This is a genomic window from Bradyrhizobium sp. Pa8, assembly GCF_052588265.1.
Map to the genome: position 1 here is coordinate 9,390,227 of NZ_CP176767.1, position 57,365 is coordinate 9,447,591.

The 57,365-nt window shown below is 64.2% G+C and carries 49 protein-coding genes (2 of these 49 running past the window's edge); 21 read left to right on the forward strand and 28 right to left on the reverse strand.

Translation table 11 applies throughout. From position 1 onward, the window contains the following. From ACKWRH_RS44560 to ACKWRH_RS44570, 3 genes are all read left to right on the forward strand, one after another. A protein-coding gene (locus tag ACKWRH_RS44560; protein ID WP_445218715.1) for an acetate--CoA ligase family protein crosses the window boundary here: on the forward strand, positions 1-1,824 show its 3' portion. It extends 396 nt beyond the left edge of the window; 1,824 of the gene's 2,220 nt are visible here — the last part of the coding sequence; the start codon falls outside the window, past its left edge; the stop codon is at positions 1,822-1,824. 144 nt (positions 1,825-1,968) lie between these two features. Then, on the forward strand, positions 1,969-2,796 hold the full coding sequence (locus tag ACKWRH_RS44565) for an MlaD family protein (RefSeq protein WP_445218716.1): 828 nt from the start codon (positions 1,969-1,971) through the stop codon (positions 2,794-2,796). Positions 2,797-2,911: 115 nt separating this feature from the next. Continuing rightward, a complete protein-coding gene (locus ACKWRH_RS44570; protein WP_445215716.1) occupies positions 2,912-3,994 on the forward strand; it encodes an ISAs1 family transposase in 1,083 nt (360 codons plus the stop codon). 189 nt (positions 3,995-4,183) lie between these two features. On the opposite strand, the gene ACKWRH_RS44575 is transcribed toward ACKWRH_RS44570, so the two are convergent. The 9 genes from ACKWRH_RS44575 to urtA form a co-directional block, all read right to left on the reverse strand. Continuing rightward, entirely contained in the window at positions 4,184-7,318 is a 3,135-nt protein-coding gene (locus ACKWRH_RS44575) for an autotransporter outer membrane beta-barrel domain-containing protein (protein ID WP_445218717.1), read from the reverse strand. A 187-nt stretch (positions 7,319-7,505) separates the two neighbouring features. After that, on the reverse strand, positions 7,506-8,546 hold the full coding sequence (locus tag ACKWRH_RS44580; protein WP_445218718.1) for an aliphatic amidase: 1,041 nt from the start codon (positions 8,544-8,546) through the stop codon (positions 7,506-7,508). Positions 8,547-8,601: 55 nt separating this feature from the next. Continuing rightward, positions 8,602-8,979 carry an FmdB family zinc ribbon protein gene (locus tag ACKWRH_RS44585; RefSeq protein WP_445218719.1) on the reverse strand — a complete coding sequence of 126 codons (378 nt, stop codon included), beginning with the start codon at positions 8,977-8,979 and terminating at the stop codon, positions 8,602-8,604. A 94-nt stretch (positions 8,980-9,073) separates the two neighbouring features. Next, positions 9,074-10,303 carry a formamidase gene (fmdA, locus tag ACKWRH_RS44590; RefSeq protein WP_445218720.1) on the reverse strand — a complete coding sequence of 410 codons (1,230 nt, stop codon included), beginning with the start codon at positions 10,301-10,303 and terminating at the stop codon, positions 9,074-9,076. A 28-nt stretch (positions 10,304-10,331) separates the two neighbouring features. Further along, on the reverse strand, positions 10,332-11,021 hold the full coding sequence (gene urtE / locus ACKWRH_RS44595) for an urea ABC transporter ATP-binding subunit UrtE (RefSeq protein WP_014491165.1): 690 nt from the start codon (positions 11,019-11,021) through the stop codon (positions 10,332-10,334). A gap of 10 nt (positions 11,022-11,031) precedes the next feature. After that, positions 11,032-11,787, reverse strand: coding sequence for an urea ABC transporter ATP-binding protein UrtD (urtD, locus tag ACKWRH_RS44600; RefSeq protein WP_212487783.1), 756 nt, complete (start codon positions 11,785-11,787; stop codon positions 11,032-11,034). A gap of 64 nt (positions 11,788-11,851) precedes the next feature. Then, on the reverse strand, positions 11,852-12,994 hold the full coding sequence (gene urtC / locus ACKWRH_RS44605; RefSeq protein WP_445218721.1) for an urea ABC transporter permease subunit UrtC: 1,143 nt from the start codon (positions 12,992-12,994) through the stop codon (positions 11,852-11,854). 17 nt (positions 12,995-13,011) lie between these two features. Then, a complete protein-coding gene (gene urtB / locus ACKWRH_RS44610; protein WP_014491162.1) occupies positions 13,012-13,938 on the reverse strand; it encodes an urea ABC transporter permease subunit UrtB in 927 nt (308 codons plus the stop codon). Positions 13,939-14,062: 124 nt separating this feature from the next. Beyond that, positions 14,063-15,322: an urea ABC transporter substrate-binding protein gene (urtA, locus tag ACKWRH_RS44615; RefSeq protein ID WP_445218722.1), complete on the reverse strand. Its 1,260-nt coding sequence runs from the start codon at positions 15,320-15,322 to the stop codon at positions 14,063-14,065. A gap of 170 nt (positions 15,323-15,492) precedes the next feature. Here urtA and ACKWRH_RS44620 point away from each other — a divergent pair, with 170 nt between their 5' ends. Both ACKWRH_RS44620 and ACKWRH_RS44625 read left to right on the forward strand, forming a co-directional pair. Further along, positions 15,493-18,864: a hybrid sensor histidine kinase/response regulator gene (locus ACKWRH_RS44620; protein ID WP_445218723.1), complete on the forward strand. Its 3,372-nt coding sequence runs from the start codon at positions 15,493-15,495 to the stop codon at positions 18,862-18,864. Then, the gene (locus tag ACKWRH_RS44625; RefSeq protein WP_445218724.1) at positions 18,854-19,774 is read left to right on the forward strand and encodes a response regulator; all 921 of its coding nucleotides are present in this window, start codon (positions 18,854-18,856) and stop codon (positions 19,772-19,774) included. The genes ACKWRH_RS44620 and ACKWRH_RS44625 overlap by 11 nt, the downstream gene beginning before the upstream one ends. Positions 19,775-19,999: 225 nt before the next feature. Here ACKWRH_RS44625 and ACKWRH_RS44630 read toward each other — a convergent pair whose 3' ends face one another. Further along, positions 20,000-21,502, reverse strand: a complete 1,503-nt coding sequence (locus tag ACKWRH_RS44630; protein ID WP_445218725.1) for a flavin-containing monooxygenase — start codon at positions 21,500-21,502, stop codon at positions 20,000-20,002. A gap of 125 nt (positions 21,503-21,627) precedes the next feature. Then, on the reverse strand, positions 21,628-22,386 hold the full coding sequence (locus ACKWRH_RS44635) for a S1 family peptidase (protein WP_282522505.1): 759 nt from the start codon (positions 22,384-22,386) through the stop codon (positions 21,628-21,630). Positions 22,387-22,495: 109 nt separating this feature from the next. Here ACKWRH_RS44635 and ACKWRH_RS44640 point away from each other — a divergent pair, with 109 nt between their 5' ends. Next, positions 22,496-23,131, forward strand: a complete 636-nt coding sequence (locus ACKWRH_RS44640; protein WP_445218726.1) for an HAD-IA family hydrolase — start codon at positions 22,496-22,498, stop codon at positions 23,129-23,131. A 253-nt stretch (positions 23,132-23,384) separates the two neighbouring features. Here the strand turns inward: ACKWRH_RS44640 and mtnA are convergent, their stop codons facing one another. The 3 genes from mtnA to ACKWRH_RS44655 all read right to left on the reverse strand — a co-directional run bounded on the left by mtnA (position 23,385) and on the right by ACKWRH_RS44655 (position 25,827). Continuing rightward, on the reverse strand, positions 23,385-24,494 hold the full coding sequence (gene mtnA, locus ACKWRH_RS44645; protein ID WP_445218727.1) for an S-methyl-5-thioribose-1-phosphate isomerase: 1,110 nt from the start codon (positions 24,492-24,494) through the stop codon (positions 23,385-23,387). 18 nt (positions 24,495-24,512) lie between these two features. Continuing rightward, complete coding sequence (locus tag ACKWRH_RS44650; RefSeq protein WP_445218728.1) at positions 24,513-25,388, reverse strand: S-methyl-5'-thioadenosine phosphorylase; 876 nt, start codon at positions 25,386-25,388, stop codon at positions 24,513-24,515. Positions 25,389-25,554: 166 nt separating this feature from the next. Then, positions 25,555-25,827 (reverse strand): phosphopantetheine-binding protein, encoded by a 273-nt coding sequence (locus tag ACKWRH_RS44655; RefSeq protein ID WP_445218729.1) that lies wholly within the window; start codon positions 25,825-25,827, stop codon positions 25,555-25,557. A gap of 357 nt (positions 25,828-26,184) precedes the next feature. Between ACKWRH_RS44655 and ACKWRH_RS44660 the strand changes: the two genes are divergently transcribed. The 7 genes from ACKWRH_RS44660 to ACKWRH_RS44690 all read left to right on the forward strand — a co-directional run bounded on the left by ACKWRH_RS44660 (position 26,185) and on the right by ACKWRH_RS44690 (position 35,800). Then, positions 26,185-27,402: an acyl-CoA dehydrogenase family protein gene (locus ACKWRH_RS44660; RefSeq protein ID WP_445218730.1), complete on the forward strand. Its 1,218-nt coding sequence runs from the start codon at positions 26,185-26,187 to the stop codon at positions 27,400-27,402. A 65-nt stretch (positions 27,403-27,467) separates the two neighbouring features. Continuing rightward, positions 27,468-28,448: an amino acid--[acyl-carrier-protein] ligase gene (locus ACKWRH_RS44665; RefSeq protein ID WP_445218731.1), complete on the forward strand. Its 981-nt coding sequence runs from the start codon at positions 27,468-27,470 to the stop codon at positions 28,446-28,448. Between the two features lie 94 nt (positions 28,449-28,542). After that, positions 28,543-29,418: an acyl-CoA acyltransferase gene (locus ACKWRH_RS44670; RefSeq protein ID WP_212095213.1), complete on the forward strand. Its 876-nt coding sequence runs from the start codon at positions 28,543-28,545 to the stop codon at positions 29,416-29,418. 185 nt (positions 29,419-29,603) lie between these two features. Then, positions 29,604-32,471, forward strand: a complete 2,868-nt coding sequence (locus ACKWRH_RS44675) for a PAS-domain containing protein (RefSeq protein WP_445218732.1) — start codon at positions 29,604-29,606, stop codon at positions 32,469-32,471. A gap of 207 nt (positions 32,472-32,678) precedes the next feature. Next, on the forward strand, positions 32,679-33,653 hold the full coding sequence (locus tag ACKWRH_RS44680) for a tripartite tricarboxylate transporter substrate binding protein (RefSeq protein WP_445218733.1): 975 nt from the start codon (positions 32,679-32,681) through the stop codon (positions 33,651-33,653). Between the two features lie 148 nt (positions 33,654-33,801). Continuing rightward, the gene (locus tag ACKWRH_RS44685; RefSeq protein ID WP_039154928.1) at positions 33,802-34,287 is read left to right on the forward strand and encodes a tripartite tricarboxylate transporter TctB family protein; all 486 of its coding nucleotides are present in this window, start codon (positions 33,802-33,804) and stop codon (positions 34,285-34,287) included. A 4-nt stretch (positions 34,288-34,291) separates the two neighbouring features. After that, positions 34,292-35,800, forward strand: coding sequence for a tripartite tricarboxylate transporter permease (locus tag ACKWRH_RS44690; RefSeq protein WP_445218734.1), 1,509 nt, complete (start codon positions 34,292-34,294; stop codon positions 35,798-35,800). On the opposite strand, the gene ACKWRH_RS44695 is transcribed toward ACKWRH_RS44690, so the two are convergent. Further along, the gene (locus ACKWRH_RS44695; RefSeq protein WP_445218735.1) at positions 35,801-36,265 is read right to left on the reverse strand and encodes a MarR family winged helix-turn-helix transcriptional regulator; all 465 of its coding nucleotides are present in this window, start codon (positions 36,263-36,265) and stop codon (positions 35,801-35,803) included. Between the two features lie 95 nt (positions 36,266-36,360). On the opposite strand from ACKWRH_RS44695, the gene ACKWRH_RS44700 reads away from it, so the two are divergent. Then, positions 36,361-36,729, forward strand: coding sequence for an antibiotic biosynthesis monooxygenase family protein (locus ACKWRH_RS44700; protein WP_445218736.1), 369 nt, complete (start codon positions 36,361-36,363; stop codon positions 36,727-36,729). Positions 36,730-36,888: 159 nt separating this feature from the next. Here the strand turns inward: ACKWRH_RS44700 and ACKWRH_RS44705 are convergent, their stop codons facing one another. Next, positions 36,889-38,583: an EAL domain-containing protein gene (locus tag ACKWRH_RS44705; RefSeq protein ID WP_445218737.1), complete on the reverse strand. Its 1,695-nt coding sequence runs from the start codon at positions 38,581-38,583 to the stop codon at positions 36,889-36,891. A gap of 221 nt (positions 38,584-38,804) precedes the next feature. Here ACKWRH_RS44705 and ACKWRH_RS44710 point away from each other — a divergent pair, with 221 nt between their 5' ends. Beyond that, positions 38,805-39,065: a hypothetical protein gene (locus tag ACKWRH_RS44710; protein WP_441498744.1), complete on the forward strand. Its 261-nt coding sequence runs from the start codon at positions 38,805-38,807 to the stop codon at positions 39,063-39,065. A 6-nt stretch (positions 39,066-39,071) separates the two neighbouring features. Here ACKWRH_RS44710 and ACKWRH_RS44715 read toward each other — a convergent pair whose 3' ends face one another. The 3 genes from ACKWRH_RS44715 to mtgA all read right to left on the reverse strand — a co-directional run bounded on the left by ACKWRH_RS44715 (position 39,072) and on the right by mtgA (position 40,877). Then, positions 39,072-39,707 (reverse strand): hypothetical protein, encoded by a 636-nt coding sequence (locus ACKWRH_RS44715; protein ID WP_445218738.1) that lies wholly within the window; start codon positions 39,705-39,707, stop codon positions 39,072-39,074. A gap of 143 nt (positions 39,708-39,850) precedes the next feature. Then, on the reverse strand, positions 39,851-40,033 hold the full coding sequence (gene rpmF / locus ACKWRH_RS44720) for a 50S ribosomal protein L32 (RefSeq protein WP_007598106.1): 183 nt from the start codon (positions 40,031-40,033) through the stop codon (positions 39,851-39,853). 169 nt (positions 40,034-40,202) lie between these two features. Next, positions 40,203-40,877 (reverse strand): monofunctional biosynthetic peptidoglycan transglycosylase, encoded by a 675-nt coding sequence (mtgA, locus tag ACKWRH_RS44725; RefSeq protein WP_445218739.1) that lies wholly within the window; start codon positions 40,875-40,877, stop codon positions 40,203-40,205. Between the two features lie 161 nt (positions 40,878-41,038). Between mtgA and ACKWRH_RS44730 the strand changes: the two genes are divergently transcribed. Then, complete coding sequence (locus ACKWRH_RS44730) at positions 41,039-41,962, forward strand: polyprenyl synthetase family protein (RefSeq protein WP_445218740.1); 924 nt, start codon at positions 41,039-41,041, stop codon at positions 41,960-41,962. A gap of 214 nt (positions 41,963-42,176) precedes the next feature. After that, the gene (locus ACKWRH_RS44735; RefSeq protein ID WP_445218741.1) at positions 42,177-42,863 is read left to right on the forward strand and encodes a DUF1345 domain-containing protein; all 687 of its coding nucleotides are present in this window, start codon (positions 42,177-42,179) and stop codon (positions 42,861-42,863) included. A gap of 47 nt (positions 42,864-42,910) precedes the next feature. On the opposite strand, the gene ACKWRH_RS44740 is transcribed toward ACKWRH_RS44735, so the two are convergent. Together ACKWRH_RS44740 and ACKWRH_RS44745 are read right to left on the reverse strand one after the other, a co-directional pair. Further along, entirely contained in the window at positions 42,911-44,734 is a 1,824-nt protein-coding gene (locus ACKWRH_RS44740; protein WP_445218742.1) for a caspase family protein, read from the reverse strand. A gap of 172 nt (positions 44,735-44,906) precedes the next feature. Further along, positions 44,907-45,335, reverse strand: coding sequence for a GFA family protein (locus ACKWRH_RS44745; RefSeq protein WP_445218743.1), 429 nt, complete (start codon positions 45,333-45,335; stop codon positions 44,907-44,909). A gap of 94 nt (positions 45,336-45,429) precedes the next feature. Between ACKWRH_RS44745 and ACKWRH_RS44750 the strand changes: the two genes are divergently transcribed. The 3 genes from ACKWRH_RS44750 to ACKWRH_RS44760 all read left to right on the forward strand — a co-directional run bounded on the left by ACKWRH_RS44750 (position 45,430) and on the right by ACKWRH_RS44760 (position 48,475). After that, the gene (locus ACKWRH_RS44750) at positions 45,430-45,804 is read left to right on the forward strand and encodes a nuclear transport factor 2 family protein (protein WP_007598116.1); all 375 of its coding nucleotides are present in this window, start codon (positions 45,430-45,432) and stop codon (positions 45,802-45,804) included. 144 nt (positions 45,805-45,948) lie between these two features. Continuing rightward, positions 45,949-46,818, forward strand: a complete 870-nt coding sequence (gene bla, locus ACKWRH_RS44755) for a class A beta-lactamase (protein ID WP_445218744.1) — start codon at positions 45,949-45,951, stop codon at positions 46,816-46,818. A gap of 46 nt (positions 46,819-46,864) precedes the next feature. Continuing rightward, positions 46,865-48,475, forward strand: coding sequence for a Na+/H+ antiporter (locus ACKWRH_RS44760; RefSeq protein WP_445218745.1), 1,611 nt, complete (start codon positions 46,865-46,867; stop codon positions 48,473-48,475). Between the two features lie 95 nt (positions 48,476-48,570). On the opposite strand, the gene ACKWRH_RS44765 is transcribed toward ACKWRH_RS44760, so the two are convergent. The 7 genes from ACKWRH_RS44765 to ACKWRH_RS44795 all read right to left on the reverse strand — a co-directional run bounded on the left by ACKWRH_RS44765 (position 48,571) and on the right by ACKWRH_RS44795 (position 56,772). Then, on the reverse strand, positions 48,571-49,344 hold the full coding sequence (locus tag ACKWRH_RS44765; RefSeq protein ID WP_445222591.1) for an N-acetylmuramoyl-L-alanine amidase: 774 nt from the start codon (positions 49,342-49,344) through the stop codon (positions 48,571-48,573). Between the two features lie 304 nt (positions 49,345-49,648). Next, positions 49,649-50,080, reverse strand: coding sequence for a hypothetical protein (locus ACKWRH_RS44770; protein WP_445218746.1), 432 nt, complete (start codon positions 50,078-50,080; stop codon positions 49,649-49,651). Between the two features lie 79 nt (positions 50,081-50,159). Continuing rightward, on the reverse strand, positions 50,160-52,850 hold the full coding sequence (locus ACKWRH_RS44775) for an SUMF1/EgtB/PvdO family nonheme iron enzyme (RefSeq protein ID WP_445218747.1): 2,691 nt from the start codon (positions 52,848-52,850) through the stop codon (positions 50,160-50,162). A 77-nt stretch (positions 52,851-52,927) separates the two neighbouring features. Continuing rightward, on the reverse strand, positions 52,928-53,824 hold the full coding sequence (locus tag ACKWRH_RS44780; RefSeq protein ID WP_445218748.1) for a TauD/TfdA dioxygenase family protein: 897 nt from the start codon (positions 53,822-53,824) through the stop codon (positions 52,928-52,930). A gap of 169 nt (positions 53,825-53,993) precedes the next feature. After that, positions 53,994-55,277 (reverse strand): flavodoxin-dependent (E)-4-hydroxy-3-methylbut-2-enyl-diphosphate synthase, encoded by a 1,284-nt coding sequence (gene ispG, locus ACKWRH_RS44785; RefSeq protein WP_014491128.1) that lies wholly within the window; start codon positions 55,275-55,277, stop codon positions 53,994-53,996. Positions 55,278-55,289: 12 nt separating this feature from the next. Further along, complete coding sequence (locus tag ACKWRH_RS44790) at positions 55,290-56,243, reverse strand: DMT family transporter (RefSeq protein WP_028155292.1); 954 nt, start codon at positions 56,241-56,243, stop codon at positions 55,290-55,292. A gap of 34 nt (positions 56,244-56,277) precedes the next feature. Beyond that, a complete protein-coding gene (locus ACKWRH_RS44795; RefSeq protein ID WP_038943833.1) occupies positions 56,278-56,772 on the reverse strand; it encodes a Fur family transcriptional regulator in 495 nt (164 codons plus the stop codon). A 155-nt stretch (positions 56,773-56,927) separates the two neighbouring features. Here ACKWRH_RS44795 and ACKWRH_RS44800 point away from each other — a divergent pair, with 155 nt between their 5' ends. Then, positions 56,928-57,365: the 5' portion of a MarR family winged helix-turn-helix transcriptional regulator gene (locus ACKWRH_RS44800; protein WP_014491125.1), read on the forward strand. Its footprint extends 45 nt past the window's final position; only the first 438 of its 483 coding nucleotides appear in the window; the start codon lies at positions 56,928-56,930; the stop codon falls past the right edge of the window.

Genomic DNA, 57,365 nt, shown 5'->3' on the forward strand with positions numbered 1-57,365 from the left:
GAGAGCCAGAAGCTCGCTGCCGAATTGCAAGCCGCGATACGCGAAACGGGGCTCGCCGTCACCGGCCCGAACTGCCTCGGCAATTTGAGCGCGGGCGAAAAGCTCTTCACCAATATCGACGACCGTGTCGTCACCATGGAACAGGGTGCGGTGGCGATTGCCGGGCAATCCGGCGCCATCGTGATGGCGATCCGGCAGGCGCTGGAGGATCGCGGCGTCGGGGTCGGTTACATGGTGACGACCGGCAACGAGGCCGGGCTCGAGACGCCGGACCTGATGCGCTATTTCGCCGAGGATCCGAGCATCAAGGTCATCGTGGTCTACCTCGAAGGCGTGCGCAACACCAAGGCGTTTCGCGACGCCTGCAAGGCCGCGCGCGCGGCAAGCAAGCCGGTCATCGCACTCAAGCTCGGTTCGTCCGAGGGCGGCCGCGCCGCGGCGATGGCGCATACCGGCGCGCTCGCGGGCTCAATCGAGACCTTCGACGCCATCGCGACCCGTGAAGGAGTCATCCGCGTCGGCGGGCTCGACGAGCTGATCGAGACCACTGAATGCTTCGTTCACGCGGCCGTGCCCAAAGGCGACCGGCTCGCCGCGGTCACGCTATCAGGCGGCAAGCGCGGCATGCTGCTTGACGCCTTCTATGCAGAAGGCCTGAACTTCGCGCCGCTGAGCCCGCACGTCGGGTCCGAACTGGCGGAGATGCTCGGGCCCGGCTCGATCGTCGGCAATCCGCTCGATGCCGGCTTTGCCGCGGTGGTCGATCCCTCCGTCTACATGAAGTCGATCGAGCTGATGATCGACGACCCCGATATCGACATCGTCATCATCGATGCCGAGCTGCCCAAGGCGCCGCACGAACTGCGTGAACGCAATTTGCGCATCGTCGACGAGATGGCGAGCCGGGCGTCGAAGCCGGTGATCTATATCAGCGCGATGTCGATCGGCTTCACCGAATTCACCAAGGGCCTGCGCAAATCGCTACCCCATCTCGCGGTCATGCAGGGCATGGACCGTGCGGTGACCGCGATCAACTCGCTGCTCGCCTATGCGAAGCTGCGCAAGGAAGTGCCCGACATCGTCTCGAGCTCGAAACCTGCCGCCCGCGCCGTGCTGGAGAAGGCGCTGAAATCGGCGAGCGGTGCCGCGCTCGACGAGGTCGCCTCGAAGAAGCTGCTGAAGGCCTATGGCATCCCGGTCTCGAAGGAAGCGATTGCGCAGACGGCGGCGGACGCCGCGAAGATCGCGAAGCAGATCGGTTTCCCGGTCGTGGCAAAAGTCGTCAGCGCCGAGATCCTGCACAAATCCGACATCGGCGGCGTGGTGCTGAACCTCAACAGCGCAGCCGAGGTGAAGAAGGCATTCGCCGACATCACCGCGCGGGTGGCGAAGTTGAAGGGAAAGCCGAAGCTCGACGGCATCCTGATCGCGCAGCAGGTCGAGGCCGATCTCGAGCTCGTGGTCGGCGCCTCGCTCGATGCCGAGATGGGTCCGGTCGTGCTGTTCGGCACCGGAGGCATCGACATCGAGCTGATGAAGGACGTCGCGCTCGCCGGCGCGCCGCTGGACGAGGCCGAGGCCCGGCTCCTGATCGGCCGCACCAAGGCCGGCATCAAGATGCGCGGCTATCGCGGCAAGCCGGCCCTGCACGAGGCCTCCGCGGTGAAAGCGCTGGTCGGCCTGTCCAACCTGATCGCAGATGCTGGCGACCGGATCGCCTCGATCGACGTCAACCCGTTCCTGATCAATACCAAAACGGGCGTCGCCGTCGACGCCCTGATCGTATTGAACAATGCTGCGGCAAAACGCGCGGCAGGGCATTGATGTCGCGTAAGACGGATTGGCGGGTTACGCTTCCGCCTTCGCTCTTCGAGCTACGGCGGACAAGTCGTTAACCCGCCCGCTCTAGTATTGCGGCCGCAGCATCGTCCTTCCAACCATCCCGCTTTGGCCGTAAAATCGCCCTGCATGGCACGCGCGAGCAACCTCGTAATCGGAACGGCGACGCTGGCGGTCATCGCCGTGGCGTTCGGCGGCGTGCTCGGCGTGCAGAAATGGCGCACCGCCCAGAACCGGAGCCAGTTGCGCGTGGTGTTCGAGGGTGGCTCCGCCAGCGGCCTGCGCCGCGGCGGCCCGGTCAATTTCGACGGTGTTCCCGCGGGCCAGATCCTGTCGATCAAGCTGGATAATCCGCGCAAGATCGTGGCGCTGGTGATGCTCGACAACACCGCGCCGATCCGCAAGGACACGGTTGCGGGCATCGAGTTCCAGGGCCTCACCGGCGTTGCCGCGATCTCGTTGATCGGCGGTGCGCCCTCCGCGCCGCCGGTGCCGCTGGATACGGACGGCGTCCCCATGCTGACCGCCGATCTCAGCGACGCCGAATCCATCGTCGACACCCTGCACAGCGTCGATCGCACGATCGTGAGCAACGCCCCTGCGATCAAGGACGGCTTGCGCACGTTCGAGAACTACACCGCCGATCTTAGAAGCAAGGGCGGCGAAATCGACTCCGTCATGGCCAAGGTCGACAGCGCCTTCGCCGGTTTCGACAAGGCGGTCACCAAGATCGAAGGCGTGGTCCCCGGCTTCGCCGACGGCAAGGCCGACGAGCTGTTCGAGAAGATCAGGGGACTGCACGAGCTCGCCGATGCCATGAAGAAGAAGTCGGCTTCTTACGTCGAGGACATCCGCCGCTCGCTGCTCGACGTCAGCGAAGCCGCCAACAAGATGGCTGGCACGCCCTCGCCTGCCGCCGCCCCGCGCCCCCCGCGCAAGCCTTCGCAGAAACGGTGATGCTCTCTTACCCTCCCCCTCCAGGTAGGGGAATCGCATATGGCTGCGGAGGGCTGTTGCCAAGCGGTTGGAACTGGATTCTTTGGGTCTCTCTCGCTTCCCGAGGGAGACCAGAATGCGCCAGCTCAAGCGCCTGCTTCGACCGCTCAAGGATCCTCGCGCCAGCAACGTTCGACACGATCTGGTGGAGATCATCGTCATTGCCCTGGCGGCAACACTGGCCGGCGCCAAGAATTGCACGGAGTTCGAGTTCTTCGGCAAAGGTCGAGAGGAGTTGTTGCGTCAATTCTTGCAGCTCAGATACGGCATTCCCAGCCACGATACGTTCAGTAACGTCTTCCGCGCTCTGGACCCTAAAGGGCTGGAGGCGGTTTTGCGCAAGTTCAGCAAGAGCTTCGGCGTCAAGGGCGTGGTCAGTATCGATGGCAAGGCGTTACGCGGCGCCTTCGCGCGGGGCCGGCAGGCCACGCCGCTGCATATGGTCAATGTCTGGGCGGCAGGCACACGCATGGCGTTGGCTCAGAGGAAGGCTCCCAATCGCAACGAGGTTGCCGGGGTTCTCGAAGTCCTGGCTTTGCTTGATCTGGATGGCGCTCTTGTCACAGCTGACGCCCTGCATTGCCGCCCCGACATTGCCCAGGCCATTCGCGACCGCAACGGGCATTATGTATTGGCGATCAAGAGCAATCGTGGTCGGCTCTTCAAGGCCGCCAAGGCGCTGCTGGACACTGCTCGGAAGCCAGCACGCGCGTCCCAGCCCAAGGCGTCGGCTCACGGCCGCATCGAACGTCGGCAAGCCGTCGTCGCGCCGGCACCGGATTTGGCAAAGCAATACGCCTTCCCCGCGATCGCTGCCGTCGGCCGCATCGACAGTTGGCGCTCCAGCACGGGCAAGACGGCCAAGCACACAGCTCGATACTTTCTGGCCTCACGCCTGCTGCCGGCCAAGAAGCTGCTGGAGGCCGTCCGCGCCCACTGGAGCATCGAGAACAACCTGCACTGGGTCCTTGACGTCCTGTTCGACGAGGATGCCTGCCGCAGCCGCAGGGACCACGCCCCCGAAAATCTTGCCGTCATCCGCAAGCTGGCCATCAATGCCCTGCAAGCCACGCCGGGTCCGGCACGAACGAGCCATAAAATGCTTCAGGCGAGGTGGAACAACGACTTCCTCCTCACTGTCCTTGCTCATATGCGATAGCCCTACCCTGGAGGGGGAGGGTCGGTCGCGCGCAGCGCGAACGGGGTGGGGTGATCTCTCAACTCGGGCAGTGCGAAAAGCGGATAGACTGTCACCCCACCTCGGTTCGCATTGCGCTTTGCTCCATGCGAACCGATCCTCCCCCTCCAGGGGAGGATGGCAGTCTCGCCGTGGCTTGCAGGTCGCGCCCTACCACGCGTAGCGCACGACACCCTTGCCGGCGTAGGAGCGGGTGACGTTCGAGAACTCGCCCTCGAAGGTCGCCGACGCAGACCAGCCATTCATCCAGTTCATCTGCACCGCCGCCGTGGTCAGCGCGGAATCGCGCGCCAGCGCTGCGCCGTTCACGACGAAGGCCGATCCCGGCAGCGTCTGGAACACCGCGCCGACAGTGCGGTCCGGATTGTAATCATGCGCCCAGGCGACGCGGCCGCGCAGGGTCATCAGGCCGCCGGCCGCGGCGAATGATTTGTCTGCGCGCAGGCCGAGCTCGGTGCGGGTGCTGGTCACGTCCTTGGCGGCATAGTTGAGCGCGAAGGTGTTGTTGCCGACCACCGCGAACTCGGAATAGTTCGGAAGGCTGAACAGGGTGGCCTGGGCCGCAGCATAGGGCGTGAGGCCGATCCACTGCGTGGCGTAGCGGTAACCGCCCTCGACACGGCCCGAGAGCGCGTTGGCGTTGAACTGCGCCCGCAGCTGATCGACGCCGGCGGCCGTGACGATGCGGTTGGTCGTGACGTCCTGCCAGCCATAAGCCAGTGCAGCCGTGATATAGGCAGGTCCTGCCGCGTGACGAACGAAGGCGCCGGCCTGGAACAGGTCGGAGCGTCCCCAGCCGAGCCCGTTGACGTTGAAGCCGGTCCCACCGCCGGCAAGCGCAAAACCGGCGATCGTCGACGGCGAGAAGCGATAGTCGAGGCCGACGGCAGTGCCATAGACGCTGCTGGTGGTGTTGTTCGAACCGAGCGCGACATTGCCGTCGGTGGTTTGCGAACCACCATAGCCGGCCGCCCACACATCCCAGCGCTGCTCGAAGGTTGCGGCCGGTGCCTTGCGGTAGATCGAGGCGAAGGCGTCGCGCGCGTTCTTGTCACGCGCGCCCTTGCCGGTCGCGGCATAGGCATTCGCGCCCGGCTCGTCGGCATAGGGCGTCGCACCTGATGTGCCGCTGCGTCCCGAGCCGAAGACATCGGTCAAGAGGCCGAGGAACAGGTTCATCGCATTGAAGGTCGTCTGCTGCGAACCCGTGCCCGATTCGCCGGAGGCCTGGGTGAGGCCGGCCGGCGAGAGGTTCGCCAGCGCCCCCGGAAGGCTGCCGGTGCTGTCGAAATAGCGCGCCAGCGCGTTGGCGACGTTCTGCTGGTTGACGTTGAGGCCGGAGCCGTAATTGAGCGACAGATCCAGGAAGACGTTGTTCGTGTTGTAACTCAGGACGGCCTTCAGATTCGACGAGAGCCCAGCGACGACCGGATTGAAGGCGTCGGGAAGCGTTGCCGCATTCAGGATCGTGTAGTGCTTCGCGATCGAGCCGGTCGGAACGACGACGACGGTGGCGCCGCCAAGCGTCGCTGTGCCGGTTACGACCGTAAAACCATTGCTGGCGCCCGAGACCTGCACCATGTAGCTCGACGCCGATGTGAACGAGAGGTCGCCGGACACGGTGAGCGTTCCGGTCGGATTGCCCGGTGCCAGCGTGCCGCCATTGACGACGGTGTTGCCGACCGTGCCGACGCCGCCGAACGTGCCGCCCGCGGAGACGGAGACAGTGCCGTTGATGGTGCCGGCGAGGAGAAGCGTGCCGCCGAGCACGTTCCAGTCCTGATTGCCCGTGCCGGTGACCGTCCAGGTCGAGCTGTCGACCTTGTTGAAGGTCGAGAAGCCGTCGTACTGAAGGCCAGTGCCGATCAGGTCGAGATTGAACGTATCCTTGCCGGAGCCGCCAAGCTGGAACGTGTCAGTTCCCGATGCAAACACCTGGCCCTTGATGACGCTGCCGGGGCCAAGCGTGAGCGTGTTGGAGCCGCAGCCGCAGAGGTCGATCGCAATGGCACCGGACGCACCGGCATCGATGGTGCCCGAGTTGAAGACGCTGCCTCCACTCACCAGGATGCCTGTGCCGTTGGCGCCGACGGTGATGGTGCCGGTGTTGACGATCTGGTTGGTCGTCGAGAATGCGCTCACGTCGATGCCGACGCCGAACGCGCCGACGGTGATCGTGCCGCTGTTGGTGACGGTGTTGGAGTCACCGAGCACGAAGATGCCCTCGGTAGCATCGGCGCCCGCGATCCGGCCGCTGTTGGTGATCGAGGAGGACGAGCCGCTATAAAGGATACCCACGCCGGTCTGGTCAACATTCACTGTGCCGCTTTGGATGATCGTGGCACGGTCACCCTGCAGCGAAATGCCGGCCGATCCGCTGCCCCCTACCGTGATCGTGCCGCCGTTGGTGATCTTGGAGTCATCGCCCTGCACGGCAATGCCGACGCCGAAATCACCAGCCGTGATCGTGCCAAAATTGCTGGCGGTCTGGAAGTCGCCCTGCATGAAGATGCCGGCGGCGTTCTGCCCGACCGTGATCTTGCCGGTGGCCGTGTTGGTCACCGTGTTGTTGTCGCTGATCGCCATGATGCCGCCGGAGAAGCCGGTGGAATCGCCGACCGTGATCGCGCCGGCATTGGTGACGGTCGCGCCGCCGAACACGAAGATCCCGGACGAACCGTCGACGCCGGTGATCGTGCCCGTCGCGGTGTTGGTGATCGTGTTGTTCTGGGCTGCGAAGATGCCTACGCCCGACGCACCGATCGACAATGCGCCGCTGTTGGTGACGGTGTTGCTGTTGCCGACCGAGATCGCCGCACCGCTGTCGCCCGTCGTGATCGTTCCGGCATTGGTGATGACGTTGTGATCAATGGCCTGGATGCCGAGGCCGTTGTCGAGCACCGTGATGGTGCTGTTGTTGATCACGGTGTTGAAATTTCCAACGGCAATGCCGGTGAGGCCTGAGCCTGCCGACACCGTCCCGTTGTTGGTGACGGTGTTGGAATCGTTGACGCCGATCGAGAGCGCGCCGTTGTCGTTCACGGTCGCGCCGGAGAGCACGTTGACATTGAGGCTGTCGACGCCGGCCCCGGCTTGAAAGCCGTCCGTGTCGGTGCCGCTACAGGTGACGGTTTGGCCGCTCGTGGCCGGATCTGGCGCGCAAGCCGCGTTGGCCGGCGTCGCGCCAAGGCCGAGGCCAACGATGACGAGCGATGCGCCGGCGAGCGACGCAGCGCCGGATCGGCGCGGCCGACCCTGCCGCCTCCATAGTCCCTTGCCCCTCACGCCACGCCCCCATTCCCGGCAGTTCCGTGGGGAACTTAGGCCATGACGAGGCTCCGTAGAACCAAGGCGCCGCCCGAATGCGTCCGTTTGACCCACAACCGAGGCAGAATCCCGCGGTCATGTTGCAACCGCGCCACGGTTTGCAGGTCCAGGTTCTCATTTTGCGCAGAAAGCGCGCCGCAACGGCTCAATAGTTGCTCGGGGCCGACCCATTCGGGATGCCGTCGATCGGACATTCCTCCGTCCCTGGCGTCGAACGGGTCATCGCCTCGACCATGTCCCGCGTCCCTTCCGGATCGGCGATCCAGTTCTTGTAGAAATCATAGGGGCAGGCCGCGACGCCGCGCGGGCTTTCGCCGGAATTGATCATGCCGGTGTAGCCGCGGTGGACCAGCTTGTAGAGATGGTTCTGCGACTGGCCGTTGCGGCGCGCATCGCGGATCAGATGTTTCGACAGCTGGGCATACTGGATGCCGTAGTCCTCCTCGCCGCACTCGCCGAGCGTACGGCCGTCGAAGCCGATGATCGCGGAGTGACCGAAATAGGAATAGACACCGTCGAAGCCGGCGGCGTTGGCGACGGCAACATAGACGTTGTTGGCCCAGGCCATCGCCTTGGAGATCATGACCTGCTGCTCCTTGGCCGGATACATGTAGCCCTGGCAACGCACGATCAGCTCGGCCCCCTTCATGGCGCAGTCGCGCCAGATCTCCGGAAAGTTGCCGTCGTCGCAGATGATCAGGCTGACCTTCATCCCCTTCGGGCCGTCGGAGACATAGGTGCAATTGCCGGGATACCAGCCCTCGATCGGCACCCATGGCATGATCTTGCGGTACTTCTGGACGATCTCACCCTTGTCGTTCATCAGGATCAGGGTGTTGTAGGGCGCCTTGTGCGGATGCTCCTCGTGGCGTTCACCGGTCAGCGAGAACACGCCCCAGACCTTCGCCTTGCGGCAGGCCTCCGCGAAGATCGCGGTCTCTTCACCTGGCACCGCCGAGGCCGTCTCGTACATCTCCTTGGAGTCGTACATGATGCCCTGGGTCGAGTATTCCGGGAAGATCACGAGGTCCATGCCGGGCAGGCCCGCCTTCATGCCCACCAGCATGTCGGCGATCTTGCGGGCATTGTCGAGCACCTCGGCCCTGGTGTGCAGGCGGGGCATCTTGTAGTTCACCACTGCAACACCAACCGTGTCGTTGCTGCTGGAAATGTCGCCGTGAAGCATTTTGAGCGCTCCTGTCGTTTATTTGTTTGAGGTTTCGACCGATCAAGCGGCCGAGTTAGTGGCTGATCATCCAGGGGCGCGCGGTCGGAAAGCCCTTGGCGCCGCTCCTGGTCTTGGTCATGAGTCGCGCTGGCTTCTTTCTGTCCGACGAGCTCTTGTCCTTCACGGTCTTGCCCGACGAACAGCAACCGCAGCCGGGACCGTGCGAGGCCTTGTATTGCGCGAGCGTCTGCGGCGCATGCGAGCTGCGCTCGTTGACGGCGTGCGCCTTGCGCTTGTCCGCCGGCATGCAGAAGAAATTCGGTGCGGTCAGGATCACGCGCGGCGCCATCGTTTCGCAATGCGGGCAGTTTTGCGGATCGTCGCATTCCGCCATCGGGCGCAGGTCCTTGAAGGGTCCGCAATCGTCACAGAGATATTCATAGACCGGCATCGCATCATCCCTACGCTGTTGCCTGTGAGAGAATTCCCGCGGCGGATGCGGGGCGGCAGAGTCGCGCCGTCCCGCATCCCGTCGCGCAGAGAGACTATTTGTCCGGCGAGATCGGCATCTGGATATCGCCGGTGATGTGCTTGATGGGCCCTGCCGCCGACGGCATCACGTCGAAGTCGAAGATCTCGGTCGGCAGCCACAGCGTGGCGCAGGCATTGGGAACGTCGACCACGCCGGAGATGTGACCTTGGCACGGCGCGGTGCCGAGGATCGAATAGGCCTGGGCGCCGGAGTAGCCGAACTTCTTCAGATATTCGATCGCGTTGAGGCAGGCCTGACGATAGGCGATGTGGACGTCGAGATAGTGCTGCTTGCCTTGCTCGTCGACCGAGATGCCCTCGAAGATCAGATAGTCCTTGTAGTTCGGCGTGATCGGCGACGGCTTGAAGATCGGGTTCTTGATGCCGTACTTTGCCATGCCGTCCTTGATCACTTCGACCTTCAGATGCAGCCAGCCGGCCATTTCGATGGCACCGCAGAAGGTGATCTCGCCATCGCCCTGGCTGAAGTGCAGGTCGCCCATCGAGAGACCGGCGCCGGGCACGTAGACCGGGAAGTAGATCTTCGAGCCGCGGGAGAGATCCTTGATGTCGCAATTGCCGCCGTGCTCGCGCGGCGGCACGGTGCGCGCGCCCTCGGCGCCGATCTTGACCTTGACGTCACCCTTGGCGCGGCCGCCATGGGCGGTCGGCGCGAATGGCGGATTGGCGAGGCCGGGCACGCGGGTCGGGTTGGTCGAGATCAGCTCGGCCTCACGCTTGTTCCAGGTTTCCAGCATCTTCGGATCGGGCAGGCAGCCGATCAGGCCGGGATGGATCAGGCCTGCGAAGTTGACGCCGGGCACATGGCGGGACGAGGTGTAAAGACCCTTGATGTCCCAGATCGACTTCTGCGCCAGCGGGAAGTGATCGGTGAGGAAGCCGCCGCCGTTCTGCTTGGAGAAGAAGCCGTTGAAGCCCCACAGGCTCTCTTTCATCGGACCGACGTCGAGCAGATCGACGACGAGGAGATCGCCGGGCTCGGCGCCCTTGACGCCGATCGGGCCGGAGAGGAAGTGCACGATCGAGAGATCGATGTCGCGCACGTCGTCGGCGGAATCGTTGTTCTTGATGAAGCCGCCGGTCCAGTCATAGGTCTCGATGATGAAGTCGTCGCCGGGATTGACCCAGGCCACGATCGGGATGTCGGGGTGCCAGCGGTTGTGCACCATGTCATTATCGTAAGCCGATTTGGTGAGATCGACCTTGATCAGTGTCTCTGGCATCGAGATGCTCCCCTTTTTACACGGTTGGTTAGACGGACAGATATTTCGAGACCTGCGCGGCATCGACGGCGTCGCGCGGATCGTCGCGCACGATCTCGCCGTTCTCGATCACCAGCACGCGGTCGGCGATGTCGAGCGCGAAGCTCAGGACCTGCTCCGACACCACGATCGAGAGCCCCTTTTCGTCGCGGATGCGCTTCAGCGTGCGCGCCATCTCCTTAATGATCGACGGCTGGATGCCTTCGGTCGGTTCGTCCAGCAGCAACACTTTCGGCTTGGTCGCGAGCGCACGCGCAATCGCGAGCTGCTGCTGCTGGCCGCCGGAGAGATTGCCGCCGCGGCGGCCCTTCATTTCCAGCAGCACCGGAAACAATTCGTAGATGTCGGCCGGCACTTCCGATCCGCCGGAGACGACGAGGCCGGTCTCGATGTTCTCCTTCACCGTCATGGTCGAGAAGATCATGCGGCCCTGCGGCACATAGGCGAGCCCCTTGGCGACGCGCTCGTAACTCGGCAGGCCGCCGAGCTCGGCGCCGTCCATGGTCACCGAGCCGCTCTTGGCCGGCAGGATGCCCATCAGCGACTTCATCAGCGTGGTCTTGCCCATGCCGTTGCGGCCCATGATCGCAACGATCTCGTTGGGCGCGACCTTGACGTTGAGCCCGTGCAGCACCTCGCTCTGGCCGTAGGCGACGTGAAGATCGGAAATAGCCAGCATCGTCGCGCTCCTAATGACCGAGGTAAACTTCAACGACCTTGGGATCGTTCTTCACCTTCTCCATCGTGCCCTCCGATAGGATCTGGCCCTGGTGGAGCACGGTGACCTTGTGCGCGATGTCCTCGACGAACTTCATGTCGTGCTCGATCACCAGCACCGAGCGGTTCTTGATGATGCGGTTGAGCAGCTCGGCGGTCTTGGCGCGCTCGGACACGCTCATGCCGGCGACGGGCTCATCCAGCATCAACAAATCCGGGTCCTGGATCAGCAACATGCCGATCTCGAGCCACTGCTTCTGGCCGTGGCTGAGCAGATCGGCATTCACGTTCAGTCGATCCTTCAGGAAGATCATCTCGGCGACCTCATGCACCCGGTCGCGCACGGCGGCGTCGCGGGTGAAGGTCAGTGCACCGAACACCGAGCGGCCGCGCGGATAGGAGATCTCCAGATTCTCGAACACCGTGAGATCGTCGTAGATCGAGGGGTTCTGGAACTTGCGGCCGACGCCGGTCTTGACGATCTCGTTTTCCTTCATCCGCGTCAGCTCCTTGCCACGAAACTGGATCGAGCCGGACGTTGCTTTGGTCTTGCCGCAGATCAGGTCGAGCACGGTGGTCTTGCCGGCGCCGTTGGGACCGATGATGACGCGGATCTCGTTCTCGTCGACGTAGAGGGAGAGATCGTTGACCGCCTTGAACCCGTCGAACGACACGGTCAGTGCCTCGACGGCGAGCAGGAATTCCTTGGGCTGATGACCGACGAGCATGATCTATCTCCTCACTGCCAGCGTGGCATCGGCATCGTGGTGACCTACGAGCATGATGACCTCCTCACTCCGCAGGGGCGCCGTCGGCGACCGAGCTGTCGGTCCACCCTTCAGGTTTCGGTTTGCGCGACGCGATCAGGCGATCGATGCGCGGCTGCACGTAGTCGCCCCAGATCCCGGCGAGACCGTTCGGGAAGGCCAGCACCACGGCGATGAACAATCCGCCGAGGCCAAACAGCCACAATTCGGGAAAGGTTTCCGACAGGCTGGTCTTGGCGAAGTTGACCAGCAGCGTGCCGTAGACCGCGCCGAGGATCGAGAGCCGGCCGCCGACCGCCGTGTAGATGACCATTTCGATCGACGGCACGATGCCGACGAAGGACGGCGACATGAAGCCGACATTGAGCGCGAACATGGCGCCGCCGATCGCGGCGAACACGGCGGCAATGCAGAACGCGAAGATCTTGAAATTCGCGACGCTGTAGCCGGAGAACCGGACCCGGTCCTCCTTCTCGCGCATCGCGACCAGGATGCGCCCGAGCTTGGAGTGCCGGACGAACTGCGCGATGATGATGCAGGCGAACAACAGTCCGACTTCGAAGAAGTACAGCACGATCTTGGCGTGGTCGGGCCGGATGTCCCAGCCCTTCAGCGTCCGCAGGTCGGTCATGCCGTTGATGCCGCCGGTGTAGCCCTGCTGTCCCACGATCAGGATGGTGAGGATGGCCGCGACCGCCTGGGTGATGATGGCGAAGTAGGTGCCGCCGACCCGGCGCTTGAACATCGCGGTGCCGATGATGAGGGCGAAGATGCCAGGCACGAGAATGATGGCGGCGATCGTGAAGGTGAGGCTGCTGAATGGCTTCCAGAACAGCGGCAGCGCGGTGATCTGATTCCAGTCCATGAAATCGGGAATGCCGGGTGTCGACTGGATCTTGGTATTCTCCACGCTCGAGGCCTCGAGCTTGAGGAACATCGCCATGCAGTAGCCGCCGAGCCCGAAGAACACGCCCTGACCGAGGCTGAGAATGCCGCCATAGCCCCAGCAGATCACCAGCCCAAGCGCGACGAAGGCATAGGTCAGGTATTTCGCGACCAGATTCAGCCTGAAGACATCGAGTGTGAGCGGCAGCACCACCACCAGGAAGACCGCGAGCACCAGAATTCCGATGAACTCCGATCGGTTGAAGAAACGATTGTCGGTCATTGCATCAGCCCCAGTTCTCACTTGCGGACCTTGAGGGCGAACAGCCCTTGCGGCCGAAGCATCAGGATTCCGACAACCGCGAGCAGCGTCAGCACTTTCGCCATCGAGCCCGACATGAAGAACTCGAGGGTGGATTGCGTCTGCGAGATCGAGAAGGCCGAGGCGATGGTGCCGATCAAACTGGCGGCGCCGCCGAACACGACCACCAGGAACGTGTCGACGATGTAGAGCTGTCCGGAGGTTGGCCCGGTGGAGCCGATCATCGTAAAGGCGCTGCCGGCGACACCGGCGATGCCGCAACCGAGACCGAAGGTGTAGCGATCGACCTTTTCGGTATTGATGCCCACCGCGCCGGCCATGATGCGATTCTGCACGACGGCGCGGACCTGGCGGCCCCAGCGTGACTTGTACATGACATAGGCGACGCCGATGGTGATCAGCACGGTGAGGCACATCACGAAGACGCCGTTGATCGGCACCTCGATGCTGTCGGTGACGTGCAGCGAGCCGAGCATCCATTGCGGCAGCTCGACGCCGACCTCGCGCGCGCCGAACACGGAACGATAGGCCTGCTGCAGCATCAGGCTGAGGCCCCAGGTCGCAAGCAGCGTATCGAGCGGGCGCTTGTAGAGATGCCGTATCAGCACCCATTCCACCAGCATTCCCAGCGCGCCGGATGCGACGAAGGCCAGGATCATCGCCAGGAAGAAGTAGCCGCTGAACAGGCTCGGCAAATAGGCCTGGAAGAAATTCGACGTCATCCAGGTGACGTAGGCCCCGAGGATCATGAACTCGCCGTGAGCCATGTTGATGACGCCCATCTGGCCGAAGATGATCGCAAGCCCGAGCGCCATCAGGACGTAGACCGAGAACAGGATCAGTCCCGCAAAACCCTGCATGACGAAGATGGAGCCAAGATCACCAAGCGAGTAGTCGCCGAACATCGATGTCCTCCGTCAGGGATAAGGTCCCGCGTCGCAAGCAGGTTCGCGACGCGGGGGTCTTGGGCGTGGATTTGCGGTCCACGCCAGGGAGAGGCTTGGGAGAAAGCGCGGCTGATGCCGCGACTTACTGATAGCCCTTGGGGAACGGATCCGGCTCGACGAGATCGGCGGTCTCGTAGATCAGCTCGAACTGGCCATCGAGCTTGGCGCGTCCCACCCGGGTCTTCGACCAGAGGTGATGGTTTTCGTGGATGCGGACATAGCCTTCCGGCGCCCCCTTGAACTCGACGCCCGGCGAGGCCGCCGCGATCTTGTCGACGTCGAACGAGCCCGCCTTCTCCACCGTCAACTTCCACAGCCACGGGCCGAGATAGGCAGCCTGGGTGACGTCTCCGATCACGGTCTTCTCGCCCCACATCTTCTTGAAGGCCGGCACGAAGGCCTTGTTGTTCGGATTGTCGAGCGACTGGAAGTACTTCATGCAGGCATAGGCGCCCGCGATGTTCTCGCCGCCGATGCCGTCGATTTCGTCTTCGGTCACCGAGATGGTCAGCAGCGCCTGCTTGGAAAGGTCGATGCCGGCGGCCTTGAGCTGCTTGTAGAACGCGACGTTCGAGCCGCCGACGACGTCGGTGAAGATCACGTCGGGCTTGGTCAGCTTGATCTTGTTGATGACCGAGTTGAACTGGGTGTTGCCGAGCGGATAGTACTCCTCGCCGACGACCTTGCCCTTCAGCACGTTCTCGACGTGCTTGCGCGCGATCTTGTTCGAGGTGCGCGGCCAGATGTAGTCGGAGCCGATGAAGAAGAACGACTTGGCGCCCTTTTCCTTGGCGATCCAGTTCAGGCCGGCGAGAATCTGCTGGGTCGCCTCCTGCCCGGTGTAGATCACGTTCTTGGACTGCTCGAGGCCCTCATAGAAGGTCGGGTAATAGAGCATGCCGTTATACTGCTCCATGACCGGCAGCACGGCCTTGCGGGATGCCGAGGTCCAGCAGCCCATGATCGCCGCGACCTTGTCGTTGACGAGCAGCTTCTTGGCCTTCTCGGCAAAGGTCGGCCAGTCGCTGGCGCCGTCTTCCTGGATGAACTTGATCTTGCGCCCGAGCACGCCGCCCATGGCGTTGATCTGCTCGATGGCGAGCTTTTCGGCCTCGATCGAGCCGGTCTCGGAGATGGCCATGGTGCCGGTCGCCGAGTGCAGGATGCCGACCGTCACCTCGGTGTCGGTGACCGCCAGGCCCGTGGTGTTGACCGCCGAGGTCGCCGGAGCCTGCGCAAAGGAGGCCCTCGGCAGCATCGTGATAACAGGTACGGCGGCCATTCCCATCAATAGTTTGCGCCGGAGCGGCGACAACAGGCCCTTGCTTGCTTCGTCTGACATGAGCACCCCACTTTTGTTCGAGGACACGCGATTGGTGCCGTGAGGATGGCTCGAATTTGTGCAGCGCAAGCATACGCAAGATCGCGTATACTGCACCGCAAAATACCGACGTAGGCTTCTGGTACGGAAATTGCGAGAGCTCCGGGTCCGTATCGGAAGTGGGGTAACGAGTGGCAGGGCGGCAGCGAATAGACCGCGTCAGGCGCCAGTACAACCAGTGGGTCGCCAACCAGACGCTGGAAGACTACGCGCTGCGCTTCACCGCCAAGAGCGCACGCCGCTGGTCTGCCGCCCGTGTCGCCAACACGGCACTCGGCGCCATCTCCTTTCTGGCGCTGGAAGCGATCGGCGGCACCATCACGCTGAACTACGGCGTCACTAACGCCAGCGCCGCGATCCTCGTCGTCTCCACCATCATCTTCTTCTGCGGCGTGCCGATTGCCTATTACGCAGCCAAATGCGGCATCGACATTGACCTGCTCACCCGCGGCGCCGGCTTCGGCTATATCGGCTCGACCGTCACCTCGCTGATCTATGCCTCCTTCACCTTCATCTTCTTCGCCATCGAGGCGGTGATCCTGGCAACGGCGCTGGAGATGTGCTTCGGCATTCCGCGCCCGATCGGCTACCTCATCAGCGCGGTGGCGATCATTCCGCTCGTAACCTACGGCATCACGCTGATCAGCCGCTTCCAGCTCTGGACGCAGCCGATCTGGATCATCCTGCACATCCTGCCCTTTGCCGCGATCGCCTGGGCCAACCCTTACTCGTTCACGGAGTGGCGCAAGTTCGCCGGCGAGCATGGTGACGCGAGCGGGCATTTCGATTTGCTGCTGTTCGGTGTCGCATCCTCCGTGGTGTTCTCGCTGGTGGCGCAGATCGGCGAGCAGGTCGACTTCCTCCGGTTTCTACCGCGCGACCGCCGCACGTCGCGAACGTCGTGGTGGATCGCCCTGCTGATCGCGGGCCCGGGCTGGATCATCTTCGGCGCACTGAAATTATTGCTGGGCTCCTTTCTCGCTTTCTTTGCGCTGAGCCACGGCCTCTCGGGCGAGCTGGCGGCCGAGCCCGCTCACATGTATCTCGAAGCGTTTCGCTACGTGCTGTCGCAGCCGGACCTGGCGCTGGCGCTCACCGGCATGTTCGTGATCCTGTCGCAGCTCAAGATCAACGTCACCAATGCCTATGCCGGCTCGATCGCCTGGTCGAACTTCTTCTCGCGTCTGACGCACAGCCACCCCGGCCGGGTCGTCTGGCTGGTGTTCAACGTCATGGTGGCGCTGCTCTTGATGGAGATCGGCGTCTACAAGGCGCTGGAGCAGACGCTGGCGCTCTATTCCAACGTCGCGATCGCCTGGGTCGGCGCGCTCGTCGCCGATCTCGTCGTCAACAAGCCGCTCGGCCTGCGTCCGCCGCAGATGGAGTTCAAGCGCGCCCATCTCTACGACATCAATCCCGTCGGCGTCGGCGCCATGACGATCGCGACCATCGTCTCGATCGCGGCGTTCTACGGCCTGTTCGGCCCGACCTTGAAGGCGCTCGCCGCCTTCGTCGCGCTGACGGCGGCCTTCGTCACCGCGCCTGTCATCGCCTGGCTCACCGACGGAAAATACTACATCGCGCGCAAGCCGAAGAAGAGCTGGGCCAACATCGAGTCGATCCAGTGCTGTATCTGCGAGCACAGTTTCGAGCCGGAGGACATGACGTCCTGCCCCGCTTACGCCGGCCCGATCTGCTCTTTGTGTTGCTCGCTCGATGCGCGCTGCCACGATCTCTGCAAGCCGCATGCACGGGCGCAGGTGCAATTCTCCGAGGCGCTCGGCAGGATCTTGCCGCAGCCGATCTACCGGCGGATCAACTCGCAGTTCGGCCACTATATTGGCGTGTTCGTGGTCTCCGCCGGCCTCGTCGCGCTGGTGCTGGGACTGATCTATCTCCAGACCTCGGCGAGCGTGCCTGGCGAGAATTTGCTCGTCTCGCACGTGCTCTGGAAGGTGTTCTTCTCGCTCAGCATCATCATCGGCGTGGTGGCCTGGCTGTTCGTGCTGGCGCAACAGAGCCGCCGCGCCGCCGAGGCCGAGACGCGGCGGCAGACGACGCTGCTGATCCAGGAGATCGACGCGCACAAGCGCACCGACGCCGAGCTCCAGCGCGCCAAGGAGGTCGCCGAATCCGCCAACCTCGCCAAGAGCCGCTACGTGGTAGGGCTGAGCCACGAGCTGCGCTCGCCGCTGAACGCGATCAGCGGCTATGCCCAGCTCCTGGAGCAGGACGCAACGCTCAGCACCAAGCCGCGCGACCAGGTCCGCGTGGTTCGCCGCAGTGCCGATCACCTCTCCGGCCTGATCGACGGCATTCTGGATATTTCCAAGATCGAGGCGGGGCGGTTGTATCTATCGCGCGACGAGGTGCGGCTGAGCGATTTCCTCGACCAGCTCGTCGGTATGTTCCGTCTCCAGGCGGCCGCCAAGGGCATCGACTTCGTGTTCAGGCGGCCCGCGCATTTGCCGGTCGTGGTCTATGCCGACGAGAAGCGGCTGCGCCAGGTGCTGATCAACCTACTCTCCAACGCGATCAAGTTCACCCAGACCGGCAGCGTACAGTTCGTCGTGCACTATCGCAGCCCCGTTGCCGAGTTCGAGGTGATCGACACCGGCCCCGGCATCCAGGGCGACGACCTCGAACGTATTTTTGCGCCGTTCGAACGCGGCGCGCTCGGCGTCTCGCAGCCGCAGACCGGCACCGGACTGGGCCTGACCATCAGCCGGCTGCTCGCCGGAGTCATGGGCGGCGACATCAAGGTCCTGAGCACGGTTGGCGCCGGAAGTACCTTCAAGGTCAAGATCCTGCTGTCGGAAGTCGCCAATCCGCTGCGCATCGCGCCGGTGGAGGCGCCGGTTTCCGGCTATCGGGGCGCACGCAAGACCATCCTCATCACCGACGACGACCCCGTGCATCGCGACCTCCTGCGCGAGGTGCTGGCGCCGCTCGGCTTCATCCTGCTCAGTGCACCCGATGGGCCAGGATGCCTCGCGCTGGCGCAGCATTGCCGGCCCGACCTGTTCCTGCTCGACATCTCAATGCCTGCCATGGACGGCTGGGCTGTCGCGGAGGCCCTGCGCGCAAGCGGCCATCACCAGGCGCGCATCCTGATGGTGTCGGCGAGCGCGCTGGAGGCTCACGGCACGCCGCTGGCGCAGCCCTTCCACGACGGCTATCTGATGAAGCCGATCGACATCCCGCGGCTGCTGGAGACGATCCGCCAGCTCCTGAAGATCGAATGGCAATACGGCTCGGACCAGATCGCGGTCCCGTTCTGGCGGCCCGAGAGCGGATCAAGGCCACCGGTGCGGCACATCGAGGCGCTGATGGGGCTAGGCCAGATCGGCTACGTCAAGGGCATCCAGTTAAAGCTGGACGAGATCGGCAGCGAGCACCCCGAGCATGCCGACTTCGTCGCGGAAATGCGGTCGCTGGTCGACCGCTTCGATCTCGATCGGTACATGGCCACATTGAAGACGTTGCACGCGCATGAGCATTGAGTCGAGGAAGCGCGATGTCGCGCTCGTTGTCGATGACTCCCCGGAGACGCTGCGGCTGCTCACCGACGCGCTCGACGGCGCCGGGATGACGGTGATGGTGGCGCTCGACGGCGCGGCCGCGATGCGCATCGTCGACCAGATCACCCCCGACATCGTGTTGCTGGACGCCGTGATGCCCGGCATGGACGGATTCGAGACCTGCCGCCGGCTCAAGCGCGATGCGGGCGTAGCCAACGTACCCGTGATCTTCATGACGGGCCTTGCGGAGACCGAGCACATCGTGCGCGGGCTGGAGGCCGGCGGCGTCGACTACGTGACGAAGCCGATTGTGATCGAGGAGATGCTGGCGCGCATCCGTGTCCATCTCGGCAATGCCCGCCTGACCCAGAGCGCGCGCGCCGCGCTCGACGTCTCCGGCCGCTTCCTGTTCGCGGTCAACCGCCAGGGCCACGTGCTCTGGGCCACCCCGCAGGCGCAAAAACTGCTGGCCGACCATCATGGCGCGCAGGCCGACGACTTCGTCCTGCCGCCATCACTCCTGCAATGGCTGGAGCAGGCGAAGGACAAGGGCAGCTCGAAGTCGCAGGCGGCTCCCCTGCCCGACAATCCGCAACTGCGGCTCTACTACATGGGCGAAACCGCGCCGAACGAGTTCCTGCTGCGGCTGTCCAAGGAGTCCGGCACTGCGCCGCCGGCCGAATTCACCAGCGAGCTCGGCCTCACCACCCGCGAGGGCGAAGTGCTGGCCTGGCTCAGCAAGGGCAAGACCAACCGCGACATCGCGCAGATCCTGGGCTTGAGCCCGCGCACCGTCGACAAGCACCTGGAGCAGATCTACGCCAAGCTCGGCGTGGAGAACCGGACCGCGGCGGCGGCGGTTGCAACGAATGCGACAAGAAGGAATTCGTAGTCGCGGCGTGAATGAGTTGGGACCCCACTAACCCAGCAAACAGTGTCGTCCCGGGGCGCGCAGCGAACCCGGGACCCATAACCACAGGAAGATATTTGGCGAAGACCAGGAGTTACCTGTCCGCCCTACGACCACTCCCTGTGGTTATGGGTCCCGGGCTCGCTTCGCGCCCCGGGACGACAGTGGAGTGTGTCGCGATCGTGAGCGCCTCTTACACGAACTCCCTCATCCGTAAACAAACGCCCCGTCGTCCAGATCCGTCTTCGGGATCTCATCCTTCTCGATCCAGTAATCCTGGCTGTGCTGCCATTCCGGCTTGTCGCCGCGCTTGGGGAGCAGGTCCATGTTGCGCATGATGTAGCCGGGATTGAAGTTTTCCGGATCGATCCAGGGCAGGATCGGCATGTTGTGGTCCTCAGGCCGTAGCCTGACCTCGACTTTCTTCGTGCCCTTGGCCTTCATGTGGCCGAGCAGCCGGCAGACGAAATCGGCGACGAGGTCGACGCGCAGCGTCCAGCTCGCGCGGAAATAGCCGAACACCCAGACCATGTTCGGCACGCCCGTGAACATCATGCCGCGATAGGTCACGGTGTCGCCGAAGGCGAGCGGCTTGCCGTCGATCTCGAAGGCGATATCACCGAGCGCCGCGAGGTTGAAGCCGGTTGCGGTGACGACGATATCGGCCTCGAGCAGCTTGCCGGACTTGAGCTGGATGCCGTTCTCGACGAAACATTCGATCTCGTCGGTGACGACGGACGCCTTGCCGCTGGCGATGCCCTTGAACAGATCGGCATCGGGCACAAAGGCGATACGCTGCCGCCACGGCCGGTACGTTGGCGTGAAGTGCGTCTCGACGTCGTAGTCCGGCCCCAGAACCGCGCGGATCTGGTCGATCAGATCCTTCTTCACCTGCTCCGGCTTGGCAATGCAGAGCTTCGTGAAAGCATCCTGCTCGAACAATATTTTGCGGCGGACGATCTCGTGGATCCATTCCTCGTCCACCTGAAGCCGGCGCAGCTCCTCGGCGATCTCGATGGCGTTGCGGCCGAGACGGAAATAGGTCGGCGAGCGCTGCAGCATCGTGACATGCGCGCAGGCGTCGGCGATGTTCGGCACCAGCGTCGCCGCGGTCGCGCCCGAGCCGATCACGACGACCTTCTTGTTCGCGAGGTCGATATCGTCGGGCCAGCTCTGCGGATGGACGATGCGGCCCTTGAAGCGGTCCATGCCCTTCCATTCCGGCGTGTAGCCTTCGGAATGGCGGTAGTAGCCCTGGCACATCCAGAGGAAGTTGGCGGTGAAGGTCTTCGCCTCGCCGGTGTCCGTCGTCGTCGCCTCGATGGTCCAGAGATTTTGCTCGCTCGACCAGCTCGCGGAATTGATCTGGTGCTTGTAGCGGATATGCCGGGCGATATCGTTGTCTTCGATCACCTCGTTCATGTAGACGAGGATTTCCTCGGCGGTTGCGATCGGCGGTCCGACCCAGGGCTTGAAGCTGTAGCCGAAGGTGTGGAGATCGCTGTCCGAGCGAATGCCGGGATAGCGATGCGTGCTCCACGTGCCGCCGAACGTCGCCTGCGTTTCCAGGATGACGTAGCTCGTGCCGGGAAGCTGCTTTTCGATGTGATAGGCGCTGCCGATGCCGGAGATGCCGGCACCGACGATCAGCACGTCGAAATGTTCAGAGGCCTGCTTGGTTGTGGTGTGACTGCGGACAGCGACATTCATTGTTGCTTCTATGCCTTGCTTGTTTTTGTGGCCGCCCTTGACCGGACGGCGCGTTTCCTCCGCGACGGGCATGGTCGCCCATCGCGCTTCCACTGCAAAATGACATAGATCAACTCGCGGTCAAACTATAACGCCGCACCCCAGCTCCGCGCGGTCTGCAAAATCCAGTCGCGATAGAGCGTGAGCGGCGTGACGCCGGTCAATCCGCCGCAGCCGGCGGCGCCGTTCGGCCCCGTGGACCAGCTGATGACGCCGACGAGCACCGGACCGTTCGGCTTGTCCTCGAATACCGGACCGCCGGAATCGCCGGTGCAGGCGCCAATTCCGTCGCGAACACCGTTGGTTACGGGATCGACCAGCCGGATCTGGAACGTGCCGGGCTGGCCCGTGGCCACGAGCCCGGCAACGCGCGTCGCGCCGCCGCTCTTGCCGTCGCCACGCACGGTGACGCCGATACCAGCGATGACGAAGCGGCTGCCAACCTGGATTGGAATGGTCGGCGCACCGACCGACACCGTCGATTTTCCCTTGAGTGGAATTTCCAGTTGCAGCAATGCCACGTCCGCGGTGGCGCGGTGCGCCTGCATCGCCTGCATGTTGAAGTTGGGATGGATCGCGACGGTGCGGACGTTCAGCAGTTGCGGCGTACCGTCAGCGCCGCGATCGACGATCTTGTAGTCCGCGCCGGGCTGCACACAGTGGGCAACCGTCAACACGACCTTCGGGGCGATCAGGCTGCCGGTGCAGAAATTTCCACGCGAGCCGACGATGGTGACGACCGCGCGCGCGACGCCATCGGCCTGCGGCGTGCCGCCGCCGACGATGGCGTGTGCGGGCGTGGCGAGCAGCAGCGCGGCTGCGATGAGGGTTGCAAGCTTCTTCATGGGAACACGCTTTGACGTCAGCATCGGTGACGGCGGGGATTGCTTCGGACTGGCCCTTGCCGATAGCGCATGCTAGCGCTCTTGGGAAGGAATTGACGAGGGCGGGATCTTGACGATCGAGGCTGTGATCTTTGATTTTGGCGGCGTGCTGACGAGCTCGCCATTCGAGGCCTTCGCGCGCTACGAGACCGAGCGCGGCCTGCCCGTCGACATCATCCGGCGCACCAACGCCGCCAACCATCTGGAAAACGCCTGGGCCAAGTTCGAGCGGGCCGAGGTCGATATCGACACCTTCGACAAGCTTTTCGCCGAGGAATCGCGCGCGCTCGGCGCGGAGGTGCGCGGCCGCGACGTGCTGCCGCTGCTCCAGGGCGATCTGCGTCCCGAGATGGTCGAAGCCTTGAAGCGCATCAAGGCGCGATTCAAGACCGGCTGCATCACCAACAATCTGCCCGCCAACGCGATTGGCAGCATGACCGGTCGCTCACTCTACATCGCCGAGGTGATGGTTCTGTTCGACCACGTCATCGAATCCGCCAAGATCGGCTTGCGCAAGCCCGACCCGCGCATCTACAGGATGATGGTCGAGACGCTGAAGGTCGACCCGAAGAAGTGCGTCTATCTCGACGATCTCGGCGTCAATCTAAAACCCGCGCGCGAGATGGGCATGACCACGATCAAGGTGACCAGCGGGGCGCAGGCGATCGCGGAGCTTGAGACGGCGACGGGGCTGAAGTTGGGCTAGCTACCTGCCAATCACTCATCCTGAGGAGCGCGCACTTGCGCGCGTCTCGAAGGATGCAGGCCGGTCTGCGCCCCTCGCCCTTCGAGACGCCGCTTCGCGGCTCCTCACGGTGAGGGAGAGAGATAGGCGCAAGCCGCTTCAACAAATTCGTCATTGCGAGCGGAGCGAAGCAATCCAGACTGTCTCCGCGGAAAGACTCTGGATTGCTTCGCTGCGCTCGCAATGACGGCGTGGAAAAATCTCGCCTGGAGAACTATTCCGCTGCCGCGGCGACCCGCTCCGGAAACGCTGCCGCGAGCGAGGCACGATCCGGCTTCAGCACGCCGCGCTCGGTGATGAGGCCGGTGACGAGACGTGCCGGCGTCACGTCGAACGCGTAATTCGCGACCGGCGAGCCCTCCGGCACGATGCGCACCGTCTCCAGCCGGCCGTCCGCAGTGCGGCCGGTCATGTCGGTCACCTCCGTGCCGCTGCGCTGTTCGATCGGAATGTCGCGGATGCCGTCATCAACGGCGAAATCGATCGTCGGCGACGGCAGCGCGACATAGAACGGCACGCCGTTGTCGTGCGCGGCGAGCGCCTTCAAATATGTGCCGATCTTGTTGCAGACATCGCCATTGGCGGCGACGCGATCGGTGCCGACGATGGCGAGGTCGACCATGCCGTGCTGCATCAGGTGTCCGCCGGTGTTGTCGGGGATGACCGTGTGCGGCACGCCGTGATGGCCGAGCTCCCAGGCGGTGAGCGAGGCGCCCTGGTTGCGCGGACGGGTCTCGTCGACCCAGACATGGACCTTGATGCCACGCTCATGCGCCAGATAGATCGGCGCCGTTGCAGTGCCCCAATCGACGGTGGCGAGCCAGCCGGCATTGCAATGGGTCAGCACATTGACCGTCTCGCCCGGCTTCTTCTTTGCGACGATCGCCTCGATCAGCTTCAGGCCGTTGCCGGCGATGCCGCGGTTGATCTCGACGTCCTGCTCGACGATCTCGTCGGCGCGCGCGTAGGCCGCCTCCGCCCGTTCAACCGGATCGACGGGCGCGAGCGCCGTGCGCATCTCGTCGAGCGCCCATTTCAGATTGATCGCGGTCGGCCGCGCCACGACCAGCATGTCATAGGCGCGCTTGAGACCGGCGTCGGATGAGTCCTCGCGCATGGCGAGCGCCATCCCGTAGGCCGCGGTCGCGCCGATCAGCGGCGCGCCGCGCACCAGCATGTCGCGAATGGCGACCGCAGCGTCTTCGCATAAAGTCAGCTTCGCGATGACGAACTCATGCGGCAGGCGGCGCTGGTCGATCGCACCGACCGACCAGCCATCGCGCTCGCGCCAGATGCTGCGAAAATGCTTGCCGTCAACCTTCATGGCATTCTGCCTTTCGTATCACGTCCGCAGGATGCGCCCGGCCACCGCATCGAGCTTCTTCAAGAGCTCGGGATCGCGCGCCTCGGGCGCCGTGATCAGCGCGGTGTCGAGCGCGCGGTCCGAACCGATCGGGCACGGCTCGTGCTCACGCGGAAAATCCCTCGCGAGACGTGCCACCAGCGCCTTCGCCTTGTCGGCGTTCGACGTCAGCACGCGGATGATGTCCTGGACGGTGACGGCATCGTGATCGGGATGCCAGCAGTCGAAATCCGTCACCATCGCGACCGTGGCGTAGCAGATCTCGGCCTCGCGCGCGAGCTTCGCCTCGGGCATGTTGGTCATGCCGATCACGGAATAGCCCGATGTCTTGTAGGTCATGCTTTCCGCGTAGGTCGAGAATTGCGGCCCCTCCATGCAGACATAGGTGCCGCCGCGCGCAAACGCGATGCCCTCGGCTTCAGCTGCCGCCGCAAGATGGATGCGCAGCCGCGGCGAGACCGGGTGCGCCATCGACACATGCGCGACGCAGCCCCTGCCGAAAAACGAGCTCTCGCGCTTGTGGGTCCGATCGACGAACTGGTCGACGAGAACGAAGGTGCCGGGTGGCAGCTCCTCCTTGAAGGAACCGCAGGCCGACAGCGAGATCAGGTCGGTGACGCCGGCCCGCTTCAGAACGTCGATATTGGCGCGATAGTTGATGTCGGAGGGCGACAGCCGGTGACCCTTGTCGTGCCGCGGCAGGAACACGATCGGAAGGCCGGCGATGGAGCCGCGCCGCAGGGGGGCCGACGGCTCGCCCCAGGGGCTCTTGATCACCTCTTCGTGCGCGCCCTCGAGTCCCGGCAGATCATAGATGCCGGAGCCGCCGATGATGCCCAATACCGCCTGCGTCATGCCTGCTCCACCCGTTCGCCATGTGCGACATGGTTAAGCTATGCCAGTTTTACGGCGGTTTTGGAACGGGGGCGGTGGGGCGATGCCGGTGCTGTGAGGAGCGGAAAAGCCCGCTTCACACGAGTTGTCGTCCCGGCGAACGCCGGAGACGGAGCGGCGTTCTTGATCAGGCCGCCGTCGCCAGCTGCAGCTGGGCCGCGACCATCCGCTCCAGCGTCTCGACCGACTGGAAATTCTCCGGCGTGATCTCGGACTGCGGGATGGTGAAGTCGAACTCGGCTTCGACGCCGAGCATCAGATTGACCATGTCCATCGAGGTCAGGCCCGCATCGACGAGCTTCGCCTGTGGCGTGATGTCCGCGGCGAGCGAGTTCTGCTCGAGGATGCCCTTCACCAGCTTGATGATGCGATCACGCAATTCGGTATCGAAGGCCTGCATCGGCAAATTCCCATCTGTCTATTCAACGGTCGGACCGGTTGCCGGCTACGATGGGCGCGACGGGCCGATCCCACAATGGGCGCCACCATTACTTCGCCTTTCTTAGTAAACGATGACTCAGATTGTCTGGAATTCCGGGTTCTTCCAGATCCCTAACGCGGTCGCGGAAATTCCGGCGATGCAAACAACCCGAACTTAACTGTTCGTTCGGAATTGGGCTTTGTTTACCCTCTATTTCATCGACGAATTTGAATTAAATCCGTAGCCTCGTCTCACAAGCAAAGAGTCGGAGGATCGCTTGCACGGCATCGCGAATGATGCCGGCGATCCTGAACGGCAAACCGGAGGCGGACGAGTATGAACGTGCGTGAAGCAGTCCTCACTGTCGACGAAACGCAAACGAGCTTTCTCGAACACGGCCCCTCCCTCATCGAACGCGCTACCCGGACAGCCGCTGCGGCGGCGGCCGACGCGGACGGCGTCGATCACGACGCCCGCTTCCCCCACAAGGCTTTCGAGGTCGCGCGTGAGCAGAAACTGCTCGGCGTCATGATCCCGGTCGAGTTCGGCGGCTTCGGTGCCTCGATCTACGACGTCACCGACATCTGCTACACGCTCGGACGTTCCTGCGCCTCGACCGCGATGATCTATGCGATGCACACGACCAAGGTCGCCTGTGTCATCAGGCACGGCCATGGCATCCCCTGGATGGAAACGATGATGCGCCGGGTCGCCCGCGACCAATGGCTGCTCGCCTCCTCCACTACCGAAGGCCAGAACGGCGGCAACATTCGCGCCAGCGCCGCGGCAGTCGACCACGCCGGCGACGCAGTCTCGCTGGTGCGCGACGCCACCGTGATCTCCTACGGTGCGGAGGCCGACGGCCTCGTCACCATCGCCCGCCGCGCCACCGAGGCCGCCGCCTCCGACCAGGTTCTGCTGGCGCTCGCCAAGGACGATTATTCGCTGAAGCAGACGCAGGGCTGGGAGACGCTCGGCATGCGCGGCACCTGCTCGACCGGCTTCGAGCTGAAGGTCGATTGCCCGGCCGACCGCGTCTTCCCGGAATCCTATGACAAGATCCATGCCCAGACCATGACGCCGTTCGCGCATCTGTGCTGGTCCTCGGCCTGGGCCGGCATCGCGGCTGCGGCCGTGACCCGTGCGCAGGCTTTCGTTCGCAAGGCGGCCCGCACCTCGGGCGGCCAGATGCCGCCGGCCGCGGCGCATTTCACCGCGGCGAAGATGTCGCTGGCCAAGCTGCGCGCGCTGATCGCAGCCAATGTCGACACCTTTGCCCGCGCCGAGCATGACGAGCGCGCACTGAGCTCGCTCGATTTCCAGTCCTCGATCACGCTGTTGAAGGTGCAGGCCTCCGAGCTCGCGGTCGAGACCGTGATGCATGCGATGCGCACCGCAGGCCTTTCCGGCTACCGCAACGATGGCGAGTTCACCATGGGCCGACACCTGCGCGACGTGCTGTCCTCGCCGATCATGATCAACAACGACCGCATTCTCGCCAACGCCGCCACTTCGACGCTGATGAGCGGCACTCCGGCAAGCCTTCGAGACTAGAAAGCCTTCGCGACTGACGTGCCTTTCGGCCAAAAAGAACAATTTCAGATAGCAGGAAGTCGAACATGAACATTGCTGTTCTCCCCAGCTCGCCCGAGACCGCGCCGCAAATCGCAGATCCGCTCGATCATCTCGCCGAAAAGCTGTTCCACCCCATGGGCTCGGACGGCGTTTACGCCCGCACCGCGCTCTATGAGGGCGTCGTCGAGCGTCTCGCCGCGCTGATCACGAGCCATCGCGAGACCGGCACCGAGGTCATGCGCTTTCCGCCGGTGATGAGCCGGGCCCAGCTCGAAAAATCCGGCTATCTCAAGAGCTTTCCGAACCTGCTCGGCTGCGTCTGCGGCCTGCACGGTACCGAACGCGAGATCAACGCAGCGGTGAGCCGCTTCGATGCCGGCGGCGACTGGACTTCATCGCTCTCGCCGGCCGACCTCGTGCTGTCGCCCGCCGCCTGCTACCCGGTCTATCCGATCGCGGCGAGCCGCGGAGCTTTGCCGAAGGGTGGCCTGCGCTTCGACGTCGCCGCCGACTGCTTCCGCCGCGAGCCGTCGAAACATCTCGACCGGCTGCAATCGTTCCGGATGCGCGAATATGTCTGCGTCGGCAGCCCCGACGACGTCGCGGATTTCCGCGAGCGCTGGATGGTGCGCGCGCAGGCGATCGCCCGCGACCTCGGCCTGACCTTCCGCGTCGACTATGCCAGCGACCCTTTCTTCGGCCGCGTCGGCCAGATCAAGGCGGTGAGCCAGAAGCAGCAGCAGCTCAAGTTCGAGCTCCTGATCCCGCTTCGCTCGGAGGATCAGCCGACCGCCTGCATGAGCTTCAACTATCACCGCGAACATTTCGGCACGACCTGGGGCATCCAGGACGCCAATGGCGAACCGGCGCATACCGGCTGCGTTGCCTTCGGCATGGACCGCCTGGCCGTCGCCATGTTCCACACCCACGGCACCGATCTCGCCGCCTGGCCCGCCAAGGTGCGGGAGATCATGGGCATGCAGCCGTTAGCCACGGCCGATGCCCATGGTGAAGGCTGGCGCTAGAGCATGATCCGGAAAAGTGCGGGCGGTTTTCCGAAAAGATCATGCTGAAACGATAGAGCGAACGAGGCCTCCCATTTCCACGGGTAAAACGAGCGTGATCCACACCAAGGTCCGATGCCGCGAGATCACCGAGGCCGACGTCGATGCGGTCGCGGACCTGCTGACGCGCGGCTTCGTCGGCCGCTCGCGCAACTACTGGATCCAGGGCCTGCGCCGGCAGGCCTTCCGGCCCGTGCCGGAGGGCTATCCGCGCTTCGGCTACATGCTCGACAATGACGGCGCGCCCGTCGGCGTGCTGCTGCTGATCTACACGGCGCGAAAGCACGGCGAAGAGACCGCCATCCAGTGCAATTTGTCGAGCTGGTATGTCGATCCGGCCTACCGCAACTACGCCCCGCTGCTGACCAAGATCGCGCAGCGGCACAAGGATGTCACTTATCTCAACATCAGCCCGGCGCCGTGGACCTGGCCGATCATCGAGACGCAGGGCTTTCGTGCCTATTGCCACGGCATCTTCTTCTCCGTGCCCGCACTCGCGCGCCCTCCGCGCTGGAGCAAGATCGAGGTCATCTCGCAGCACGCCAAGACGATCGAAGGGCTGACCGACGACGAGACGCAGCTCCTCACGCGGCATGCCCGCTACAATTGCCTCAGCCTCGTCTGCCGCACGCCGAAGGGAACGTTCCCCTTCATCCTGCAGCCGGTGCGCATCCGCCGCGGCTTCATCGCGCCGCCCGCGATGAAGCTGATCTATTGCCGCAGCGCCGCCGAATACGCCGCCTGCGCAGGCCGCATCGGCCGGCTGCTGCTGCGGCTCGGCAAGATCTCGGTGGCGATCGATTCCAATGGCCCGATTCCCGGCCTCGCCGGCATCTACACCGAGCGGCGCGGCCGTAAGTATTTCAAGGGTCCGCACCGACCGCAGCTTGGCGACCTCACGGACACGGAACTCGTGCTGTACGGGCCGTAGGGGACGCTCGGTCAACTCAGGCTTGCGAGCGCTTCCGCATTCGCGTGCCGGCACACACGTCTCTCCATCCCCGGTCACCCTCCGTAAACTACGGCGCTTAAGGGAATTTTCCCGCCTCTTCGTTACCCTCCGCGGTTGAATTACGTTGCGTTAGGTCTATTGCCCACCGAGACCCTGTCGATCCCATGACGTCGCCCCGCGACAACGAACTTGGTGCACGCCGCGAACAGGGCCCGCAGGCCCTGGTCTCGCTGAGCCAGCTCGCGCTCGATCACATGGAGCAGGGTGTCTGCGTCTACGATGCCGACAACCGGATCGTGCTGGTCAACCAGCGCTATCTGTCGCAGTTCGACATGTCGGCCGACATCGTGCATGTCGGCACGAGCTACCGCGAGGTGCTCGCGCACAGCGCGGCGCGCGGCAACTTTCCGGAACACGAGCTCGACGCGCTGTATACGAATCGGATCGCGCAGATCGCAGGCGGGAAGCCGTTCCGCACGGAGCAGCAACTGGCGAGCGGACTCGTCATGGCGCTCGAGCTGAAGCCGCTTCCCGGCGGCGGCTGGATGACGATCTGCGATGACGTCAGCCGCCTCGCCCGACTCGAGGCGGAATTGCGCGTGCAGACGGAGCGCAGCCAGCACGCGCTCGCCAACATGTCGCACGGCCTCATCATGTACGATGCCGAGAGCCGTGTCGTCGTCTGCAACGAGCGGTTCCTGAACCTCTACAATCTCGATTCCGACATCGTGAAGCCGGGCGTCTCGCATTGCTCAGTGATCGAACACTGGATGTCGCGCGGCAACTTGCCGGGCATGTCGGCCGACGAGTTCCACGACACCAGGCTGGAGGATGTGCGCAGCAGAAAGGCGAAGACCCTGCTGGTGATGCGCTATGACGGCCGGATGGTGCAGGCGGTCTCCCGCTTCCTGCCCGACGGCGGCTGGGTGACGGTGCATGAGGACGTCACCGAGCGGCTGCAGTACGAAGAGACGCTGCGGCAACAGAACTTCATCCTCGATGCGGCGCTGGAGAACATGGCGCACGGGCTTGCCTTCTACGACAGCGACATGCGCCTGCGCGTCTGCAACACCACTTACCGCAAGATCTACCGGCTGTCGCCGGAGGAAACCAGGCCTGGCACGCATCTCGGCGAGCTGATCGAGCGGTCGATGCTGAACGGGGCGTTCGCTTCCGAATACAGTCCGCAACAGCTGCTGGAATCCGCCAGCGCGAGGATCGCGAACCACGATTCTTCGCCGATGCGCCGGCGCATGTCGAACGACACCGTGATCTCGGTGCGCTACTGCGCTCTGCCCGAGGGCGGCTTCGTCGCCACCTATGAGGACATCACCGATCGCGAGCGCGCGATCGAAGAGCTGAGCGAGCAGTACCGCCGCTTCGACGCGGCGCTGAACAACATGAGCCAGGGCCTGTGCATGCTCGATTCGAGCCTGCGCGTGATCGTATGCAATCGCCGCTACATCGAGATGTATGGGCTGTCGCCCGAGATCGTGAAGCCCGGCGTCTCGATGCGCGAGATCATGCAGCATAGCTGCGATCTCGGCATCCATCCGAACACGACCGCCGCGAAGATCTATGCCGACTATGTCGAGAGGCTGCGCGAGGGCGAACACACGCTGCACCGCCACCTGAACGACGGCCGCATCATCAAGCTCAATCACAAGCGAATGGAGCACGGCGGCTGGGTCGTCACCTATGAGGACGTCACCGAGCGCCACAAGGCCCAGGCCCGCGTGGCGCACATGGCGCAGCACGATTCACTGACCGACCTGCCCAACCGCACGCTGTTCCGCGAGAAAATGGGCGAGGGACTGAACCAGGTCGCGATCGCCGGCGGTGCGATGGCCGTGCTGTGCTTCGACCTCGATAATTTCAAGACGGTCAACGACCGCCTTGGCCACGCCGCCGGCGATCGGCTTCTGCGTTGGGTCGCGGCACGGCTGAAGGAGAATGTCGGCGAGCATGACACCGTCGCCCGTCTCGGCGGCGACGAGTTCGCCGTTCTCCAGCGCGGACCGCAGCCGCAATCGGCGGAACGGCTCGCCCGTCGCCTGGTCGAGATCATCGGCCACCCGCCGCCGCTGGAAAGCCAGTCGATCCATGTCGGCGTTTCCGTCGGCATCGCGATCGCGCCCGATCACGGGCTCGATGCCGACGAGCTGATGAAATGCGCCGACCTCGCGCTGTACCAGGCCAAGGCCAGGGGGCGCGGCGCCTACCAGCTGTTCGAGCCCGAGATGGAGGAAGAGGCGCGCAGCCGGCACGCGCTGGAGCACGATCTGCGTAGCGCGCTTGAAGCAGGCGAATTTCACCTCGTGTTCCAGCCGCAGGTGCGGCTCGACACCACCGAGCTCACCGGCTTCGAGGCGCTGCTGCGCTGGAAACATCCCTCGCGCGGCTTCGTCTCCCCCGCCGAATTCATTCCGCTCGCGGAGGAGAACGGGCTGATCGTCCCAATCGGCGAATGGGTGCTGCGCACGGCCTGCGCGACCGCGGCGTCCTGGCCCGATGTCACTGTCGCGGTCAATTTGTCGCCGGTGCAGTTCCGCTCGCGCGGACTGGTGGCGATGGTCACGAGCGCGCTTGCGGAAGCCGGCCTGCCGCCGCAGCGGCTCGAGCTCGAGGTCACCGAGACGGCGCTGCTCGACGACAGCGAGGCGACGATCGAGATCCTGCACCAGCTCCGCGCGCTTGGCGTGCGCGTCAGCCTCGACGATTTCGGCGTCGGCTATTCCTCGCTGAGCTATTTGCGCAAGTTTCCGTTCGACCGCATCAAGATCGACCGTTCCTTCGTCGGCACGCTCGGCGAAAGCCCGGAGAGCGTCGCCATCGTCCGCACCATCGCCAGCCTCGGCTCCGTGCTCGGCGTCGAGACCACGGCGGAAGGTGTCGAGACCATCGAGCAGCTCGACTTCGTCCGCGAATGCGGCTGCACCGCAGTCCAGGGTTATTATTTCGGCAGGCCGTGCCCGGCAGCCGAGGTCGGACGCACCATCGAGACGCTGAACGCGGTCCGCCGCGTGGCGTAAGGGTTCCGGTCAGAACCAAATTCCGCCTCTCGGCACACGTCCAAACGACCAATTGTCGCACGTGCTTTTTTTCCGGCGGGATCGCCGTCTCGTCCCCTGCGGGCAGTCCGTGCAATACGCTTTTCTTCTCCCATGATTTCAGGGACAATCCTGTCATAACAACGAGAAACGGCGGTCCAACGAGGCCACCGTGAGGGAGGAGTTTGGATGTCGCGATACGGGCTGAAGACGATCGCCTTTGCCGCCATGCATGTTGTGGGCGCGCTGCTCGCGACCGCCGCCAGTGCACAGGACTATCCCGTCAAACCCATCACGTTGATCGTGCCCTGGCCGGCCGGCGGATCAACCGACATCTCCATGCGCGCGATCGCCGACAGCGCCTCGAAAGTGCTGGGGCAGCCGATCGTGATCGACAACAAGGCCGGCGGCGGCGGCACGGTGGGACCCGCGACCATGGCGGCGGCCGCGAAGCCGGACGGCTACACCATCTCACAGCTCCCCATTACCGTTTTCCGCCTGCCCCTGATGCAGGAAGTGTCATGGGATCCGTCAAAGGACTTTTCCTACATCATTCATCTCACCGGCTATACGTTCGGCGTGACCACCAGCGCGGAGTCGCCGTTCAAGTCCTGGAAGGACGTGGTCGACTTCGCCAAGGCCAATCCGGGCAAAGTGACCTACGCGACGCCGGGCACCGGCACCTCGCTGCATATCGGCATGGAGCAGATCGCGGCGATGTCCGGCATCAAGCTCACGCAGGTGCCGTTCAAGGGCGGCGCCGAGACCAACGCCGCCGTGCTCGGCCAACACACCATGCTGCAGGCCGACTCCACCGGCTGGCGGCCGCTGGTCGACGCCGGCAAGTTGCGATTGCTGATGGTGTGGACCGGCGCACGGTCGCCCAACTATCCTGACGTGCCGACGCTGAAGGAGCTCGGCTATCCCATGGTCTATGATTCCCCGTTCGGCATCGCCGGGCCGAAGGGCATGGATCCCAAGATCGTCGCCAAGCTGCACGATGCCTTCAAGAAGGCGGTCGAGGACCCCGCGGTAATCGCGACGCTGGCCAAATACGACATGGTGCCGAATTACAAGAACACCGAGGACTACAAGAAATTCGTCATCGAGGTCACGGATTCCGAGCGCAAGGTGATCGACACGCTCGGACTTGCGAAGAAGTAGCGTTCTGCTGCCACATATGCTGGCGTCATCCTGAGGCGCGAGCCGCCCTTGCGGCTCGCCTCGAAGGGTGGATCGGGGCACCGCCGCCCTTCGAGGGCCGCTGAAGAAGCGGCCACCTCAGGGTGACGGTGATCGAGAGGTGTTTCACATGAACGACCAAACCAACGTCAAACTCCGCCTCGACAACTCCGAACTGTGGGGCGGGTTGATCGGGCTCGCGCTCGGCGGCTTCGTGATCTGGTCGGGGCTGAAGCTGAAGCTCGGCACCATCAACGATCCCGGCTCCGGCTACGTGCTGTTCTACACGGGCATCCTGATGTGCGTGTTTGCAACAAGCATCATCATCTCGGCGATCACCGAGGGCGGGCCGACGCTGGCCTCGCGCTGGGAGCACGTGCGCTGGAGCAAGCCGCTGCTCGTCATCGCTTGCCTCACTGCGTTCTCCTTCGCCCTGGAACCGCTGGGATTCCTGCTGTCGTCGATCCCGTTGCTGCTGCTGTTGTTGCGGCTGATCGATCCCGTGCGCTGGACGCTGGCGATCCCGATCGCCGTGCTGGTGCCATCAGGCATGTGGTGGGTGCTCAAGCGGCTGCTTCTGATCCAGCTGCCCTCGGGCCTGTTCGGGATCGGCTGAGGCCATGGATACGCTTGCCAATGTCGCGCATGGGTTCGGCGTCGCGCTGACCGGGATCAACCTGCTTTATTGTTTCATCGGCGTCTTCATCGGCACGCTGGTTGGCGTGCTGCCCGGCATCGGGCCGATCTCGGCGATGTCGTTGCTGCTGCCCGTGACGCTGTCGGGCACGCCGGAATCCGGCATCATCATGATGGCCGGCATCTACTACGGCTCGATGTATGGCGGCTCGACCACTTCGATCCTGGTCAATATCCCTGGCGAAGCCGCCTCCGTCGTCACCTGCATCGACGGCCACCAGATGGCGAAGCAGGGTCGCGCGGGCCCCGCGCTCGGCATCTCCGCGTTCGGCTCCTTCATCGCCGGCACGTTTGCGCTGGTCGCACTGATGCTGGTCGCGCCGCGACTTGCCGGCATCGCGATCGCGTTCGGCCCGGCCGAGTATTTCAGTCTGATGGTGCTCGGCCTCGTGGTGCTCACCTTCCTGACCCAGGGCTCGATGCCGAAGGCGCTTTTGATGGCGTGCATTGGCGTCGTGCTCGGGCTGATCGGGCTCGACAGCATCACGGCGCAGCCGCGGCTGACATTCGGCCGCATGGAACTCATCGACGGTATCGGTCTCGTGCCCGTCGTGATGGGCCTGTTCGGCGTCGCCGAGGTACTGCTCAACACCGAGCAGGCGATCAAGCGCGACATCATCAACGCCAAGATCACGCAGCTGTTGCCGAACAAGGCCGATTGGCAGGCGAGCGCCGGCCCGGTGGCGCGCGGCACGCTGCTCGGCTTTTTACTCGGAATCCTGCCAGGCGGCGGCGCGGTGGTGGCCTCGTTTGCGTCCTACGCGCTGGAGAAGCGGTTATCGAAATCACCAGAGCGTTTTGGCCATGGCGCGATCGAGGGTGTCGCCGGCCCCGAATCCGCCAACAACGCGGCGGCCGGCGGCGCCTTTATTCCGCTGATGACCCTGGGCATCCCGCCGAACGTGGTGATGGCGCTGCTGTTAGGGGCCTTCGTCATCCACGGCCTCCAGCCGGGGCCGCTGCTGATCACGCAAAACCCCGGCCTGTTCTGGGGCATCGTCGCCAGCATGTATATCGGCAACGTCATGCTGCTGATCCTGAACCTGCCGATGATCGGCATGTGGGTGCAGCTCTTGAAGCTGCCCTACAACATCCTGTTCCCCCTGATCATCCTGTTCACGATTCTCGGCGTCTACTGTTCGAGCAACAACGAGTTCGACGTCTATGTGATGATCGCGTTCGGCATCATCGGCTATTTCATGCGCAAGCTCGGCTACGAACCGGCGCCGCTGGTGCTGGCGTTCGTGCTCGGGCCGATGCTGGAAAACAATCTGCGAAAATCGCTGATCCTGTCGCAGGGCGATCTCTGGACCTTCGTGCAGCGGCCGATCTCGGCGACGTGCCTTGCGCTGGCGATGGTGCTGCTGATCGCGCCCCTGCTGCCCGCACTACGCAAGAAGCGCGAGCTGGTGGCGCTGGACGAGGGGGCGTGATCAATCGTCGCCGGCTCCTTCGAGTCGATCACGCAGGGCGCCAATGACTCGGTGGGCGATCTCGATCTCCTTCACTGCCAAGCCATCGGACAGGCCGTTGACCCACGGGACCTGCAGGCGGCCGGCGGCATCGTAGATCTGCCTGCCCTTGTCGGTGAGCACCACGAGCTGCGCCCGGCGATGATGCGGGTTGACCTCGAACACAACGAGACCATCACGCGCGAGGTCGTTGACGATGCGCTGCACGTTCTGGCGATTGGCGCCGAGATTGCGGGCGAGCCAGGCGACGGGCTCCGGGCGCTCGGCGTCGGCGATCGCCCCCAGGATCTGCCAGCGCGCACTGGTGAGGCCGAGCGACGTCACCAGCCGGTCGCCCGCAGTCAGAAGAAGGCTGTTGGCACGGAACAGGTCGAGGATGAGGCCGGTCAGGGCTTCGCCCGCCGGGTTCCGTTTGGTCTTGTTCATTTGGCACTATTGCTCCATATTGACATCATGATGTCAATAATCTATATCCGAGGCTCGAATTGACATTATGATACCAAATTGACCGGAGCAATGTCATGCCCCTCATGCGTCCCCTCGATCCTGCCTTCCCGATCGACCGTCAGATCGCGCTCGAAACCGGCCCCGTGGTGCTCGTCAACGTGTTCACGCTCGACGCCGAGGATGAGCAGAGCTTCCTCAAGACGTGGCAGGACGACGCCGCCTTCATGAAGCGCCAGCCCGGTTTCATCTCCACCCAGCTTCACCGCGCCGTCGGTGACAGCCCGACCTATCTGAATTACGCGGTGTGGGAATCCAACGTGCATTTCCGCGCCGCTTTCACCCACCCCGAATTCCGCGCGAAAATTGCGGTCTACCCCGCATCCGCGGTCGCGAGCCCGCACCTGTTCCAGAAGGTCGCGGTGCCCGGTATTTGCGTCGCGTAGCGCCACATCGTCATTGCGAGCGCAGCGAAGCAATCCAGACTGCCGCGGCGGAAAGATTCTGGATTGCTTCGCTGCGCTCGCAATGACGGAGGAGAGAGCTGAGCGCATAGCCGGAATCGTAACGTGGCAAAGGGCGCCTCTGCGCTACCCTACGATGTCTCAGCTTGCAGCAGGCAACGCGCTGTCCGGCGGCGTGCCCCATGGGCGGTCGGCTGAGGCGAGCCCGATCAGGCGGCCCTGGATGTAGTCGCAGCCCCAGTCGCGCAGCATGGCGGCAGCCTCTTCGTCCTGCACCCACTCGGCAACCGTCTTGATGTCGAGGCGGCGGGCGAGGTCGATCAGGGTCTGCACGAAGGCGCGGTCGTCGGCGGAACGGGTGATGTTCTGCACGAAGGCGCCGTCGATCTTGACGATGTCGACGCCGAGCTTGCGCAGGTTTCGGAACGAGGTGTAGCCGGCGCCGAAATCGTCGATGGCGATGCGGCTGCCGAAATTCTTCAGCCGCGTGACGAAGCCGCGGACGTCATCGATGTCCTGGATCGCGACCGTCTCGGTGATCTCGACGATCAAACGCTCGGCGACGCCGGGGTGAGCCAGCATCAGCGACTCAATTCCAGCCCACCAGTCCGGATCCATCGTCGTATCAGGCGAGATGTTGAGGCTGAGGCAGATGTCAGGCGCGGCCGCGAGCTCGGCGACCACGAGCTCGAGCACGCGGTGATCGACCAGGCGGATCAGGCCGAGCCGTTCGGCAACCGGCACGATGTCGGGTGCCAGCAGCACCTGGCCGTCGCCCTGGTCCATCCGCACCAGGCATTCGTGGAACGCGCGCTCGTGCGAGACCGCCGAGACCACCGGCTCATAGGCGAGCTTGATGCGGCGCTCATTCAGCGCGGTGACGATCTCGTCGGTGACACGGATGTTGACGCGGCGCTGTGCGTCGCGCGCGGCATCCGGGCGCCACGCCGCGAACGAACCGACGCGGCGTTGTTTTGCCGCGTCCAGCGTCTCATGGGCGCGATTGACGGCCTCGTCGGTGTTGCGGGCATAGCGCGGCACGCTGACCGCGCCGATCGACGCCGTGACCGAGACCGGACCGGATTTGGTCGGCACAACCTCGTCGCGGATGCCGGCAAGGAAGCGCTCGGCGGCGACGTTCATGTCATCGACGGTGCAGTTCTTCAGGATCAGGCCGAACTTGTTGCCGGAGAAACGGCCGAGCACGTCGCCGCCGCGCAGGCGCGCGCGGATGCGCTTGGCCACGTCGAGGATCACGGCGTCCGCGACATCGAAGCCGAAAGCGTCGTTGACGCGGGCGAGATGATCGATGCCTACCAGCATGAAGGCTGCGGTCGAGCGGAAGCGGGTCGTCTCCTCGATCGCCTCGGCCAGCGCCGCGATCAGGTGGGAACGATTGAGCTCTCCGGTCAGGGGATCGAGCCGAGCCAGCTTGGTCAGTTCCTCGTCGCGGGCGTGGCGCTCATTGTTGATGCGGATGGAGCCGATCGCGCGCACCGGGCGGCCATCGGGGCCGGCGAACCAGCGGCCGGTCTCCTCGATCCAGACCACGGGATCGGCGGCGCTCATGCGCACGCCGTATTCGACCCGGTAGGGCGTGCCGTCGGCGCCATGCACCGGCGAGGTCTGCGCCAGCGCGGCGGTCCGCAGTGTCTGCGCGGGCTCGATCAGCTTGGCGAATTCGGCGCCAGTCGCGAGCCGCTCGGGCGGGATGCCGGGAAAGACGCTGGTGACCTGCTCACCCCACACGATGGAATCGCTGGCGATGTCCCAGGCGAAAACGGCCTGACCAAGGGCGGCCAGGATGTCGGAGGCTTGCGGCAATGCAGGGGTCAAAGTCGCCTCGTTTCGGCACAGCAGGGAGTCCTGAGTCGGCACAGAATACGGCCAGATTCGACTCCGACTCTAGGCAAAGTTCATAAACAATTTGGAAACCATGTTTCGCAGGCCCGCGGAACCAAACCGGCCCGGCCGGCATAGGCCTTGCGAGTACATGACACGCACCGGCGCCAGCGTCTCGAAACGCGACAGGCCTCGCCGGATCAACGGTGATTGCGATGTTAAGTACTGATCGATCGGACTGCACGGACAACGGCACGGGCACGGCCCTGGTGCCGCTGCTGCCGACGTTGCAGTGGGTCCACAAGGCGCCGCTGCCCCGTCCCGATCCGAGCTTCGTCACCCAACTCATCGCCAATGCCGAGCACCTGCCCCAGGCCAGCCGGCTCCGCCGCGCCTCTTCCGAAGATGCGCAGATGGCCTATGGCGACAAGCGCCCGCTCGGAAGCGTCACCGCGCGCACGCGGCAGGTGGCTTGAAGCAGATCAGCGCGGCGCGTCGGGAGACGACGGCGTGCCGTTGCCCGGTTGCAAATCCGGCGAGGGAATTTCCGGCGAGGGCGGGTTCACCGGCTTCGGCGCGGGGTGATCCTTCAGCACGGATTCGGCGACCGACTGCGCCGAAGGCGCGGGTGGCACCGCCGGCGCAGGCACCGGCTCGAACTTGGGTTCGGGCGCCGCGTCGTCCGTTGCCGCTTCGGCCTGGCGCTTGGCCTTGCGCGGCGCCGGCACTGTCGTCTCCGCGACATAGGTGACGCGGCGGCGCGTGCGCTGGGCGATACCGCCGAGGAAATCGGCCATCGCGAGCAGCACCAGCAGGAAGTAGGTGGAGTTGCCGAATTTGGGCCACATCACGAATTCGGCCGCGGCAGCACCGAACACGATCAGCGACAGCAGATGATCCATCAGGAATTTCGAGCCGGGCCGCGCGCCTTTGACGACCTCTAACAGCAGCAACACGATACCGAGCGCGAGCATCACGTCGGCAAGCGTGACCGGCCAGGTCTCGCCCGTGATCATCGGCACCTTGAACAGCACGTCCGTGAAGGACACGCTCGGCATCAGGAAGGCGATGATGTTGTAGACCGCGAGTGGAATCAGGAGCAGCGGGAAACCGACCATCGGCGAAATGCCTTCTCGATCAAGATATCCGGACAGGACAATGCGGCCGCGAAGCATTAGCTCCGCCGCCGTCATTGTCATATCTCATTGGGTGGCCGAAATCAGGCAGGCGAAATGATCCTGCCCGGAGAAAGGTCCCTAATTCAGGACTCTTTCTTCTTCAGGACCTGACGGCCCTTGTACATGCCTGTCTTGAGGTCGAGATGGTGCGGACGACGGAGCTCGCCGGAGTCCTTGTCTTCCACATAGGTCGGCTTCTTGATGGCGTCTGCCGAGCGGCGCATGCCACGACGCGACGGCGAGGTTTTTCTTCTCGGAACGGCCATTTCAATATCCTCTAGGGATTGGTGTTGTCAGGGCATCGTCCGCGAGGGGACGGCTCAGCACCCGCAAACCGAGGCGAGCTGAATGCCGATCAAGGCCGGGCTTATAGAGGAAGGCTGGCCGTAAATCTAGGCTTTTGGACCGGAAAATACGTCCGAAAAGGGCCCAGAATCAGCGATTTTCCCGCCAGCAGGTCGAAAGCGAGCTCGCCTGCGCCCTCGCCACATAGGTCCCCGCCAGCCGCCGGACGCCAGGCCCGGGGGTCCGGGCGCTCCGTTTGACCGGATTGGGCAGGATCGAGGCCAGAAGTGCCGCCTCCCGGGGCGAGAGGTTGGCCGCCGATTTGCCGAAGGCATAGGCGCTGGCCGCCTCGACCCCAAACTGGCCCTGCGGGCCGAGCTCGGCGATGTTGAGGTAAATCTCGAGGATTCGCGCCTTGGGCAGGACGAGATCGATCCACAGCGCCAGCGGGAATTCCAGCGCCTTGCGGACGAAATCCCGCCCCTGCCAGAGGAACAGGTTCTTTGCCACCTGCTGGGTGATGGTGGAGGCGCCCCGGAAGGGCGTACCGTCCTCCTTCGCATCGTCGATCGCCTCGCGCAGCGCGCCCCAGTCGATGCCGTGATGCTTGCAGAAATGGGCGTCCTCGGCCGCCACCACCGATCGCAGCAGTGAGGGCGACATCGCGGCCAGATCAATCCACTCCCGATGCATCGGCGCGCCCCGGAGCGACCGCCAGGCCATCAGCGTCGAAACGGGATGGCCGGTGCGGTAGAACGGCGCGATCACGTAGGGCGCGAGAGCCACGACCACGAGCGCTACCAGCAGGATCTTGACGATGCGCAAATCGACCTTTCCGGCGCAAAATGAAACGCGGCCACGGATCCCGCCATTAAGTCTGTGATAATTCGGGCCTTTTCCAGCACTTTTTAGGCCTTCCAAACGATTGACTGGGGCGGGCGCATAAAGGATTGTCCCGCCGAATTTTAGTTCTGGAGCCCTTCTTGATGACCGGCACGTCCCCGTCCGATTTCGCCAAACGCCTGGACAAGACCGCTGATGACACCGAAGCCCTGCTTGGACGCCTGCTGGCGGATGACATCCTGCACGATGAGATCGCCCGTCCCAAGCGACTGATGGACGCAATGCGCTATTCGAGCCTCAACGGCGGCAAGCGTCTGCGGCCGTTCCTGGTGGTCGAGAGCGCGGCCGTATTCGGCGTGCCCCGCGAGGCCGCCCTGCTCGCCGGCGCCGCGCTCGAATGCATCCACTGCTATTCGCTGATCCATGACGACCTGCCGGCGATGGACAATTCGGACCTGCGCCGCGGCCGTCCCACCCTGCACAAGAAGACCGATGACGCGACCGCGATCCTCGCCGGCGACGGCCTATTGACGCTCGCCTTCGACATCGTCACCCGCGACGAGATCCACCGCGACGCCCAAGTGCGCCTCCTGCTGACGCGCGCGCTGGCGCGCTGCGCCGGCATCGGCGGCATGGTCGGCGGCCAGATTCTCGACCTCGCCGGCGAAGGCCGTTTTGGCGGCAACGAGCCGATCGATGTCGCCCGCATTCAGCAGATGAAGACCGGTGCGCTGCTGCGCTACGGCTGCATCGCGGGCGCGATCCTCGGCCAAGCCTCGCAGAAGGAATACCAGGCGCTCGACGATTACGGCCGCGCGCTCGGGGAAGCCTTCCAGATCGCCGACGATCTGCTGGACGTCGAAGGCGATGCGGCTGCGCTCGGCAAGCCGGCTGGCGCCGACGCCGCGCTCGGCAAGACCACCTTCGTCACCCAGCTCGGCATCGAAGGCGCCAAGCAGCGCGTGCGCGACCTGCTCGCGCGGGCCGACGGCGCCGTGTCGATCTTCGGCGACCGCGCCGCCGTTCTGCAGGCCGCCGCGCGCTTCGTCGCCGAGCGGAAGAACTGATGTAGCGCACGATCTTCACCTCGCCCCGCTTGCGGGGAGAGGTCGATATTCAGGCGCAGCTTGAATATCGGGTGAGAGGAAGCCTCCGCGAATCCAGCTCTCACCGTCCTTGCGGAGGTGCCCCCTCACCCCAACCCTCTCGCCGCAAGCGGGGCGCGGGAACAGGCCGCCGCTGCGGCGACAGCGAGAGTTGAGCGAGAGGGCTGGCGCCATCATGGCCACCGACAAAGACGATCCCGTCCTCGTCCGCTTCCGCAAGATGTCGCGGCCGATGCGGCTGATCTATGCGCGGCCGCGCACCTTTATCGCGCTCGCTGCCGGCATCCTGGTCTGCTTGCTGCTGCCGGGATCGCACCGGCTGGTGACGCGGCTGCTGTTCGGCTGGGATGCGTTGATCGCGGTTTATCTCGTGCTGGTCTACGCGATGATGCTGTGTAACGACCAGCAGCACATCCGCCGTAGTGCCGCAATGCAGGACGACGGCCGCTTCGTGATCCTGCTGGTGACGGCGATCGGCGCCTTCGCCAGCATCGCAGCGATCGTGTCGGAGCTCGGCACGCCGCATCGCGGGGCGTGGGAGTTGACCATCGCGATCGCCACCATCGCGCTGTCATGGGCCGCCGTGCACACGACCTTCGCGCTGCATTACGCCCATGATTACTACCGGCACCCGCCGGGCGGATTGCAGTTTCCGAGCGGCGACAAGGAAGATCACGCCGATTATTGGGACTTCGTCTATTTCTCGTTCGTGATCGGCATGACCGCGCAGGTCTCCGACGTCGGCATCACCGACAAGACCATCCGCCGCACGGCGACCGCGCATGGCATCGTGTCGTTCATCTACAATACGGCTTTGCTGGCGCTGACGGTGAACATCGCGGCAAGCGCGATCTCGAACTGAAATGTCGTCCCTGCGTTCGCAGGGGCGACAGGTGGACACGTCCGGACCTAATAACAAACCTCGGCATTGGCGTCGTTGCCGGGGCCGCCACCGCCACGATATTCGAGATGGCAGCCACGGCTGACCGGACGACAACCGGTGCTGTTGCAGAAGAGCTGTCCGCCGCCCGAAGCGCGGCCGGCGCCGGCGGCCGCAGCGATGCCTGCGGCAGCACCATAACCACCCGCAGCTCCACCACCCGCACCGCCGGCCTGACGGCGCTGCCGTGCGGGACGCTCATCGCCGTCGTCGCGCTTGGCGGTTGCGGGCTTGGCCGTCGCGGGCTTGGCGACGCGCTGCTTCTCGCACTCGTTGTCGCCGTTGATCGCATAGCCCTCACGGCAAACGATCTTCGTGCACTTGTCGCCGTCGGCCTTGAAGCCGTGCTCGCAGACCAGCGGGCAGACGCGTGACTGTTTGGCCTTGACGGTATCGAGCGCATCGGTGCTCGCCACTTTCACGTCGAGCTTGGTGCCGGCATAGCGGTTGAACTGTGACAGCGACCGCTGCGAGGTCGTATTCCAGTTGCCGTCGGCCTGCCCGGAGAAGCAGCCGACGCGGCCGAGCTCGGTCTGCACCGAGCGGCTGAGATCAGCCGGCGTGGTCGTCGGCGTCAGCGACGCGACGCTGCTGCCGGCGGGGCTCGCCGTGCTGGCCGGAGCCGCACTCGGCGCCACGGCGGCGAGGTTGACGCGCTGCTGCTCGGCCGCAGCCGCCTGCTGCTGCACCTGCTCCTTGGCCTTCTGCGCGGCGAACTGCGCCTGCTCGGCGGCTTTCGCATCAGCCGCAGCCTTGGCCTGCGCATCCTTCTGTGCGCCGAGGGCGGCAAGACGATCGCGTTCGGCCTCGGCCTGCTTCGCCTTCTCGGTGGCCGCCGCATGGGCCTGCTCGGCACCGATCTTTTCGACCTGAAGCTTGGCGAGATTCGCATAGAAGCCGTCAGGATGCTGGGCCAGGAATGCTTCCCAGGCCGGCTTGTTGCCAACCTGGAGGGCGAGCTCGTAGTCGCGGCGGATATCGGCCTGCGGGTTCGGCACGGGCGCCACCGCCGCCGCCGTCACCTTGACCGGCACCAGCGGCACGTCCTCGCCGCCGAGCGAGCCGTACACGAACGGCTCCTGCTTGTTGCCGGTCGACTTGAGCACGTCGTCACGCACGAAGCCGAAGGCCCGACGGACGTCGAGGCCCGGCGTCGTCAGATGCTTCGACAGTGCCATAGTAAAGGGGCTGTTGGCGCCGTCGCCGTCCTGCGCCGTGAAGCCGGCCTTGGCCGAATAGGCGATCAGCGTGTTGGGGCTGTTCGGCTCGACCTGGGCCAGGCCGCGGCCGATGCCGCGCGAGACAACCGTGCGCTTCATGGTCTTGCCGAACGGATTATCGCGGCAGGCGTCGAGGATCACCAGGCGAAGCTGCTTGGCGGGCTCGACCGCAACCAGGACGCGGTCGAGCGACAGCCCCTGGTCGTAGACATCGGTGTCGCGTTCGAGCTTGGCGTCAACAGGGATCAGATAGTTCGAGCCTTCGACCTCGATGCCGTGGCCGGCATAGTAGACCACGGCGATGTCGGCATCGCGCGTCGCATCGGCAAAATCGCGCAGCACGCGCCGCGTCTCCAACGCGGACAGATCATGCCGGGACTCCACAACGTCGAAGCCGGCGTCCTTCAGCGTCTTCGCCATCACTGCACCGTCATTGACGGGGTTCGCGAGCGACGGCGCGTGCTGATACGACGAGTTGGCAAGGACCAGCGCCACGCGCTTTCCGGCGAGAGCGGGCGCAGCGCCGAACAAGAGAGCCAGAAAAAGCGGACAAAGTCCGAGCAGGCTACGCATGACAGAACTTCCAGAGATCGGGAGCAATTCGGTCGCCCTTTGGGGATTGCCTGAGCAGAATCCGCCATCGCACGTGTGATGGAGATCACGAAGACGATGCCTGCAAACTGCCAAGGAACTCTTTAGTCTCGCCAGAGCGATTGCGGTTCGCTGGCGCAGGCCAAGTATGCGCTCAGCCATCGGCGATGTGGCCGCGGTACTGCGGCAGCTCGTCCGTGATCTCATGCCACGGCGCCTTGGAGCCGACGAAAATATGGGCAGTCGGCCGGATCGAGGGGGCGTCGACCAGGGTCCCCATGGCGACATGGACCCATTTTCCTTCGCGAACCCGGGAATAAAGCAGCGAGCCGCAGCGGGCGCAGTGGGCGTCGTGGGTAGTGTCGTCGCCGAAGATGATGCGCTGGTCCCCGCCCTGCACGATACGCAGCCTGGTCTGCTCGACGCCGGCGAACGGCTTGAAGGCGGAGCCGGTGGTGCGGCGGCAGTTCGAACAGTGGCAGTTCAGCGCGTAAGAGAACGCGTCCGCGACCTCGTAGCGCACGGCACGGCAATAGCATTCGCCGGTGAGGATACGAGCGTTCGAATTTTCTGATCCGGTCATTCCAGCGTCCTCGCGCAATTGGCGCAGACACCCATAGCGCATTTTGATGTGTACGACTAAGTTCGCCCCAAGCCATCATTCAAAGGAACGCCCCATGAGCCAGAACCGTTCGAGCGTCGAAGCCGTCGTGCAATCCTATTTCGACGGACTTTACGAGGGCGATGCCGAAAAACTCGGCGCCATCTTCCATCCCTCGGCCGATTTGCGCTGGGTCGAGAAGGGCGAGCTTCAGGTGTTGACCGTCCCCGACTGGCTCGACCGCGTCCGCAAGCGCCCCTCCGGCAAGGCCGAAGGCAAGCCGCGTGAGGATTTCATCGTCACCATCGACCGCTCGGATGACAAGACCGCCTTCATCAAGGTCAGGTGCCAGCTGCCGCCGCGCTTTTTCACGGATTATCTGGTGGCGATGAAGCTCGCCGACGGCTGGCAGATCGTGTCGAAGTCGTACCGGTATGACCTGAGGGAGTAGGGCAGCCTCGCACTGCCCGAAATCCGGCACACTCGCCCCGCATTCTCCGTCATTGCGAGCGCAGCGAAGCAATCCAGTCTGTCTCCGCGGAAAGATTCTGGATTGCTTCGCTGCGCTCGCAATGACGATGTCTGAAAGTCCCCTATGCCTCTCGACCGCCGTACCCTGCTCGCCTCACTGTGCTGGATGGCCGCCTCTCCCGCGCTCGCCGCAGACGCGCCGCCGGAGCTCGAATCCTACGAGCGCGAGACCGGCGGGCGGATCGGGGTCTATGCCGAGAACCTCGCGACAGGCGCGAAGCTCATATGGCGCGCCGACGAGCGCTTCGTCATGTGCTCGACATTCAAGGCTTCGCTCGCGGCCTGCGTGCTGGCGCGGGCCGATCGCGGCGAGGAGCAGCTTGCGGCCACGATCCCCTACGGCAACGCCGACCTGCTCGACTACGCACCCGTCGCCAAACAAAATCTCGCCGCCGGCGCGATGTCGGTCACCGACATGTGCAAGGCGATCGTCGAGCTCAGCGACAACACCTGCGCCAACCTGCTCTTGGCGCGGATCGGCGGCCCCGCCGCGCTCACGGCCTTCTGGCGATCGCTCGGCGACACCACCTCGCGGCTCGACCACAACGAGCCCGAGCTCAACCGCTCACCGCCCGGCGATCCCCGGGACACCACGACGCCGGCGGCGATGGCCGGCAATCTGAAGCGGCTGGTGGTGGGCGAAGCACTGTCGCCGGCCTCGCGGACCCAGATCACGGAATGGATGGTGGGCTGCAAGACCGGCGCCAACCGGCTGCGCGGCGGCCTGCCGGCAGGCTGGAAGATCGGCGACAAGACCGGCAACAACGGCAAGGATGCGTCGGGCGATATCGCGGTCGTCTGGCCCAAGCTCGACAGCAAGCCCGATGCGCCGATCCTGATCGCGGGCTATACCCAGGGCGGCACGCCCAACGCCGCGCAGATCGAAGCCGTGTTCGCGCGCGTCGGACGCATGGTGGCCGAACGGCTGGCGTGAGCCGCGACGCATTGACCTTTTGGCCGCTTCCGGGCCAAGACAGGCCATGATCGCAGCGAAATTTCAGACCTTTCTCATCCTGCTCACGGTGCTGGCCGGCACCGCGCTGGTCGCCCGCCGCTTCAACATCGCGCCCGCCATTCTCCTGATGCTCTCCGGCGTCGGCCTCGCCTTCGTGCCGGGCATGCCGCCGGTGGAACTGCCGCCGGAACTGGTGCTGCTGATGGTGCTGCCGCCACTGATCTACTCGGCGAGCGTCGCGATGAGCTGGCGCGAGTTCAGGAACAATCTGCGGCCGATCGTGCTGCTGGCGGTCGGCGCGGTGATCTTCACCGCGGCGCTGGTGGCTGCGGCCACGCATTATGTGATCGGGCTGCCCTGGACCATCGGCTTCCTGCTGGGGGCCATCGTCGCGCCGCCCGACGTGGTGGCGCCGCTCGCGATCGCGCGCCGGCTGAACATGCCGCGCCGGATCCTGGTCATCCTGGAAGGCGAAGGGCTCGCCAATGACGCGACCGCGCTGATCCTCTATCGTTTCGCGCTTGCGGCCATCATGGTCGGCCATTTCTCGCTGCCGCTGGCGGCCGGCGAGTTTCTCCTCATCGTCGCCAGCGAGATCGCCTTCGGGATCGGCATTGGCTGGCTCTCCCTGCGCTTCCGCAAATGGTCCAGGGATCCGCAGGTCGAGCTGACACTGTCGCTGCTCACGCCCTACGTGTCCTACTGGCTGCCCGAGCATGTCGGCGGCTCCGGCGTGATCGCGACCGTCGCCTGCGGTCTCTATGTGAGCTGGAACGGCCCGCTCCTGATCTCAGCGTCGACGCGCCTGCAAGGCATCTTCTTCTGGGACCTCATCATCTACATGATCGAGGGCCTGCTGTTCCTGCTGACCGGCTTCCAGATGCGCGCGCTCTACGAGAAGTCGAAGGCGTTTCCACTCGACGATATCATGATCGCGACCGCCGTGGTTTTGACGGTCATCGTCATCGCACGCTTCGCCTGGCTCTATCCCGCGATCTATCTGCCGCGGATATTAAGCAAGAGCCTGCGCAAGCGTGATCCGTCGCCCCCCTGGCAATGGGCGTTCACGCTCGCCTTCACCGGCGTGCGCGGCGCGGTGTCGCTGGCGGCCGCGCTGGCGCTGCCGTTCACGTTGCCGGGCGGCGAGGCCTTCCCGTATCGCGACCTGATCCTGTTCGTCGCCTTCGGGGTCATCTTCGTCACGCTGATCGGCGTCGGCCTGACGCTTCCGCCGGTGGTGCGCTGGCTCGGCATCGCCGAGGCCGGCCGCAACGAGCATGTCGCCGAGCACGAGGCCGAGATCGCGGCACGCCGCCAGGCCCTCGAGGCGGCGCTGAAGTCGCTCGACGCAATGACCGAAGAAAAGGATGTATCGGACGAGGTCATGCGGCTCCTGCGCGCGCGCCACGAGATTCGTGTCAACCAGCTTCCGGATTCACTCGACCCCAACCATCACGACGTCTCCGCCGCCGGCACCGCCCTGACCCGCGACCTGATCGTCGCCGAGCGAAAGTTCATCCACGACCTCCTGCGCGACGGCCAGATCACCGACGAGACGCGGCGCCGGATCGAACGCGACCTGGACCTGGAAGAGGCAAGCCTGGCGAACAGGGAGTATCGGGGGGTGCCGTTGTAGCTTTTTCGTCACTGCGAGCGAAGCGAAGCAATCCAGCCGCTGCCGTGGAAAGACTCCGGATTGCTTCGCTTCGCTCGCAATGACGGCAGCGCCAACTATCGCCGCTCGCAAAACTCTTCCACCGCCGCCGCAACGGCGCCCGCAATCATCTCCTGCCGCTCCGACGAATTCATCTCCATCTCCTCGTCGCGGTTGATGATCGAGCCGGCTTCGAGCAGCACTGCCGCGCTTCTGGTTCGCGACAGCACGACGAGCCCGTCATAGCGGTAGACGCCGACATCCTTGTCGAGCAGCTGGCGCCGGTAGCGGCCCATCACCGGCAGGGTGTATTGGCTGGCATAGTGCAGGCCCTGCTCCTTCAACTGTCTGCCGATCATCCGGGCCAGCTTCAGGCTGGTGGTGAAGTGCGGATTGCGCTCGGACACGAACAGCGAGTGACCCGAGAAGCGGTCGCTGAAATAGCTCTTTGCGCCGTCGAATTCCCAGGTCTCGAGCAGCTTGTCCGGCACCGAGTCGTGATGGATCGACAGCACGAGATCGGCCCGGCCGTCATTCGCGGCGCTGACGCGCTTGAACAGGCTCGGCCGCGCCTTGCCGTCCGTGACGAGCAGCCGGGTTGCGGTAAAGCCTTCGGATTTGAGTTTTGCCGTGACCAGGCTTGCGAGCCGGAAGTTGAAGCCGAACTCCGGATCATTGCGCGCGCTCAACGCGCCGTAGGAGTCCGGGGTGTGCCCGACGTCCACGACGATCCGGAATTTCGGCATCTCACATTTGGCTGGTGCGGGCGCAGGCTTAGGTCTGGCTTTCGCAAGCTTCCGGGCCGGTGCAGCACGGCCCGCGTCGATCGACGGAAGCAACAGCGCGACCATCGACACGAGGAGAATTGCGACGATGCCCCGCCCCAACGACAAATCCTACTCCGCTGCTGCGATCAGATCGGGCAACTCGGACATAGCGTCCGCCGGGCCCGAGCTGGACTCGGTCAGGAACTTGTTGTCCTCCGCGCGGAGCATCGCGGATCCTCCCGATTTGTCTTTCGGGAAGATTGGCGCGGACGCGGGAAGACGTCAACGCAAGAACGGCTTCGTGAAGTGGGTTGGCGCAGCGTAATCGCTGCCTTTATCGCAGGCCGAGGGGGGCAGATCTTAGGGCTCCTATCCGCCCCCGTCGCAGTTATCTGACGGTGACGGCGACTGTGTATACCTTGCCATTATCCGGGTCGGTGGGGTCCGCCGTCACGCGCCGATACGTGAAGGAGTCTTCACCGACGTACCCCTTCTTGGATTGGTACACCACGCTGGTCAGCCGCACGGTCTTGGCTTCTCCGCTTCTCAACTTACGTTGCCCGGAGCTCGCTCTCGTCGTCACGGAGCCGTTTTTCGGCGGAGACACGACCTCAATGCTGACGGGCCATACCTTGCCACTGGCATCGACGCGCCAGTGTCCTCCGCATTTGCAGATTTCCTTTGCCTCGCCCGATTTCACGACGAGCGACGTGTTCCCCCCGCCCGCATGAGCGCCACAGAGGATTCCGAAGAACAGGACGAGCGCCGCAGTGATTTTGATCAAAAGGCCCGTCGGTAGGCGTACCGGGTAGATTGTCATGTCATATGTCTCCAAAAAAAATCGTAGAATTATCGTCTGCGGTCGTTCCGGCTGGCGAGGCCGATGCATTCGGACCTGGCTATCTCAATGTCCTCGCGACTCGAAATCCAACGTTGCTCACGCGTCCTTCGGACTGCACGCCATACCGGCTCCCCGCTTCGACTGCATCCGCCTTGCTGACCCAGGAGCCTCCCCTGAGGACACGCTGCTCGCATCGGCCCTTCAGCCAAGGACTCCCGTCCACAGGCGCGCCCTCATAAGTGTCGTTGACGCAATCCTCGACCCATTCCCAGATATTGCCGTGCACCTGATAGAGGCCCCAGGGATTCGGCTGGAAGGAATCGACAGGAGCCGTCTTTTGCCCGGAGGCACCCTTTGCATTCTTGTCCTGTCTGGCCCTGTCATCATAGTTGGCCTGGCCCCGAGACACGGAGACTCCCCACCAGAACGATGACGTCGTTCCCGCGCGCGTCACATATTCCCGCTCGGCTTCGCTCAGGAGGCGGTACGTCTTACCGGTGCGGGCCGACAACCAGGCTGCATAGCTCTTGGCATCCGACCAGGAAATGTTGATCGCCGGTCGTCTCCCGCGGCCCCAACCGTTGTCCCAGGGCTTGTATCCGTTGCATCCGCCATCGGCGACGCAGGCGTCCCATTCCTCGAACGTGACAGCGTAACGTCCAACTGCGAATGAACGGGCGAACGTCACCTTGTGGCGGGACGATTCAGTGGCGCGCTTCGATACACTCTCCGACGCTCCCATCATGAAAGCGCCCGGCGCGACCACGACCATCTCCGGACACTTCTCACATTCCTTGAAGCTGGCTTTCTGCTTCAGGGCAGCCTCTTCCGACGAGGACAACACCTTGATGCCGAGCGCAATCGATCCTTCGCGCTGCGGGGTCACGTCTACGGCCGCGAGCGTGGCATTGGTGGAAGCCAACTTCGTCCCTTGTAGTGTCTTGAGCCGCTCGCGAACCTCCGCCGACCGCAAGCTTTCGGGAAATTTGCTCAGAAATTCTTCGAACATGGCCGGCGACCGGCCGTCCTTTATCGCGTTCCAGACGAGCTCATCGGTTGCGGGCGGGGGCGGAGGAGGTGCCGCTGCCGCCGCGCGCTCCTTCTTCAGCTCGTCACGACGCGACAGTGCGGCGGCGACGTGCGAACTGTTCGAATATTTAACGGAATACTCCTCGAAGATCGCCGGGTCGTGCGACTCCTTGATCGCGTTCCAGACGATCTCATCTGCAGGCGGAGGTGGCGGCGCCTGAGCAGCAGCGATCTCCTTCCTCAGGTCATCCCCGCGCTGTCGTGCAGCCGCGATGTGCGGGCTCGCCGCATATTTACTCACGAACTCATCGAAGATCGCGGGATCGCGCGATCCCTTGATCGCGGCCCAGACGATGTCCTCGGCGGCGGGAGGTGGCGGAGCTTGCGTGGCGGCAATCTGCTTTTTCAGCTCATCCCTGCGCGCCTGGGCGTCCGCCAGATGCGGGCTTGCCGGAAATTTGCTGGCGAAATCCTCGAAGATTGCCGGATACGTCGAGCCTTTGATGGCATCCCAGACGACCTCATCGGCGGTTGGAGGCGGTGGAACGCGGGCGGCAGCGGCGGCGATCTGCTTATGCAGCTCGTCGGCGCGCGATTGCGCCTCGGCTCGATGCTTGCTGGCTGGAAACTTGCTGAGGAAATCATCGAAGATCGCGGGATAGTTCGAATCCCTGATCGCCGTCCAGACGATTTCGTCGGCGGTCGGCGGCGGGGGTATGCGCGCGGCAGCCGCAGCTTGCGCCTGCTTGAGCTCATCACGCCGTGATTCGGCCGCCTTCAGATGTGGCGTCGTCGGGAACTTCGCGATGAACTCCTCGAACACGGCCGGATAGGTCGAATCCTTCACGGCGTTCCAGACGATGTCATCCGTCGTTGGCGGTGGCGGCAGTTTCGGTGCATCGACGATCGAGATGACAGAGCCGCCCAATGATCCATAGACGAACGGCTCCTGGTGACGATTGGTGACCTTCAGCACTTCGTCGCGAACTCGGCCGAATGCAATCCTCAAGTCCAAGCCGGGAGCGGCGATGTTGTGCAGCAGCGCGGCCGTGAAAGGACTGTTTTTGGCATCGCCGTCCAGCGCAACCGATCCGGCCTTGGCCGCGAAGGCAATCAGCGTATCGGATATCGCGGGCTCGACCTTGGCCAACCCGCGACCGATCGATCGGGACGCTATGGTTCGCTTCATGGTCTTCAAGAACGGGTTGTCCCGGCACGCATCCAGGATGACGAGGCGAAGCCGCCTGGTGGGCTCGATCGATTTCAGAATGCGATCGAGGGAAATAGCCTCATCCTCGATGTCGAAATCACGGGACAACTTCGCGTCGACGGGGATGACGTAGTTTGCACCATCGACCTCGATGCCATGGCCGGCGAAATAGACGACGGCCACGTCGGCATCGCTTGCCATCTCGGCGAAATCGCTGATCGCGCGCCGCATGTCTGAGATCCCAAGATCACGGCGGGCATCGACCGCGGAAAATCCTGCAGATCTGAACAGGGAGGCAATCTCGGTGGCGTCATTCCGGGGATTCGGAAGGCTCGGGACATTCCGGTACGACGAATTACCAATCACCAGAGCGACGCGCTTCTCGGCCAGCGCCTGACCCGCGAACCCGTAAAAAACGAGCGCAAGAATGGTAGCCGCCACCCAGCGCATAATTCCCCCCAAATCGCCCTTTGCGAGTATATCGCTGGTTGTAGCCCCTGCAAGCAGCACCGCGAGCCCACATCATTCGACGGGGGCAATACCAAGTCCGTGATTCAGGTCACTGAGCGATTGGCGACGGTGCCGACTTAAATCGGCCTTTCCCCTTTCACCGTCACGCGCGTCCCCGAGCGCGTATGCGGCCAGTAGTCCCACATCGCGCGGTGCTGGGTGCAGCGGTTGTCCCAGAACGCGATGGCGTTCTCGGTCCAGCGGAAGCGGCATTGAAACAGCGGGTTCTCGGCGTGCTGGTAGAGATAGGCGAGCATCGCATCGCTCTCGTCGCGCGGGATGCCGTTGATGTGACGGGTGAAGCCGCGGTTGACGTAGAGCGCCTTCCTGCCAGTCACCGGATGCGTGCGCACCACCGGATGCTCGGCGCTCGGATAGGACGGACGATCGGCGACGCCGTAATTGGCGTAGAGCCCGCGATAGATCGGCTCGCCGTCATGCAGCGCGGTCAGACCGTCGAGATAGGCCTTCATCCGATCCGACAGCGCCTCATAGGCCGCGTACATGTTGGCGAACAGCGTGTCGCCGCCGCGCGGCGGGCACTGCTTGATGTAGAGGATCGAACCCATCGGCGGCTCGAGATCGCAGGACACGTCCGAATGCCAGCCCTCGCCGTTGGCGCGCGGCGAGTTCTTGTCGGCGTAGATCTTCATCAGCGCCGGATCTTCGTCCTCGTGCGGCGCGGCGGGATGGAAATGCAACTCGCCGAACTTGCGGCCGAAAGCGAGATGCTGTTTTGGCGTGATGTCTTGATCGCGGAAGAAGATGACGAGGTTTTCGGCAAGCGCGCGGTGGATCTCGTCCATCTGCCGGTTGGAGCGGGCATCGCCATCGACGAGGCTACCGATATCGACGCCGGATATTTCCGCGCCGATGATGGGGGTGAGCTTTTCGACCGCGATGGTCTCGTAAGCCGCGCCGTCTTCGGCCGTATGGCGGTAGCGCGGACCTTGCTTGCCGGATAGCGAGCTCATGGGTGTTGCTCCCAATCATTGTTGATTGGGGACATCGTAGCCCGGGCGGAGCGAAGCGCAATCCGGGAACGGTCGTTCCGCGGTGGGCAGCGCCCCGGATTTCACGGTCGCGCAAAAAATAAGGCGGGTCGCGCTAACCCGCCTTACAATTTCAATGTTGAGTGGGCGCTTACTCCGCCGCGGTCACCGGGACCTTGGCGCCCTGGCCGTAGCGCTGCTCGATGTAGTCGATCACCAGCGCCTTGAAGTCGGCGGAGATCGTGGGCCCACGCAGCGTGCGGAACTTCTTGCCGTCGACGAAGACAGGCGCGGCCGGCGCTTCGCCGGTGCCGGGCAGCGAGATGCCGATATTGGCGTGCTTGGATTCGCCAGGGCCGTTGACGATGCAGCCCATCACCGCGACGTTGAGCTCTTCGACGCCGGGATATTTCGTCTTCCAGCTCGGCATCTCGTCGCGGATGAAGTCCTGGATCGAGCGCGCCAGCTCCTGGAACGTGGTCGAGGTGGTGCGGCCGCAGCCGGGGCATGCCGCGACCAGCGGCACGAAGGTGCGGAAGCCCATGGTCTGCAGCAGCTCCTGGCCGACCTGCACCTCACGGGTGCGGTCGCCGCCGGGCTCGGGCGTCAGCGAGATGCGGATGGTGTCGCCGATACCCTGCTGCAGAAGGATGCCGAGCGCGGCCGAGGACGCGACGATGCCCTTCGAGCCCATGCCGGCTTCGGTGAGGCCGAGATGGATCGCGTAATCGGAACGGCTGGCGAGATCCTGATAGACCGCGATCAGATCCTGCACCGCCGAGACCTTTGCGGACAGGATGATGCGATCCTTGGGCATGCCGAGCTCTTCGGCGCGCGCGGCCGAGAGCAGCGCAGACTGCACCATGGCCTCACGCGTCACCGCGCGCACGTCGCGCGGATTGGCGGACGCGGCGTTCTCGTCCATCAGCTTGGTCAGCAGCTCCTGGTCGAGCGAGCCCCAATTGGCGCCGATGCGGACCGGCTTGCCGTTCTTGTTCGCGATCTCGATGATGTCGGCGAACTGGGTGTCGCGCTTGTCCTTGAAGCCGACATTGCCGGGATTGATGCGATATTTGGCGAGCGCCTCGGCGCAGGCCGGATAGGCCGCGAGCAGCTTGTGGCCGATATAGTGGAAGTCGCCGATCAAGGGCGTGGTGATGCCGCGCTTGGCGAGGCCGTCGCGGATGTGCGGAACGGCGGCCGCGGCCTCCTCGCGGTCCACGGTGATGCGGACCATTTCGGAGCCGGCGCGCGCGAGCGCTGCGACCTGGGCGATGGTGCCGTCGATGTCAGCGGTGTCGGTGTTGGTCATCGACTGCACGACGATCGGCGCACCGCCGCCAACGGCGACGTCGCCGACCTTGACCTGGGTGGTCCGGTGCCGGGGCGCCGGGCCCGCGATGTCGGAATCGATGGGATTTTCGAGCTTGTTCATGGGGTCCAAATATCAGGTTTTGGTGACGTTGAGCAATGCATCGCGCGGCGCCGCAGCCGTTGAGCTGGGACGGTTAACCAGAAAAAGCCCAGCAATTACAAGGATCGCAGCGGCCCCGAATGTCAGGCTCAAGGTGTCGTGCATGATGAAATAGCTACCCACCACGCCAAACAAAGGGGTGATGAAGGTAAAAGCCGACAATTTGCTGGCCGAATAGGTCTTCACCAGCGCGAACCAAAGCGTGAACGTGGTTCCGACCACCCAGATCGCCTGGAAGGCCATCAGGCCGAGCGACAGCGGCGACGGGGTCTGGGTGATGGTTTCCCCAAACAGCCAGGCGGCGGTGCCCAGGATCGGGATCGAGGTCGCGACCTGATAGCCGAGTGCCTTTTCCGGCGCCGCGAAGCGCAGCCGGGTGCCCTTGGCGACCAGCGTGGTCGCCGCCCAAAGCCCTGCGCCGGCCACGATCAGGAGATCGCCGAGCAGGATGTGCGAATCCACATTGGGCTGCGGAACGCCGATCGCGAGCGCAACTCCGGCAAAGCTCACGGCCAGCCCCAGCCATTGGGTGCCGCCGAGCCGCTCGCCGAGCACCTGGTAGGACCCAAGCGCGACGAAGAACGGCGCCGTGTAGAGGAACACCACCGCGCGCGAGGCCGAGGTCAGGCGCAGGCCCTGGAAAATCAGTACGAACTCGACGCCGAACATCAGCCCGGCGATCAGGCCGGCCTTCCACGTGCCGTCGCGCTCGAAGAATTTGACGCCGCGCAAGCTGCCGACGATGAACAGCACGGGCAACGCACCCATCGAGCGGATCATCGCCTGGAGCATCGGCGGCACCTCCGGCAGCACCAGCTTCACTGCGATCTGATTGAAGCCCCAGGTCAGGCACAGCATGAGCATCAGGGCGATGGCGCCGGCACTGAGGGGGCGACCGGCGGACGGTATGGCTTGTGGTGAGGACATTTCTTCCCGAATACCGGCTTGCGCCGTTGTTGCTTTATGCAGCTTTCTGACAATGGGCGCAGACGCCCGTGATCTCCACCACGGACAGTTTTGGTGCGAAGCCTGAGCTTCGCGCGGCGGCATTGAGGTCCTTGGCGAAGGACGCCGACGGGATCTCGCCGACCAGGCCGCAGCGCTCGCAGATCAGGAACGCCACCGCCGAGGTCGCATCATGGTCATGGGCGGCGCAGGCGAGATAAGCGTTGCGGCTTTCGATGCGGTGCACGAGGCCATTGGCCATCAAAAAATCGAGCGCACGGTAGACCGTGATCGGTGCCGGCCGCGGCATCGATTTGGCCAGCTCGTCGATGATCTCATAGGCGCCGAGCGGCCGGTGGCTGGAGAGCAGCGCCCCCAGCACCTGGCGGCGGATCGGCGTGAATTTCTGCGCGCGAGCCTCGCAAACCGTCTCGGCGTGCGCCAGCGCGTCCGCGGTGCAGCGGCCGTGATCGTGGTCAGGCGTCGGAAATGCCGGCTTTGCAAGGGTCATGTGGCCCGCCTTCTAGCATTTCGGCCGCGGAACCCAAAGCGCGACCGGGAATGCGCCTGTCAGCCATGCTCTTGCCGCGGAACAGCGTCCCGTTAATCCGCCACGAAATAATCATAAGCTTGCTTATTATAGTCAAGCTCATTGGAGATAGCGTTATGACCCGCGGGTCCGTCGACCAGAACTTCCTGTTCACGCTCGGTGAACTCTACCGCCTCTTGCGGGTCTATGCCGACAAGGAGGCATCGCGCTTCGGCATCACCCGCGCCCAATGGGCGGTGCTGGCCAAGGTCGAGCGCAGCGAGGGCATGAAGCAGTCGGAACTCGCCGAGTTGCTGGAGATGCAGCCGATCACGCTGACGCGCCTGATCGACAAGCTCTGCGACAGCGACTGGATCGAGCGCCGCAGCGACGCCTCGGACCGCCGCGTCAAGCGCCTCTATCTCAAGAAGGCCGGCCGTGCGCTGCTCGGCAAGATGAGCGGCCTGAAATCGGAACTCACGGCGAACGCACTCGACGGCATCAGCCCGGCGGACGCCCACCGTCTCCTCACCCAACTCGAATCCATCAAAGAAAACGTGCGTAACGCGATCCAG

Bases quoted from the DNA above. Each gene is read 5' to 3' on its own strand.
- ACKWRH_RS44570 (WP_445215716.1), top strand. From the start codon at position 2,912: ATGCGCCAGCTCAAGCGCCTGCTTCGACCGCTCAAGGATCCTCGCGCC.
- ACKWRH_RS44715 (WP_445218738.1), bottom strand. From the start codon at position 39,707: ATGGTCGGTTTCCCGCTGCTCCTGATTCCACTCGCGGTCTACAACATC.
- ACKWRH_RS44700 (WP_445218736.1), top strand. From the start codon at position 36,361: ATGCCCCTCATGCGTCCCCTCGATCCTGCCTTCCCGATCGACCGTCAG.
- ACKWRH_RS44630 (WP_445218725.1), bottom strand. From the start codon at position 21,502: ATGAATGTCGCTGTCCGCAGTCACACCACAACCAAGCAGGCCTCTGAA.
- fmdA (WP_445218720.1), bottom strand. From the start codon at position 10,303: ATGCCAGAGACACTGATCAAGGTCGATCTCACCAAATCGGCTTACGAT.
- ACKWRH_RS44695 (WP_445218735.1), bottom strand. From the start codon at position 36,265: ATGAACAAGACCAAACGGAACCCGGCGGGCGAAGCCCTGACCGGCCTC.
- ACKWRH_RS44745 (WP_445218743.1), bottom strand. From the start codon at position 45,335: ATGACCGGATCAGAAAATTCGAACGCTCGTATCCTCACCGGCGAATGC.
- ACKWRH_RS44740 (WP_445218742.1), bottom strand. From the start codon at position 44,734: ATGCGTAGCCTGCTCGGACTTTGTCCGCTTTTTCTGGCTCTCTTGTTC.
- ACKWRH_RS44765 (WP_445222591.1), bottom strand. From the start codon at position 49,344: ATGGTCGCGCTGTTGCTTCCGTCGATCGACGCGGGCCGTGCTGCACCG.
- ACKWRH_RS44625 (WP_445218724.1), top strand. From the start codon at position 18,854: ATGAGCATTGAGTCGAGGAAGCGCGATGTCGCGCTCGTTGTCGATGAC.
- ACKWRH_RS44780 (WP_445218748.1), bottom strand. From the start codon at position 53,824: ATGAGCTCGCTATCCGGCAAGCAAGGTCCGCGCTACCGCCATACGGCC.
- ACKWRH_RS44735 (WP_445218741.1), top strand. From the start codon at position 42,177: ATGGCCACCGACAAAGACGATCCCGTCCTCGTCCGCTTCCGCAAGATG.
- urtD (WP_212487783.1), bottom strand. From the start codon at position 11,787: ATGCTCGTCGGTCATCAGCCCAAGGAATTCCTGCTCGCCGTCGAGGCA.
- ACKWRH_RS44665 (WP_445218731.1), top strand. From the start codon at position 27,468: ATGAACATTGCTGTTCTCCCCAGCTCGCCCGAGACCGCGCCGCAAATC.
- ACKWRH_RS44565 (WP_445218716.1), top strand. From the start codon at position 1,969: ATGGCACGCGCGAGCAACCTCGTAATCGGAACGGCGACGCTGGCGGTC.
- ACKWRH_RS44730 (WP_445218740.1), top strand. From the start codon at position 41,039: ATGACCGGCACGTCCCCGTCCGATTTCGCCAAACGCCTGGACAAGACC.
- urtE (WP_014491165.1), bottom strand. From the start codon at position 11,021: ATGCTGGCTATTTCCGATCTTCACGTCGCCTACGGCCAGAGCGAGGTG.
- ACKWRH_RS44710 (WP_441498744.1), top strand. From the start codon at position 38,805: ATGTTAAGTACTGATCGATCGGACTGCACGGACAACGGCACGGGCACG.
- ACKWRH_RS44580 (WP_445218718.1), bottom strand. From the start codon at position 8,546: ATGCTTCACGGCGACATTTCCAGCAGCAACGACACGGTTGGTGTTGCA.
- mtnA (WP_445218727.1), bottom strand. From the start codon at position 24,494: ATGAAGGTTGACGGCAAGCATTTTCGCAGCATCTGGCGCGAGCGCGAT.
- ACKWRH_RS44655 (WP_445218729.1), bottom strand. From the start codon at position 25,827: ATGCAGGCCTTCGATACCGAATTGCGTGATCGCATCATCAAGCTGGTG.
- ACKWRH_RS44635 (WP_282522505.1), bottom strand. From the start codon at position 22,386: ATGAAGAAGCTTGCAACCCTCATCGCAGCCGCGCTGCTGCTCGCCACG.
- ACKWRH_RS44650 (WP_445218728.1), bottom strand. From the start codon at position 25,388: ATGACGCAGGCGGTATTGGGCATCATCGGCGGCTCCGGCATCTATGAT.
- bla (WP_445218744.1), top strand. From the start codon at position 45,949: ATGCCTCTCGACCGCCGTACCCTGCTCGCCTCACTGTGCTGGATGGCC.
- ACKWRH_RS44685 (WP_039154928.1), top strand. From the start codon at position 33,802: ATGAACGACCAAACCAACGTCAAACTCCGCCTCGACAACTCCGAACTG.
- ACKWRH_RS44790 (WP_028155292.1), bottom strand. From the start codon at position 56,243: ATGTCCTCACCACAAGCCATACCGTCCGCCGGTCGCCCCCTCAGTGCC.
- ACKWRH_RS44760 (WP_445218745.1), top strand. From the start codon at position 46,865: ATGATCGCAGCGAAATTTCAGACCTTTCTCATCCTGCTCACGGTGCTG.
- ACKWRH_RS44750 (WP_007598116.1), top strand. From the start codon at position 45,430: ATGAGCCAGAACCGTTCGAGCGTCGAAGCCGTCGTGCAATCCTATTTC.
- ispG (WP_014491128.1), bottom strand. From the start codon at position 55,277: ATGAACAAGCTCGAAAATCCCATCGATTCCGACATCGCGGGCCCGGCG.
- urtB (WP_014491162.1), bottom strand. From the start codon at position 13,938: ATGTTCGGCGACTACTCGCTTGGTGATCTTGGCTCCATCTTCGTCATG.
- rpmF (WP_007598106.1), bottom strand. From the start codon at position 40,033: ATGGCCGTTCCGAGAAGAAAAACCTCGCCGTCGCGTCGTGGCATGCGC.
- ACKWRH_RS44660 (WP_445218730.1), top strand. From the start codon at position 26,185: ATGAACGTGCGTGAAGCAGTCCTCACTGTCGACGAAACGCAAACGAGC.
- ACKWRH_RS44585 (WP_445218719.1), bottom strand. From the start codon at position 8,979: ATGCCGGTCTATGAATATCTCTGTGACGATTGCGGACCCTTCAAGGAC.
- ACKWRH_RS44795 (WP_038943833.1), bottom strand. From the start codon at position 56,772: ATGACCCTTGCAAAGCCGGCATTTCCGACGCCTGACCACGATCACGGC.
- ACKWRH_RS44680 (WP_445218733.1), top strand. From the start codon at position 32,679: ATGTCGCGATACGGGCTGAAGACGATCGCCTTTGCCGCCATGCATGTT.
- ACKWRH_RS44675 (WP_445218732.1), top strand. From the start codon at position 29,604: ATGACGTCGCCCCGCGACAACGAACTTGGTGCACGCCGCGAACAGGGC.
- ACKWRH_RS44690 (WP_445218734.1), top strand. From the start codon at position 34,292: ATGGATACGCTTGCCAATGTCGCGCATGGGTTCGGCGTCGCGCTGACC.
- urtA (WP_445218722.1), bottom strand. From the start codon at position 15,322: ATGTCAGACGAAGCAAGCAAGGGCCTGTTGTCGCCGCTCCGGCGCAAA.
- urtC (WP_445218721.1), bottom strand. From the start codon at position 12,994: ATGACCGACAATCGTTTCTTCAACCGATCGGAGTTCATCGGAATTCTG.
- ACKWRH_RS44770 (WP_445218746.1), bottom strand. From the start codon at position 50,080: ATGACAATCTACCCGGTACGCCTACCGACGGGCCTTTTGATCAAAATC.